The organism is Lacihabitans soyangensis (assembly GCF_024343775.1).
Taxonomy (GTDB): Bacteria; Bacteroidota; Bacteroidia; order Cytophagales; family Spirosomataceae; genus Leadbetterella; species Leadbetterella soyangensis.
Genome location: NZ_RJUF01000033.1, coordinates 1 through 45,458 on the forward strand (window position 1 = coordinate 1; position 45,458 = coordinate 45,458).

General features: G+C 39.2%; 39 protein-coding genes. 25 read left to right on the top strand and 14 right to left on the bottom strand.

The genetic code is table 11. The features are described from left to right. The 3 genes from EGI31_RS11500 to guaB form a co-directional block, all read left to right on the top strand. Nucleotides 1–336: nitrilase-related carbon-nitrogen hydrolase (locus EGI31_RS11500; RefSeq protein ID WP_310586203.1), on the top strand; the 336-nt coding region annotated here is incomplete at its 5' end. Nucleotides 337–462: 126 nt separating this feature from the next. After that, on the top strand, nt 463–1,464 hold the full coding sequence (locus EGI31_RS11505; RefSeq protein WP_255037380.1) for a WD40/YVTN/BNR-like repeat-containing protein: 1,002 nt from the start codon (nt 463–465) through the stop codon (nt 1,462–1,464). Nucleotides 1,465–1,653: 189 nt separating this feature from the next. After that, the gene (guaB, locus tag EGI31_RS11510) at nt 1,654–3,123 is read left to right on the top strand and encodes an IMP dehydrogenase (protein WP_255037381.1); all 1,470 of its coding nucleotides are present in this window, start codon (nt 1,654–1,656) and stop codon (nt 3,121–3,123) included. 57 nt (nt 3,124–3,180) lie between these two features. Here the strand turns inward: guaB and EGI31_RS11515 are convergent, their stop codons facing one another. Then, on the bottom strand, nt 3,181–3,489 hold the full coding sequence (locus EGI31_RS11515; RefSeq protein ID WP_255037382.1) for an SCP2 sterol-binding domain-containing protein: 309 nt from the start codon (nt 3,487–3,489) through the stop codon (nt 3,181–3,183). Nucleotides 3,490–3,802: 313 nt separating this feature from the next. On the opposite strand from EGI31_RS11515, the gene EGI31_RS11520 reads away from it, so the two are divergent. The 11 genes from EGI31_RS11520 (at nt 3,803) to ftsZ (ending at nt 13,632) form a co-directional block, all read left to right on the top strand. Beyond that, the gene (locus tag EGI31_RS11520; protein ID WP_255037383.1) at nt 3,803–4,405 is read left to right on the top strand and encodes an RNA polymerase sigma factor; all 603 of its coding nucleotides are present in this window, start codon (nt 3,803–3,805) and stop codon (nt 4,403–4,405) included. Continuing rightward, nucleotides 4,402–4,593: a hypothetical protein gene (locus EGI31_RS11525; RefSeq protein ID WP_255037384.1), complete on the top strand. Its 192-nt coding sequence runs from the start codon at nt 4,402–4,404 to the stop codon at nt 4,591–4,593. The genes EGI31_RS11520 and EGI31_RS11525 overlap by 4 nt, the downstream gene beginning before the upstream one ends. Continuing rightward, nucleotides 4,586–5,413, top strand: a complete 828-nt coding sequence (locus EGI31_RS11530; RefSeq protein WP_255037385.1) for a mechanosensitive ion channel family protein — start codon at nt 4,586–4,588, stop codon at nt 5,411–5,413. Before EGI31_RS11525 ends, EGI31_RS11530 begins: the two co-directional genes overlap by 8 nt. Before the next feature lie 37 nt (nt 5,414–5,450). Next, a complete protein-coding gene (locus EGI31_RS11535) occupies nt 5,451–6,431 on the top strand; it encodes a DUF3078 domain-containing protein (protein ID WP_255037386.1) in 981 nt (326 codons plus the stop codon). A gap of 31 nt (nt 6,432–6,462) precedes the next feature. Next, nucleotides 6,463–6,864, top strand: coding sequence for a large conductance mechanosensitive channel protein MscL (gene mscL / locus EGI31_RS11540; protein ID WP_255037387.1), 402 nt, complete (start codon nt 6,463–6,465; stop codon nt 6,862–6,864). A gap of 167 nt (nt 6,865–7,031) precedes the next feature. Beyond that, nucleotides 7,032–8,201 carry an FtsW/RodA/SpoVE family cell cycle protein gene (locus tag EGI31_RS11545; protein ID WP_255037388.1) on the top strand — a complete coding sequence of 390 codons (1,170 nt, stop codon included), beginning with the start codon at nt 7,032–7,034 and terminating at the stop codon, nt 8,199–8,201. Continuing rightward, nucleotides 8,198–9,304, top strand: a complete 1,107-nt coding sequence (murG, locus tag EGI31_RS11550; protein WP_255037389.1) for an undecaprenyldiphospho-muramoylpentapeptide beta-N-acetylglucosaminyltransferase — start codon at nt 8,198–8,200, stop codon at nt 9,302–9,304. The genes EGI31_RS11545 and murG overlap by 4 nt, the downstream gene beginning before the upstream one ends. Then, a complete protein-coding gene (locus EGI31_RS11555) occupies nt 9,301–10,077 on the top strand; it encodes a GNAT family N-acetyltransferase (protein ID WP_255037390.1) in 777 nt (258 codons plus the stop codon). The genes murG and EGI31_RS11555 overlap by 4 nt, the downstream gene beginning before the upstream one ends. A gap of 2 nt (nt 10,078–10,079) precedes the next feature. Further along, nucleotides 10,080–10,838 carry a POTRA-like domain-containing protein gene (locus EGI31_RS11560; protein WP_255037391.1) on the top strand — a complete coding sequence of 253 codons (759 nt, stop codon included), beginning with the start codon at nt 10,080–10,082 and terminating at the stop codon, nt 10,836–10,838. 58 nt (nt 10,839–10,896) lie between these two features. Continuing rightward, on the top strand, nt 10,897–12,279 hold the full coding sequence (gene ftsA / locus EGI31_RS11565) for a cell division protein FtsA (RefSeq protein ID WP_255037392.1): 1,383 nt from the start codon (nt 10,897–10,899) through the stop codon (nt 12,277–12,279). 66 nt (nt 12,280–12,345) lie between these two features. Next, a complete protein-coding gene (gene ftsZ, locus EGI31_RS11570) occupies nt 12,346–13,632 on the top strand; it encodes a cell division protein FtsZ (protein WP_255037393.1) in 1,287 nt (428 codons plus the stop codon). Nucleotides 13,633–13,722: 90 nt separating this feature from the next. Here the strand turns inward: ftsZ and EGI31_RS11575 are convergent, their stop codons facing one another. The 3 genes from EGI31_RS11575 to fusA form a co-directional block, all read right to left on the bottom strand. After that, nucleotides 13,723–15,219 carry a DUF4394 domain-containing protein gene (locus EGI31_RS11575; RefSeq protein ID WP_255037394.1) on the bottom strand — a complete coding sequence of 499 codons (1,497 nt, stop codon included), beginning with the start codon at nt 15,217–15,219 and terminating at the stop codon, nt 13,723–13,725. A gap of 133 nt (nt 15,220–15,352) precedes the next feature. Further along, nucleotides 15,353–17,749: an amylo-alpha-1,6-glucosidase gene (locus tag EGI31_RS11580; protein WP_255037395.1), complete on the bottom strand. Its 2,397-nt coding sequence runs from the start codon at nt 17,747–17,749 to the stop codon at nt 15,353–15,355. Between the two features lie 98 nt (nt 17,750–17,847). Then, the gene (fusA, locus tag EGI31_RS11585) at nt 17,848–19,959 is read right to left on the bottom strand and encodes an elongation factor G (protein WP_255037396.1); all 2,112 of its coding nucleotides are present in this window, start codon (nt 19,957–19,959) and stop codon (nt 17,848–17,850) included. 288 nt (nt 19,960–20,247) lie between these two features. Between fusA and EGI31_RS11590 the strand changes: the two genes are divergently transcribed. Beyond that, nucleotides 20,248–20,556 (top strand): DUF3467 domain-containing protein, encoded by a 309-nt coding sequence (locus EGI31_RS11590; RefSeq protein ID WP_255037397.1) that lies wholly within the window; start codon nt 20,248–20,250, stop codon nt 20,554–20,556. A 978-nt stretch (nt 20,557–21,534) separates the two neighbouring features. On the opposite strand, the gene ppk1 is transcribed toward EGI31_RS11590, so the two are convergent. Both ppk1 and EGI31_RS11600 read right to left on the bottom strand, forming a co-directional pair. Next, nucleotides 21,535–23,730: a polyphosphate kinase 1 gene (gene ppk1, locus EGI31_RS11595; RefSeq protein WP_255037398.1), complete on the bottom strand. Its 2,196-nt coding sequence runs from the start codon at nt 23,728–23,730 to the stop codon at nt 21,535–21,537. Between the two features lie 138 nt (nt 23,731–23,868). Then, nucleotides 23,869–25,062 (bottom strand): sensor histidine kinase, encoded by a 1,194-nt coding sequence (locus EGI31_RS11600; protein ID WP_255037399.1) that lies wholly within the window; start codon nt 25,060–25,062, stop codon nt 23,869–23,871. A gap of 207 nt (nt 25,063–25,269) precedes the next feature. Here EGI31_RS11600 and hemA point away from each other — a divergent pair, with 207 nt between their 5' ends. Next, the gene (hemA, locus tag EGI31_RS11605) at nt 25,270–26,523 is read left to right on the top strand and encodes a glutamyl-tRNA reductase (RefSeq protein WP_255037400.1); all 1,254 of its coding nucleotides are present in this window, start codon (nt 25,270–25,272) and stop codon (nt 26,521–26,523) included. 100 nt (nt 26,524–26,623) lie between these two features. Here hemA and dinB read toward each other — a convergent pair whose 3' ends face one another. Together dinB and EGI31_RS11615 are read right to left on the bottom strand one after the other, a co-directional pair. Further along, nucleotides 26,624–27,703 carry a DNA polymerase IV gene (gene dinB, locus EGI31_RS11610; protein WP_374760683.1) on the bottom strand — a complete coding sequence of 360 codons (1,080 nt, stop codon included), beginning with the start codon at nt 27,701–27,703 and terminating at the stop codon, nt 26,624–26,626. 56 nt (nt 27,704–27,759) lie between these two features. Continuing rightward, entirely contained in the window at nt 27,760–28,362 is a 603-nt protein-coding gene (locus EGI31_RS11615) for a hypothetical protein (protein WP_255037401.1), read from the bottom strand. Nucleotides 28,363–28,505: 143 nt separating this feature from the next. On the opposite strand from EGI31_RS11615, the gene EGI31_RS11620 reads away from it, so the two are divergent. Further along, entirely contained in the window at nt 28,506–29,888 is a 1,383-nt protein-coding gene (locus EGI31_RS11620) for a DEAD/DEAH box helicase (RefSeq protein ID WP_255037402.1), read from the top strand. A gap of 55 nt (nt 29,889–29,943) precedes the next feature. Here EGI31_RS11620 and EGI31_RS11625 read toward each other — a convergent pair whose 3' ends face one another. The 3 genes from EGI31_RS11625 to glpK all read right to left on the bottom strand — a co-directional run bounded on the left by EGI31_RS11625 (nt 29,944) and on the right by glpK (nt 33,494). Next, nucleotides 29,944–31,065: an ATP-binding protein gene (locus tag EGI31_RS11625; protein ID WP_255037403.1), complete on the bottom strand. Its 1,122-nt coding sequence runs from the start codon at nt 31,063–31,065 to the stop codon at nt 29,944–29,946. Nucleotides 31,066–31,207: 142 nt separating this feature from the next. Next, nucleotides 31,208–31,996: an HpcH/HpaI aldolase family protein gene (locus EGI31_RS11630; RefSeq protein ID WP_255037404.1), complete on the bottom strand. Its 789-nt coding sequence runs from the start codon at nt 31,994–31,996 to the stop codon at nt 31,208–31,210. A gap of 1 nt (nt 31,997) precedes the next feature. Beyond that, entirely contained in the window at nt 31,998–33,494 is a 1,497-nt protein-coding gene (glpK, locus tag EGI31_RS11635; RefSeq protein ID WP_255037405.1) for a glycerol kinase GlpK, read from the bottom strand. 154 nt (nt 33,495–33,648) lie between these two features. Between glpK and EGI31_RS11640 the strand changes: the two genes are divergently transcribed. The 5 genes from EGI31_RS11640 to EGI31_RS11660 all read left to right on the top strand — a co-directional run bounded on the left by EGI31_RS11640 (nt 33,649) and on the right by EGI31_RS11660 (nt 38,134). Next, nucleotides 33,649–34,428, top strand: a complete 780-nt coding sequence (locus EGI31_RS11640) for an alpha/beta hydrolase (protein WP_255037406.1) — start codon at nt 33,649–33,651, stop codon at nt 34,426–34,428. A 109-nt stretch (nt 34,429–34,537) separates the two neighbouring features. Next, nucleotides 34,538–35,692 carry a caspase family protein gene (locus EGI31_RS11645; protein WP_255037407.1) on the top strand — a complete coding sequence of 385 codons (1,155 nt, stop codon included), beginning with the start codon at nt 34,538–34,540 and terminating at the stop codon, nt 35,690–35,692. 117 nt (nt 35,693–35,809) lie between these two features. Further along, complete coding sequence (locus EGI31_RS11650; RefSeq protein WP_255037408.1) at nt 35,810–37,135, top strand: C1 family peptidase; 1,326 nt, start codon at nt 35,810–35,812, stop codon at nt 37,133–37,135. 577 nt (nt 37,136–37,712) lie between these two features. Next, entirely contained in the window at nt 37,713–37,898 is a 186-nt protein-coding gene (locus EGI31_RS11655) for a hypothetical protein (RefSeq protein WP_255037409.1), read from the top strand. Then, nucleotides 37,895–38,134 carry a hypothetical protein gene (locus EGI31_RS11660; RefSeq protein WP_255037410.1) on the top strand — a complete coding sequence of 80 codons (240 nt, stop codon included), beginning with the start codon at nt 37,895–37,897 and terminating at the stop codon, nt 38,132–38,134. The genes EGI31_RS11655 and EGI31_RS11660 overlap by 4 nt, the downstream gene beginning before the upstream one ends. Nucleotides 38,135–38,600: 466 nt before the next feature. On the opposite strand, the gene EGI31_RS11665 is transcribed toward EGI31_RS11660, so the two are convergent. The 3 genes from EGI31_RS11665 to EGI31_RS11675 form a co-directional block, all read right to left on the bottom strand. Continuing rightward, nucleotides 38,601–39,428, bottom strand: a complete 828-nt coding sequence (locus EGI31_RS11665) for a DUF481 domain-containing protein (RefSeq protein ID WP_255037411.1) — start codon at nt 39,426–39,428, stop codon at nt 38,601–38,603. A gap of 108 nt (nt 39,429–39,536) precedes the next feature. Then, the gene (locus EGI31_RS11670; protein ID WP_255037412.1) at nt 39,537–39,998 is read right to left on the bottom strand and encodes a GNAT family N-acetyltransferase; all 462 of its coding nucleotides are present in this window, start codon (nt 39,996–39,998) and stop codon (nt 39,537–39,539) included. Nucleotides 39,999–40,223: 225 nt separating this feature from the next. Then, a complete protein-coding gene (locus EGI31_RS11675) occupies nt 40,224–41,072 on the bottom strand; it encodes a 3-keto-disaccharide hydrolase (protein ID WP_255037413.1) in 849 nt (282 codons plus the stop codon). A gap of 531 nt (nt 41,073–41,603) precedes the next feature. On the opposite strand from EGI31_RS11675, the gene EGI31_RS11680 reads away from it, so the two are divergent. The 3 genes from EGI31_RS11680 (at nt 41,604) to EGI31_RS11690 (ending at nt 44,970) form a co-directional block, all read left to right on the top strand. Continuing rightward, the gene (locus EGI31_RS11680; RefSeq protein ID WP_255037414.1) at nt 41,604–42,125 is read left to right on the top strand and encodes a gluconate 2-dehydrogenase subunit 3 family protein; all 522 of its coding nucleotides are present in this window, start codon (nt 41,604–41,606) and stop codon (nt 42,123–42,125) included. A 2-nt stretch (nt 42,126–42,127) separates the two neighbouring features. Then, nucleotides 42,128–43,834 carry a GMC oxidoreductase gene (locus EGI31_RS11685; RefSeq protein ID WP_255037415.1) on the top strand — a complete coding sequence of 569 codons (1,707 nt, stop codon included), beginning with the start codon at nt 42,128–42,130 and terminating at the stop codon, nt 43,832–43,834. 437 nt (nt 43,835–44,271) lie between these two features. Beyond that, entirely contained in the window at nt 44,272–44,970 is a 699-nt protein-coding gene (locus tag EGI31_RS11690) for a hypothetical protein (RefSeq protein WP_255037416.1), read from the top strand. The last annotated feature ends 488 nt before the right edge of the window (nt 44,971–45,458 follow it).

The following is a 45,458-nucleotide window of genomic DNA, read 5'->3' on the forward strand; positions in this document are numbered from 1 at the left end:
TTCCCTATTTGGAGTAGAAACACCGCACCATTTTACGACCTCCTAATTTATGTAGCATCTTGGCCAATGGCACGCATAGAAGCTTGGAGAACGCTTCTCAAAGCTAGAGCGATAGAAAACCAATGTTATGTAGTTGGTGTAAATCGTATAGGAACAGATGGCAACAACCTGATTTACAACGGACAGTCTTTAGTCATTGACTTCACTGGAAAGATTCTATGCGATGCCGAGGAAAAAGACACCATTATATCCACAGAATTATCATTCGAAAACCTACAAAACTTCCGCACAAGATTCCCTTTTTTATCAGACGGAGACAGTTTTGAATTAAAATAAAAAAGGTAAGAATTTTGCCCCAAGAAACCTTACGTGGCTTAATTTTTGAACATTTTTTATTATTATTGCCTTTTGATAAATTACCTATTAAAATTTATTCTATAAACCGATAATTTTCAACAGCCCTTGAAGAGACTTTTACTATTTATACTGTTTACAACCAGCTTATCACAACTTACGGCTCAAGATATTTCGGTAGATATTTTGCAGCAGGGCAAGTCTTTTGCCGACTCCTCTTACTATGACATCATCAAGGTTGAGGACAAATTTTGGGTTGCAGGCAAATATGGTATACTGAAGTCACTTGACGCACAAGGGAACATAGAAAACATATCTTATCCGACCGAAGGTCTGGATATCTACAAACTCGAAAACCTAGACAATCAAACGGTTTTGGCCAGTGGCGACAAAGGAACGCTATATATTCATGACCTCAAAACCAAGGCCTGGAAAACTATAAAAGTAAGAAATTACGAAAATGCCTGCTTTTATAATTTGGCTGTAGATAACCAAAAAAATATATTTTTGAGCGGCGGAAATTCAAAGATAGCCCATTCTGGAAAGAGTATTCCGAACGGATTTGTGTTGGTCTCCTCAGATATGGGTCAAACTTGGCGTCGGATTTACAAAAATACCTTCAACATGGTGTGGTGTGTTAAAAATAATCCCTTTGACAATAAAATTTATGGTTTGATGTACTCGCCCAACCGTACCAATCTCATGGTCTTTGAAAACAACCGCTGGATTAAAAAACAAAAACTAGGCAACAGTATTTACCATGAAGTCCAGTTTGAAGGTCCCGATAAATTTGTAGCAACGGGCGGCTGGGTTGGCAAAAAAGGAAGAATTCACAACACCGACCACAAAAAAGTATTCAACGATTCCGGCCTACTCTGGAGTAGAGTAAAAAACGACAAATACACACTTTTTACAGGCTGTGATGGCAATATAGTTTTGGAAACAAAAGACCAAAAACCCAGTATTCACCACACAAAGCTCAATCTACCCTTTAGTCTTTATGAGGCAATTTTTATAAGCCAAAATACCGCTTTTGCCATAGGCTCGGGGCGTACTTTACTAAAAATTTCAATCTCCGAAACACAGAATTTTGAAGCAAAAAATCTTTAATTTTTTGAGCAAAATAAACTTTGACTTCACTTACGATTTTTGAATGTCTAAATTGCCTTTTTCATATTTTGTATAGCATTAAATTGCACTTAGAGCAATAAACCCAATATCATTTAAAGTAAATGGCGGAATTTTAATAAATTTTCCATAGCTTTGCATGGCAAATAATAAAACTGAATTATTTGCCATATGTTAGACTCATCCAAGCTTCTTTTTGAAGCACTCACCTACGACGACGTACTACTTGTTCCTGCCTATTCTGAGGTTCTTCCAAAAGACACCAACACCAGAACTAAGCTCACAAAAAACATCGAAATAAATATTCCATTGATCTCTGCGGCAATGGACACCGTAACCGAGCACGAAATGGCCATAGCCATAGCCCAAGAAGGTGGTATCGGTATTATTCACAAAAACATGAGCATTGAGCAACAAGCCGATCAAGTGAGGCGAGTAAAACGCTCTGAAAGCGGCATGATAAGCGACCCAATTACGCTGAGCATCCATGCTGTAGTGGGTGATGCCTTGAAAATCATGCGAGAATACAAAGTCGGTGGAATTCCGGTAATAGACGAAAACGAAATCTTAAAAGGAATAGTAACTAACCGTGACTTGAGATTTCAGACCGATATGAGTCTGCCGATAAAAGAAATAATGACCATCAACAACCTCGTTACGGCAAACGAAGGCATCAGTCTTGATGATGCCGAAAATATCTTGATGCACAAAAAAATAGAGAAACTTCCTATAATAGATGCAAACAACAAATTGGTTGGCTTGATAACCTATAAGGATATTCTAAAGAAGAAAAATAAACCATACGCCGCCAAAGACAAAAGAGGCAGATTATTGGCTGGTGCGGCCGTAGGTGTAACGTCAGACCTTGAGGCAAGGGTAGCGGCTTTGGTAAAAGCAGGTGTTGATGTGGTAAGTATTGATACCGCCCACGGCCACTCAAAAGGTGTTATAGATGCACTCAAAAGTATTAAAGCCAAGTTTCCCAACCTAGATGTAATGTGTGGAAACGTGGCCACTGGAGAGGCAGCAAAAGCTCTTGCAGATGCCGGTGCAGATGCCGTAAAAGTCGGCGTGGGGCCTGGTAGTATCTGTACAACCCGTATCATTGCGGGTATCGGAATGCCCCAATTGTCCGCCGTTTATTTATGTGCAAAAGCATTAGAAGGTACCGGAGTACCGGTTATAGCTGACGGTGGTATCAGGTTTTCGGGTGATATAGTAAAGGCTATAGCCGCCGGTGCTGGCACCATAATGATGGGTTCAATGTTCGCCGGTACTGAGGAGTCTCCAGGCGAAATAGTTATTTTTGAAGGAAGAAAATTCAAGTCATACCGTGGTATGGGGTCGGTAGAGGCTATGGAAGACGGCTCTAAAGACCGTTATTTCCAAGATGCAACTGACGATGTTAAAAAATTAGTGCCTGAGGGTATAGTTGGGCGGGTTCCTTTCAAAGGTTTGGTAAGGGAAATCATCTACCAAATGACTGGAGGACTCAAAGCTGGTATGGGTTACTGTGGAGCCGCTAATATCGCTGAATTGCAAGAGGCCAAATTTGTTAAGATCACCTCTTCGGGTATGAAGGAATCTCACCCACATGATATACAAATCACGAAAGAGGCTCCAAATTATTCGACAAGATAAAAAAACAATAACCCCAATTTTTCTCAAAATTGGGGTTATTGCTATATAATTCATCAATTACATCAACCCTAAAATTTTAGCATACTTCATCATAGCACCTGGATTGGATATCTTTATTTTGCCCATCATCATAGCCATCATCGGATTGGTTTCGCCTTGTATGATTGACAACAGATCTTCTTCTTTGGCAGTAATGCTCACTTCGGCTTCGTCTGCGAGACCCTCATTAGCAGATATGGCACCGTCATTGACTACCAAGTGCATTTCTTTACCCTTCAGGTCAAAATTTATTTTAGTAGAAATACCCTCTAAATCCGAAGGATTTATTTTTGTTGTAAGTTTTTCGAAATAATCGTTGATAGTCATTTTTTTTGGAGATAAAATATTTTTCACAATATTATGCAAGCATACTTTATTTGCGAAATATTTTACCTAAACTTTCAAAAATAAATATCAAAAAGCTTATTGTACAACCTGCAAATAAGTTAAAATATTTAAAACAAAAGGGCATAATTGATTGAATTATAAACAATTAACATCCGTTTAGTAACAATTGCCATCCCCTTTTAAAACATTTAAAAATAAACTCTTAAATTTGTGTGCCTTCCAAAGGGCGATACCCAAGCCATGAGTTAAATTTTTTACCCAAAAGTTACTTTTTCAAAAAATCTGGTCAAAATTGAAGAACTCCAAATTAAAACATCTTAAAGACGAAGAATTAGTTGCATTTTATGTAGAAACTCAACGAAATGTTTATTTCGAGGAAATATACGAGAGATATGCAAACAAAGTTTATCGAAAATGTTACTCGTTTGTTTATAATCAAGCCAAAGCTGAAGATTTTACACACGACATTTTTTTGAAACTGATAGTTAAAATCGGGACTTTTAAAGAAACTTCAAAGTTTTCAACTTGGTTATATTCAATCACATACAATTATTGCATGGATCAAATAAGGGTAACCAAAAAAAACCAAGAAGTAGCACTTGAGGGTGACTATGAACTTGTAGACGACTACGAAGACGAAGAACTGGCTCAAATGCAAGGAAGTCAGCTAAGTAAAAGTTTAGAAAAAATACCGAGCGACGAAAAAGCACTAATATTGATGAAATATCAAGACGACTTTAGTATTAAGGAAATTGCCGAAACGCTAAAAATCACAGAAAGTGCAGTAAAAATGAGGCTCTTACGTAGTAAAGAAAAGCTTAGAAAGCTTTATCTGGAAAACATGGTGATTTTTGCTTTGATTGTTATAAAACTGATTTTTTTCTGGAAAAAATGAATATTACTGATGATTTTGATGATGATGATTTAATGGCTCCAGAAGCACTCAAAGAGATGTTGGTTTCTGAGATAGAACTCATCAGGGATGCCATGACCATTGTCAATATGTTTGTGGGAGAACCCATGCTAGCCGGTGTAAAATATTTACAAGAATTTGAACCAAAAAAAAATAATACACATGAATAAATTACCAAACCTTAAGGATATCCTGATTGATACATTCTCAAAACTAATAGAACAATTCAGCACCTTTACTTCGAACCTCATCAGTGCCATCGTTATTCTTTTAGTGGGTTGGATAGTGGCCAAAACCACATCTGTCATCATCAAAAATGTGCTTTCGAGAGTAGGGATAGACAAAATAGGCGATAAAATCAAAGAAATCGAGGCTGTAAAAAAGTTCAATCTAGACTTTAAGCTGAGCAACATAATTGCCACGATTGTTTATATCTTTATCATGCTGTTTTTGTCAGTTTCAGCGGCTGATAAACTAGGGGTACCAGCCATTTCTAACATGTTTTTGATGTTGGTCAACTTCATTCCAAAGGTCATGGTAGCTAGTGTAATGACGCTCTTGGGTCTTTTTCTTTCTGATTTAGCTCGAAACTTTGTGGTTGCCCTTTGTAAGTCTTTCAATATTGCCTCCGGCAAACTTATAGGCATGGGTGTCTTCTTTTTTCTGCTATTTATAACAGTGATATTAGCTTTGGGTCAAGCAGGTATAAACACCACATTGCTGGAGTCAAGCTTTAATATTATCATTGGCGGAATGGTACTTGCCTTTGCGATAGGTTATGGTTTTGCTTCTAAAGAAATTCTTTTGAATATTATCAGTTCTTTTTACTCTAAGAATAAGTTCGTGGAAGGTCAAGTAATTCAAATATCGGATACCAAAGGTAAAATCATAAAAATTGATAACACCAGTATAACTATTGAAACAAACGAGGGCCAAGCAATTTTCCCTTTGAAATTTTTGCAATCCGAAAAAGTGACTTTATTCAATTAAGCCGTCCTAAACCTGTTCTTATATAAAAAACTAAAAAATGAAAAAATTTACTCTCTTAACTTTTAGCTTCTTATTAGCAAGCACAATTCTTTGGGCTCAAAAACCTGAAAAGCCCTTACTCAAAAATATGGAAGATTCTTTGAAATACGGATGGTGGACCAAAGGAACTCAACTCGGAGCCAATTTCAGCGGCTCAGCCTTTAGCCAATCTTGGCAAGGTGGTGGTGTTAATAATATCGGCCTTGGTGCTGTGTTTAATAACAAAGCCGTATTCACAAAGGCGAAAGGGGCATTTACTAGTGATCTCCAACTCCAATTGGGTTTTTTAAATAATCTACCAAAAGTAAACGGTGTTACTCAAAGAGAATTCAGAAAAAACATCGATAGGTTATTTTACGATGCCAAATATGCCAGAAAAATCAGTGATAGGCTCAATTGGTTTGCAGGAGTTAATTTACTATCGCAATTTATAACCGGTTACGACTATGCCAATACTAAAAGACCAGTAATTTCAAGCCTTTTTGCCCCTGCTTTTCTTTCAGAAGGTATTGGTTTAGAGTACAAAGCGTCACCCTATTTGATGCTTTCTTTTGGAGGAGCTACCTTGCGTCAGACATTCGTAATGAATGATGAAGTTTTTGAAAACACAAAAAAAGCGGGTACAACCAAAGATGGAAAACCCACTTTCTATTCTTATGGAGTAGAACAAGGTAAAAAAATGCTTTTCGAAGCAGGTTTTCAAGGAGTAGCTGCTTACGACAGAAATATTTCAAAAAACTTAAATATCAAAGCCAGATGGCAGTCTTTCTACGCTTATGCACCGATATCAAAAGCCGTCGACCACAACGTTAACGTTATTTTGACAGCCAAACTAAATAAATATATTAACCTAAACATGGGACTTATTGGTATCTTTGATAGAGATCAAATATCTAAAGCTGATGTGGATGGTGGTAAATTTAACAGTACCTGGCAAACAAATGGAGGTCTAAACTTAGGCTTCGGAATTCAATTGTAACCAATTTTTTAATTTAAACCTATATAATTTCATGTTAAAAGAATTCAAAAACTTCATTATGACTGGCAATGTCATTGACCTTGCAGTCGGTGTTATTTTAGGTGCTGCAGTTGGAGCAGTAGTAAACGGTTTTGTGGCTGACATAGCCATGCCATTTGTAGGCCATTTTACTGGTGGTGCTGACTTCTCGGAATTGAAGTATGTACTGGATGAGGCAATTTTAGGCCCAGATGGTGCTGTAGTTACCCCAGAAAACGCCATTAAGTATGGTTCATGGATAAATACCATCATTAAGCTAATTGCGGTTGGTCTGGTTTTATTTGTAATTGTAAAAGCTTACAATAAAACAAAGAAACCTGTAGAGGAAGCGGCTCCTGCTGGTCCATCAGAGATTGATCTATTAACGGAAATCAGAGATGCTCTGAAAAAATAAATTCCGTTAAAATATTCGAAAAGGGGAAATCAAGCGAGATTTCCCCTTTTTTTATTTAGCGGTGATATATTTTGGAAAATTTGCTAATTTTTTCAGAATTAATAATTTATTTTTGTTTTGAAAACATTTGGTTTTCTACGTGCTAAAAATATAAAATTCTTAATCCGATGATTCCCTTCAAACTGAAGAACCATCTGCAAGGCGACAAGCAGATATGGTGGATACTATTGTTGCTTTCACTCATTAGTGTGGTGGTAGTTTACAGCTCGGTAAGTGCATTAGCTTACCGCAAAACCGACGGAAATACAGAGTTTTTTCTTCTTAAGCATACTTTTTTTCTACTCGTAGGTTTGTCAATTACATTTGTGATTCATAAGTTCGACTTTACACAATATGCCGGACTGGCCCATGTTTTTCTTTGGTTTACACCGTTTTTGATACTTTATACGCTCATGTTTGGAATCAGTGTTGGAGGAGCAAGGCGTTGGGTTTCTATACTTGGATTTTCATTCCAAACCTCTGATTTTGTAAGACTTGTACTCATTACCAACCTCTCTGCCATGCTAGCAAGGCGGCAACACATTGAATACAAAGCTCAAGACCTCTGGATAATGATATTCTGGACCGGACTAATAGTCGGTCTACTTTCAATATCAAGCTTTTCTACCTCCGTAATTTTGGGAATAACTTGCTTTCTTATAATGTGGATTGGTCGTGTACCTAATCGCTTTTTACTACGAATGGTATTGGTGTTGGTAGCAGGCTTGTTCGGCGTTTTATCTCTCGGTTTGGTTGTTAAACGAGCTACGGGAACCGAGCTAGGACGTGTGCAAACCGTTATAGACCGTACAGAAAGTTTTGTTACAAAAGATCTAGATGGTGATGGGAGAACAGGAGGCGAACATGGTAGTGTGAGTGATCAAAAAGACTATGCTCTCATAGCCATAGCAAAAGGTGGTATTTTCGGTATTGGCCCAGGAAATAGTAGTCAAAAAAACATTCTTCCAGATGCATTCTCTGATTTTATCTATTCTATTTTGATAGAAGAATGGGGTCTACTTGGTGGTTTAGTGGTAATGGGGCTTTATCTATGGTTACTTTATCGAGGTGTCTGGAATATAGAAAACACCAAGAGAGCATTCGGAGGATTATTGAGTGTTGGCCTTACCTTAAGTATAGTTTTACAGGCATTTGCCCATATGTTTATAAACGTAGGCCTAGGACCAGTAACCGGACAAACGTTGCCCTTGATAAGTATGGGTGGTACATCGGCCTTGTTTACATCTGTAGCCATCGGTATAGTTTTAAGTGTCACTAAAAACTCAGACAAAGTATGAACAACGAACTAAGAGTTATCATATCAGGTGGTGGCACGGGTGGTCATATTTTTCCGGCTGTAGCCATTGCTAACGAAATAAAAGCCCAAAAACCGAATTCCAAAATCCTTTTCGTGGGAGCCTTGGGCAAAATGGAAATGGAAAAAGTGCCAAAGGCTGGTTATGAAATCGTAGGCTTACCGATAGCAGGATTTAACAGATCCAATATGCTAGCCAATGTTTCTTTTCCTTATAAGCTCATAAAAAGTTTAATTTTAGCGATCAAAGTTCTTCGAAACTTCAAACCTGACATTGCCATAGGCGTTGGTGGTTTTGCTAGTGGTCCTACGCTTCGGATGGCTAACCTATTGGGCATAAAAACGCTCATACAAGAGCAAAACTCTTACGCCGGGGTTACAAATAAAATTCTTTCGAAAAAAGCAGAAAAGGTTTGTGTGGCCTACCCAAATATGGAGAAGTTTTTCGATAAAGACAAAATAGTTTTCACCGGAAATCCAGTGAGGGGTGATCTAGCCAAAATCGAAATAAGCTCAGCCGAAGCCAAAAAATCCTTTGGTTTAGAACCTGATCGCAAAACCTTGTTGATTATTGGAGGTAGCTTGGGAGCTTTGAGTATCAACAAAGGCATCAGCAATGGCCTCAAGGATATTTTGAATGCTGACCTGCAGGTTATTTGGCAAACTGGCAAAACTTACATTGATCAAGCAAGAGAGACTGTCGCAAATCTACAAACCAGTAGAGTGTATGTATCGGACTTTATCTATGAAATGGACAAAGCCTACGCCGCCGCCGATTTGGTGGTTTCAAGAGCAGGAGCCTTGTCGGTATCCGAGCTTTCTCTGGTTGGTAAAGCCGCTATTTTGGTTCCGTATCCGTTTGCAGCCGAAGACCACCAAACTCAGAACGCTCTAAGTCTAACATCAAAAGACGCCGCAATACTGGTTAAAGATGCCGAAATAGCAGACCATTTGGTTGATTCAATAGTTGAGCTGGCGGAAAATGCAACAAAGCTCAGAGTATTGTCAGAAAATATTCTGAAATTTGCAAAACCTCATGCTGCAAAAGAAATAGTGGAGGAAATTTTTAAAGTAACCCAAAAATGAAAGTCTTTTTCTCTGAAAATAATGTCGACTACGGCACTTATACTTTCAACTATGCCATTTACGCTCAGAAAGAGTCGCAGGCAGAGTTGACTGAGATATACGACAAAGGCTTTCTTCCATACACTGGTAATATAAACATCGAATGCGAGCTCTTTTATTTGGCCAGAAGTTTACGGGTTGATCTACAAAACTTTGATGATACCTCAGAGAATCGTCGTGTGAGTAGGTTGGTTGAACCACTGGACATAAGGCTGGAGCTTTTAGAAAAAAGGACATTTGATACGAAAGACCCTGAATTTGTGGCCTTTTGCTCAAACTACATCAACGAAAGAATAGGCGAAGACAACATGAGCCTCGAGAGGTGGGATTACATACTCAAACAAGAAACTGGCACGCATTTTTTTAAATTTAGTAATTCTGAAAAAGTGCTAGGTTATGTTTTGGCAGCAATAAACGACGACTTGGTACATTATTGGTTCGCGTTTTTTGACACCCAATACATGAGAACACACTCTTTGGGCAAATGGATGATGTGGCGTGTAATACGCTGGAGCAAAGACCATAACAAAAAAAACATTTACTTAGGAACTGCATACAAGCCTGCGGCACTTTATAAAATTAGAGACCACAAAGGCTTAGAGTTTTGGGATGGACAAAAATGGAACACTGACACCAAAATATTGAAAGATTGGTGTCAAACTGACTTGGAACCCAAGCCATCGGATAGATTTAAACTTTTAGAGGAACCCAATAAATTTTTGAGTGAGTTATGAAAATGCCGAAACTTAAAAAAACCGTAAGTTATGCAATTGGAGGCTCTTTGGCTGCCTTTGCACTATTTCTGATATTGGCCGCCACCAAAAACAACGCCTCCAGAAGATGCCAAGGTCTCGAAACCAAAATAAAAGACAACGCAGACCAGTTTTTGGTGACCAAAGAAGACATTGAAAAATGGGTTACCCAGTATGGCAATGACCCTTTCGAGGGAAAAATAATAGAAAATATCAGCCTTGAAAAGGTAGAAAAGCGTGTTCTTGAAAGCGGAACAGTTAAAAGCTGCAAAGCTTACTTTGATCGTCATGGATATTTGGTACTCGATATTGAAGCTTTTAAACCAGTGGGAAGAATACTTAGCAACAGCGAGAATGGCGATAGATATATAGATAAGGAAGGCAATCTATTTCCAATATCTAAGCATTTTAGCCCGACGGTATTGCTTATCAGTGGTAATTACATAAACAGACTAAGAAGTCTGAAGTCAGAAAAAAACAGCGATTTGTTAAATCTGATCAATACCATAAGTGAGGACGAGTTCTGGTCGGCACAAATTACACAAATAGACGTGAACGAAAACAAAGAGGTAAACATGATTCCGCTCATGGGCAAGAACGTGATAGAATTTGGAAAACCCGAAAACATCAATGCCAAATTCGATAAGCTTTTGGTGTTTTATAAGCAGATATTGCCACAAAAAATATGGAGCGACTTTTCGAAGGTAAGCGTAAAATATGAAGGCCAAATAGTTTGTAATTGAGTGATTTTAAATAAGTTTGTATAAATATTAATTTGCAGTTTAATAATATAAATCTGACATGGAAGAAGATAACTTGGTAGTGGGTCTCGACATAGGTACTTCAAAAATAAGTGCGGCGGCCGGTTCTTTACAAAAAGACGGAACCATTAAAATCAATGGTTTTGTGGAGAGAGCTGTAGTGCCTAAAGACGAAGTTCTGAGAAATGGCGAGATAGAAAATGCTCATCGCACCATTGAGATTATTGATGAGGTTTTGGAAGAACTTGCCGACAAACTCACCATCAATCTTGAGTCCGTAAATGTCAATATATCAAACCCAGAAATCAGTGGGCACTTTCATAAAGGAAAAGTGACCAAATCGGGTGAAAACAAACAAATTCAGCAAGCCGATGTAGATAAACTTGCAGACGATGTGAGAGTAACTTTCAAGGCACATCCGGGAAGAATTGTGCTTCACTGCATGCCGCAAGATTTTTATGTAAACGACATAAAAGCTGGCGAAAAAGTGGTAGGTAAGTTTGGTGTTCAGATTGGCGGTGACTTCTTTTTTGTGACTTCTAGGGCCGAAAGTTTAGAAAACCTCCACTACACCCTGAAAAGTGTAAAGGCCAAGACTGACGACGATAAACCAGCACCTATTCAGGTAGAAAACGTACTTTTAAGCTCAGTTGCTGACTCTTTTGCACTGCTCGATAACACCATAGACGACAAACGTAATGGTGTAGCCATAGTAAACATCGGTGCAGAAATGATGGAGATTTGTATTTATCTCAAAAATGGCATTCGCTACTTTAAAGCCCTTCCTATAGGTGGTAACTCCATCACAAAAGATTTAGCGGAAACATTCCAGATAAGTTTTGAAGAGGCCGAAATCCTTAAAAAGATATGTGGAAACATCCCTTCGAGTAGCATCAGCGACACGGAGGCGGCTGTTATCGAACGTAAAAAAGACCTTGCCCCTGTTGAAATTATTCTTAAAAATGCCTCTACGGTGGTAGAGTGGCGTTTGAAAGAGATTGCAGCTATTGTTAAAAGTGAGCTAATTCGCTCTGGCTATGATGGCATGCTCACCAATGGTATAATACTCACTGGTGGAACAGCTTCAATGGGAATTATCAAAGACATCTTCATTGATGTTTGTAAAATGAAAAGTGTCAGAAAAGCCAAAATGAGTAGCAAAATCAATTTTAACGGTCATGAGTTTCTGAACAAACCGAAATACTCCACAGTCTTAGGTCTCATGATGGCTCCTTATTTTGCTTTTGATACTAGACTGGACAATAGAATTCTCAAACACGCCACTATAAAAGAACTCGAGGTTGAAGTTCCTGAGAAAAAAACAGGAAGTGTTAAAGAAGCCAAGGCACCCAAAAAACCGATATTTGAGATGCTCAAGGATCTTATCATCGACAAAAAAATGAACGATGAATATATTAACTAAGGTTTTAACGAGCTTTAGCAATTTATGGTGAAAGTACCCAGATATAAAATTGAATTCAATTCCAAAATGGAAAAAATAATAAAAGTAATTGGTGTAGGAGGCGGCGGCGGAAACGCCATGCTCAACATGTACAACCAAGGCATGCACGATGTGGATTTTGTGGCCTGTAATACAGATGCACAGGCTCTCAAGCAGTTTCCAGAAGACGTCATTCAACTCCAACTGGGTGCCGAACTCACCAAAGGACTTGGAGCAGGAACCGACTGGAAAGTAGGCAAACAAGCTGCCATTGAAAGCGAAAAAAGTATTAATGATATTCTGGCTGACCCTACCGAGATGGTTTTTATCACTGCCGGTATGGGTGGTGGAACCGGTACAGGTGCTGCACCAGAAATTGCAAGATATGCTAAGGCCAAAAACAGATTGACCATCGGAGTTGTAACAGATCCCTTCAGACATGAAGGACTAGACAAGTTTGAACAAGCCTCTAATGGTATAGCCAAACTCAAAGAATGTTGCGATACCGTTTTGGTAATCAAAAACGACCGACTAGTAGAAATGTATGGTGATCTCGACATAGAGTCTGCCTACAAAAAAGCCGATGAAGTATTGGCTAATGCTGTAAGAAGCATAGCCGAGCTTATTACCCGTCCTGGTATCGTAAACCTTGACTTTGCAGATGTTAAAACAGTCTTAGGCGATGCTGGTCACGCCGTTATGGGTTCTGCGGAAGCTACCGGCCCCGATAGAGCCTCTTTGGCTATAGAAGCCGCATTGAACTCACCGTTGCTCGAGAACAACAACATCAAAGGTGCCAAACGTATATTGGTTTCGATAGCCTACTCTGACGAACTGCCAGAATACAAAATAAAAATGTCTGACCAAGCAAAGGTGACGGATTTTGTAGAAAGTCAAATAAAATCGAGAGCCAAGATATTCAAACATGGATTTGCGATTGACCGTAGCTTGAAGGACAAAGTGCGGGTAACTATAGTTGCTGCAAGATTTGATGATAACATTGAAGAACCAGAGATTATTGAGCCACCTAAAGTGGAGCCAAAAATTGAAGTTGGGAAAGGTATAGATGCCATTATTCCAGAAAAACCAGCCAAGGTAATTGTTCCAAAGCCTACTAATCAAATCGGACTTTTCGAGCAAGAAGATAAATTTTTGAAAGGTATCAGCGATTTCACAAAAAATGGAGTAAACATTGATGACCTTTTAGATTCTCCAGCATTTAAAAGATATGGAGTGGAGCTTATTGATATTAACGAGGTAGGTGAGGAAAATCTCGACAAAATAAACCTATTAGATTTATACACTGAATTGAGCAATCAAAAACTTATAGACTAGTTCTTATTGACCTCTCTCTTATTAAATCCAAAAAACAAAGACCTCTGAAATATAATCTCAGAGGTCTTTTTGTTTGTTTCAATCTATCTATCAAAAACCAGTTCCGACCGCAAAAGCACGTACATTTGTCGGCAAATCACCCATTTTAGTAGCCATTCCTGTGGTTAAATTTACAGAGTAAACAGACGACTTATCTGCAACTTTCAAGACCGCATAAGCCATACCGCTTCTACTTCCTATATCAAAACCGCTTGCAGCATCAATATTGACCCCTAAAGCTCCTACTTCTACCTGAGTGCCATTGTTTGGCGGGTCTTGCTTGTACAATTTGTCCGTATTTGCGTCCAAATTATAAAGTATTGTTGAGGTAGCACCCGCAAAATTATTGGTGTATGCAGAGGCTACAATCATCGGCATTCCTGGATTCAGAGCACCATCAGTAGCTACTATTACGCCTGTTTCAGGATGTAACCTAAGGTTTTGGCCAGTGTTGCTCACACAACGAATTCTGTCCACTGTTGGATTAAAATCAAAACCGAATGAAGTTCCCATTAGCATTGTACTAAAAGGCATAGTTCCTACAGCCGTTGCAGCTCCAGAGGCTGTATTCAAAACATAAATTCTGCTTGAACTTCCCAAAGCATAAAGCTGTCCATTTACAGGTCTAAAGTCAATACCTAAGATGGTTTCGCTCACTTGAAGCCCAGTTATTGGCTTGCTTACAGGAGTACCAACATTCTTAAAATTAAAAGCCAAAAGGTTGTTTGATTCATCAATAGCGAAAGAGACTGGTGCGGTTGGAATAGCCAAACCGTTTATATTTCCTGAGGGTAAATTACCTAATTTTGTAAGCATTCCACTTGTCAAGTTAACTTGGTGTAGCTCCCATTTATCGGCTACTTTTACTGCAGTCAAAGCCACATCTCCGGCAGGATTTATGTCGAAACCAGCACTCATAGCAATATCAGTACCTAAAGCTCCAACTTCAACTAAAACGCCATTGTTTGGTGGGTCTTGTTTGTAAAGTTTATCGGTTTTGGCATCTATATCATACAAAATGGTAGCACTAGCACCCGCCATGTTGCCTGTATATGCCACCGATTCAATAACTTGCGACATACCTCCAGCAATTGAATCATCTGTAGCAGCCACTGCTCCTGTTTCAGGGTGAAGTCTAAGGTTTTGGCCTGTGTTGGTCACTAATCTGATTCTATCAACTGTAGGATTAAAGTCAAGAGCTACAGCCGTGCCGTTAATGGTTGGATTGAGTGCCGCGGCTCCGATAACTCTTGCAGTGCCCGTTTCCTGGTTAATAACATAAAGACGGTTCATTATACTCACTCCGTATAATTCGCCAGTGGCTGGTCTGAAGTCAATGGCAGTTAGTGCATCATTGGCCACCAAACCAGTAATCGTTACCGATTGAGTGGCCGTTTCTGACTTCATAGCGTTTATTTTTTGCAGTTGCTTTCCATCCTGCAGAACGTAAAATTCGAAATCGGGTTTCGAAACAGGCATTTCAACCGTCTCCTTGTCACAAGAAACAAGGCCGGCTATTAAGCCTAGAGCTATTAGATTCGTTTTCATTCGTATCATGAGTAAATAATTTAGTTTTACTCACGTACGTGAATCTGAAATTTTTGGATTCTTTATAAGAGGACTTTCTACTATTCTACATTAGTTAAATAGAATTAAAATAAAGGATTAAATCCCAATAACCTTAATTTTCCAAAACCAAAGAATTTCTTAAACCCTTAAATTCAATCACTTCCGTTTCAGCTATTACCATAGGTTTAACTAATTTTCCGTTTAATCTCCAATTGCCAAATTTTCCTTTTGGTTGCGAGAAAACAAGTTTCCAATCGGTATTTTTTTGTGAAATATCGAAGATTTGGGAATCTGTTTTTTGAGTAAAACTCATTCCGATGAGGTTCTCTCCTATCTCTACCGACTCTATTTTACCTTCTGTAAGTTTCGAAGGAAGCAATGGTGAAATATGAATCGTTTTCAGGTGAGCCAATGGCTTTATTCCAAAAAACTGCTTGATTATAGGCTCGCCAAAAGCATACATATTCCAAGCTTGTGAAAACATACCAAAATCAGGTGAAACCTCATAAATAGAACCTGGAAGTGCAAAACTGAAGGATTTCATCATTCTTTTAAGCAGAGAATATGCTTCGTCTGGTCTACCATAGTTGTTTTCGGCCACGGCTTGAACACCTGTTGGCAGGGTCATAACGGCACCTGTGTAGGTAAATATTTTCCGATTGGTTACAAACGAACCTTCCTCTGATCCTGCGGTTTCGTCTCTGTCGATACCAGTAACAAACATACCGTATGGATTTGTAAATTTCTTGGCTGTCTCCAAAGCTTTAATCGCCTTCTCCCTATCCGCAATGCCCATTTCCATAGGCGTGTTTACTACCCAATTGTGGTGCATCACAAATCCTCTTTTTTCATTGTCTCGGTAAGTTTCTATTTGTTTTTTAGAACTTTGAAGTTCAGCCACCGCCCATGGTTTTTTCAAAGTATCGGCTCTGATAATGGCATCATCAAGAAGGTGCAAAGCTTGTTTTTTAGTCCCAATAAAATCAGCATAAGAGTTAGACTCTTCCACCCAAAAATCCTTATTGATCTTTTCTTTTATTTTGTCCGCTTTTGATTGATATTGATTGGCCAAAGATGTTTTTCCCAAAACCTTAGCCATCTTAGCGGCGTCAGCGAAAGCTTTTTGAGAATAAACCGCCACATCTATCATCTCGGAATCCATACCATGTATTTCCATCATTCCGAAGCCGTCAGGAAGAAGATTTCCGTCCTTATCATTTTCTTTTAAGAGCCATTCCAAGCCTTTTTCTATTGTCGGAAAATATTTATTCAAGAAAGCTTTATCACCAGTCCAGCAAAACACCTCCCAAATCAATGACGCAAACTGCGGTGTTTCGTTTACATTTCCGTTGTTAAAAACCGCACCGTTTGTGGAAACTTCGTGTACAATTTTTCCATTGCCGTTAGTTTTCTCTGAAATGCCATGAATCAAATCTATCGTACTGTAAACCAAATCTTTACGCCCCGTGGCAATTAATCCTTTTAAGGTATATTCATTATCAACACCAAACCACCAGGGATAATCTGGTAATCCCGCACATAAACCTCTCCCCTGTCCTTCAACATCTCTGATGAGCCAATCGTTATTGTATTTTATCCAGCGAAATCCTTTTTCAAGGTCTTTATCGCTGAACGTTATTTTCGATTTTTCAATTATATTTAAAAGCCTATTTTGCTTCTTTTGTAAATAAGGAGTGGCATTTGGACTTAGCTCCGCGTATGTTCTCAAAGCTTCCATTTGGCTCTTTTCAGAACCCGCTATAGTGAATGGAAAAATAGCATTGGCCAGAGGAGAAACGGTCAGATTGTATTGAGTACGGGTAATAGAAGTATTAGGTTTGCGTGAATGATTCTCCTTATTAGAAATCGCAATTCCCTTTGATGATGAACCATAAACTACAAACCAAGGATTCAATTTATCTTTTACCAACCATTTGTTTTCTTTAAAAACAGCCTCATCTTTGCCATCTACCATATTGGTTCTTTCACCCAACCAAACGGGCATAAGATTAGAAATGGCTTTGAATTCAATCGAAACATTTAAAGCTGTATTGGTCATATTTTTTATAAAAAACTCAATGTAAACCGCCTTCTTTCCATCTGGTACAAACTGATATCTTTCTACTAAAAAATCTGAAGATAAACTACTGTAAGTAAGCTTATTGCCAAATGCATAATTTTCAAAAGTATCGGCTTTGTTCAAAACGTACTTTTGGTTATTTACCAACATTTCCACCTCGAATCCGTCCAAAAGCTTGATAGGATGACACCATACTCCGCCCATTTCTCCCTGCACATGCCAGCCCAAGTCAGGGAACGTGCCGTCCTGATGACCAACCATGTAGAGCCTATCCCCAGCAGCAGCATACGGACTTGCTAAATATTCTGGCTTGCCTTGTATTTTTTCTGAATTTGTGAAAAGAGAGGCGATACTTTTGCTAACTGTTTTTTGGGCAAAAGAGAATTGAAAGAAAACAAGTAGAAAGCAAAGGATTTTAAAAATATTCATTTTATCAAAGGTTAAAGTCAAATCTACGAATTTTATCGCAAAAAAAAACAGCCCTCCGTTGCCGAAGAGCTGCTCTTAATAACAATCTATAGAAACACTTACGATCCTTTTTCTTTCTTGATTACGCCTTCTGCGATGTTTGCAGGAACGAAATCGTAGTGAGAGAATGTAAGGTTTGCAGTAGCACGGCCTGAAGACATTGTTCTTAGGTCAGTTACATATCCAAACATCTCCGACAAAGGCACGTCAGCTTTGATCACTTGTGATCCAGCTTTGGTGTCCATACCTTTCATCATACCTCTACGACGGTTCAAGTCACCTGTGATAGGTCCAGTGTATTCGTCAGGAGTCAATACCTCAAGAGCCATGATTGGCTCAAGCAATTTCGCACCTGCTTGTTTACCTGCCTCACGGAAGCCCATACGAGCGGCCAATTCGAATGACAATGAGTCTGAATCGACATCGTGGAATGAACCGTGGAACAATTTCACTCTGAATGAATCAACAGGGAAACCAGCCAATGGACCGTTCTTCATAGCCTCTCTAAAACCTTTCTCAATTGCTGGGATAAATTCACGAGGAATAACACCTCCTACAATGGCATTTTCGAACTGAAGACCCACTTTCTTTTCTTTTCCTTCTTCTTCGTCTGTTCTTGGACCAAACTCAAATACGATATCAGCAAATTTACCTTTACCACCCGATTGTTTTTTGTAAACTTCACGGTGTTCAACAGTCTTAGTAAATGTCTCTTTGAATGCTACTTGCGGAGCACCTTGGTTTACTTCCACTTTAAATTCACGACGCATACGGTCAATGATGATCTCAAGGTGAAGCTCACCCATACCTCTCATGATAGTTTGACCTGTTTCTTCGTTGGTTTCAACTGTCAAGGTAGGATCTTCTTCGATAAGCTTAGTGATAGCTTTCGAGAAATTATCTTGGTCAGCCGATTTCTTAGGCTCGATGGCATATCCGATAACTGGATCAGGGAATACCATTGATTCAAGAACGATTGGGTGTTTTTCGTCAGAAAGAGTATCTCCTGTTTTGATATCCTTAAAACCTACTACCGCAGCAATATCACCAGCTTCTAGAGCATCAATCTGATTTTGCTTGTTGGCGTGCATTTGGAATATACGAGAAATACGCTCTTTGTTACCTGAACGGTTGTTCAAGATGTAAGATCCTGAAGGCAATGTACCTGAGTATGATCTAACAAAACACAAACGACCTACAAATGGGTCAGTTGCGATTTTAAACGCCAAACCAGCAAATGGCTCAGAAGCACTTGGCTGACGAACGATTTCAGCACCTGTGTCAGGATTGGTACCTTTGATACCGTCTCTGTCTAGTGGCGACGGCAACAAGGCCATTACCAAGTCAAGCATAGTTTGTACACCTTTGTTTTTGAACGACGAACCGCACAACATAGGTACGATTTTCATATCAATAACAGCAGCACGCAAAGCGGCCAATATTTCGTTTTCAGTGATAGAGTTTGGATCTTCGAAGAATTTCTCCATCAAAGTCTCATCGTAGTCAGCTACCGCTTCCAATAGATTTTCTCTCCACTCAGCTACTTCTTCCAACATATCTTCAGGAATTGGCACCTCTTGGAACGTCATACCTTTGTCGTGCTCGTTCCACACCATTCCACGGTTGTTGATCAAGTCAACCACACCTTTGAAGTTTTCTTCACTACCGATAGGCAACTGAAGCGGAACTGCATTTGAGCCCAACATTTCTTTTACTTGCTTACACACGTTTAAGAAGTCAGCACCCGAACGGTCCATTTTGTTTACGAAGCCCAAACGAGCCACGTTATAGTTGTTGGCCAAACGCCAGTTTGTTTCAGACTGTGGCTCTACACCGTCCACTGCACTAAACAAAAACACCAAACCGTCCAATACTCTAAGTGAGCGGTTTACCTCTACGGTAAAGTCCACGTGTCCTGGAGTATCTATAATGTTGATATGGTAATCGTTGTTTCTGTATTTCCAACCCACTGTGGTAGCAGCAGAAGTGATAGTGATACCTCTTTCTTGCTCTTGCTCCATCCAGTCCATAGTAGCACCACCGTCGTGTACTTCACCTATTTTGTGGTTAACACCAGCGTAGTAAAGAATACGCTCAGTAGTGGTGGTTTTACCGGCGTCAATGTGGGCGGCAATACCAATGTTTCTTGTAAATTTTAAATCGCGAGCCATTATTTGTAATTTGTTTACGGATATTTTAATCCAGATTACGACCGAGAATATTTGATTTCGGTTTCGGGCTGCAAAATTATGAAAAAAATACAAAACTTAAAACAAAAATGCCGTAATAGTTTGATAAAAGCACAAAAAGTGCTAAGAATCCTCATTTAGAATAGAAAAACCTATTTAACGGACCTGATTATTAACCATTTAATAACCTTAAAGTAAGATTTTGAGATAAATTTTCGTTTATAAACAAACATTTCATAGTTTTGATTTTTAGAACAAAGCATAAATAAGATGGAAGAAGAAGAAAATCAAATCAATATAGAACTGTCTGAAGAAATGGCCGAAGGTGTTTACGCCAATTTGGCCATGATAGCCCACTCCAACTCAGAGTTTGTGGTGGATTTTATCAGACTGATGCCTGGCGTACCGAAAGCCAAGGTTAAATCAAGGGTGATTTTAACACCTGAACACGCCCAAAGGTTGCTATTGGCACTGCAGGACAATATCAGAAAATACGAAGCCAACTTCGGCGAAATCAGACAATCCAACGACCCCGTTCCCTTCCCGATGAACTTTGGTGGGCAGATGGGCGAGGCGTAGCGGGGGTTTGGTTTTTGTAAGATATTTGAAAAAGAGCTTTATGGCTCTTTTTTTTGTAACTGACGTAAGAGTATTGTTGTTAACACTAAATCAATGAGACAATTCAAAATATTTTTTCTTGCAGTACTATTGTGTGTATTTGCTGCAATTAATTTTGCTATATTCAGAGGGATCTTTGAAAAAATCGTAAGGCCTAATTATAAAAATTTAGACTGGGGAACGTATTCTATTTTTTGTCTTATAGTTTTCCCAATATCCGTTTTGACTTTTTTTACGTTAATTAAGGAGGTAAAAAAAGTTAATAGAAAATTTGAATAGAACTGAATTCACTAGGTTATTAATTCTGAATTCTTGTGGTAAATGACATGCTTTTAATTGCCTATGCTAAAATCATTTTACCAGCAATCGTAATCCTTTCAGATCCGACTTATCTGTCTAGCCAAATTGAGAATTGCCTCAGCAGGCAATAAAGTCTTTTTTAAAAAATAAAAAAACAAATTTAAGATATGTGGAGATACCCATCTGACAGAGACCTTGAAGAAAATGGTTTACCAACTTATATAGATATGGTTTTCAAAACACCTTTAAAGTGGGTCTATTTATTTTTTATAATTTTCGCGATAGGAATAGTTTTTCTCGTACGACATCATAATGCTAAAAATGAGCAAATACACAAAGAGAAGGTGGCGAATAAAAAAACTATTCAAAAATGAACTGTTTACTAGCTCTCTTTTGACCTAACGATAATTCTATCGGCTCAAGGATTGTTCCACCATCGTTGTGGAGAAATGCAGGTTTTACATGCTAAAAATTTAAATCATTTTAATAGACCTTGCTGCATTTTCAGGTCTGACCTAGCGGTCTGACCGTAGTTTTGTTTAACCGGTTTGTTCTTTAAACCAAACTGAATTCACAATTTAGGAAAATTGTTTTACTTCTTATAGAAAGGACTACAACATTATCCGATCAGATTTTATCTTAAAACAAATCGCCTTGGTTGATGCTTTGTTTTTCTTTGTCAAAGAAATATGTATGAATATTTATCTGATTTTCAGTTTCTCTGATGGTTTGATACTCACCGTTTTCTTGCAAAACATAGGCGTTACAGTTGTCAAGCAAGTTTACCTTTAAGATATTTATAAGATGACGCTTGATATCTTCATTGATAAACTCAAAGAGTGATTCTATCCGTTTGTCAAAACTTCTCACCATCATATCTGCACTTCCACCGTAAACTCTTGGCTGGCCTTGATTATGGAAGTAAATGATGCGGGCGTGTTCGAGATAGTTACCTACCAAAGATCTCACCCTAATGTTTTCACTTAGGCCCTTACGCCCTGGTCTCAAACAGCAGATTCCTCTAACTATAAGCTCTATTTTAACCCCTTTATTCGATGCCGCGTATAATTCCTCTATGATGTCTTTGTCTTCCAAGGAGTTGACTTTGAAACAAATGCCGGCCGGAAGTCCCTTAGCTGCATTGTTGGCTTCGTTTCTGATTTGCTCAATCAACGAGTTACGCATATTTTTTGGCGACGTTATAAGGTTCTTATAACCCGAAGGTTGCGAATGACCCGTAATTACATTAAAAAACTCCGCAATGTCTTTGGTATAGTCCTGATTAGCAGTCAAAAGCCCAATATCGGTGTAGAGTTTTGAAGTATCCTCATTGTAGTTTCCACTCGCGAGGTGAGCGTACTGCATCACTTTTGGCCCTTCTTTTCTTACAATAAGCATCAATTTGGTGTGGGTTTTAAGCCAACCTATGCCGTATATAACAAAACAACCTGCTTTCTGTAGTTTTTCTGCTTCTCTGATGTTATTTTCTTCGTCAAAACGGGCTTTTATCTCAAAAAGAGCCGATACGTGCTTGCCATTTTCGGCAGCTCTAAGCAAAGCCGAGGTTATCCGTGAGTTTTTGGCCAATCTATAAATAGTCAGTTTTATAGACAATACATTGGGGTCATCCGCCGCCTTTTCCAGAAGGTTGAGAACGGGCTCAAAACTGTTGTACGGATGATGCAACAGGATGTCGTTTTCCTTTATAGCATCAAATATATTGAGTTCTCTATTGAAGTTTAGGGCTGTCAAAGTGCTTGGAGATGGAGGCAATAGCGGCTTAAATTCGGCATGATTGACGATTTGCCATAGACGTGTATAATCCATTAACTCATTGTTTACATGGATATTATACTTATCAATCTCCCATTTCTTCTTCAAAATTTCCATCAAATATTCCGACGGACGAGTCTCTATTACCAATCCTACCACCCTACCCGCCTGGCGACTCCTGATTTTTTCCTTCACTTCGTCCACAAAGTCAGCATCTACATCGTCGTTTTCGTCGATTGTAAAGTCGCCGTTTCGGACAATCCTAAAGAGGTCAACCGACTCAATGGTTACATTTTTATAGAGCTTCCCGATTTGGTTTCTGATAATCTCTTCCGTTGGCAAGAAATCTACTGAGTCTTCACTTTCAAACTCGTAGAACTTGGGTAGATTAGATGGTATTTGAACAAATGAGAGTTTTTTATTGTCTTCGGTTTCAGGAAAAAGCGTGGTTTGTTGCTCTATGGAAACAATTCCCAGTATCAAGCTTTTGGCCAAGAGGTTCGGGAAAGCGTGGGTGTGATCGCAAACCATTGGCGTGAGCATCGGATACACGGTGTTCTCAAAAAAGTCCGTAACTTCGTCTAATTGCTTCTCATTGAGGTTGTTGTATTTTATGATTCTAAATCCATTCTTCTCGAAAGTGGGTTCTAAATCTTCTCTAAAAATACGATTACGCTCGTCAATAAACCGTTTTATGTGATTTAGAAGAACTTTTCTGAACTGAACCTCTCGCAAACCCGAGTAGTCTACTCTTTCTTTATCGTAGTCAATATAATTATACAAACTTCCGAGTCGAACGGCCATGAACTCGTCGAGATTTGACGCCGTGATGGCCATAAACTTGAGCTTTTCAAATATATTCAAGTCTGTTTTTCTAACCTGATCCAACACTCGCTCGTTGAATTTCATCCAACTTAAATCCCGGCTGATAAAGTTAGATTTCTCAATGTTATTGTCGGATTTTTGATCTTTTATGGTGGGATTATATTTGTATTCGCTTTCCATGTTGAAGTCAAGCAAATCCTTAAAAAACGACACTACACCTTCTGTAACACTACCCATTTTGTATTTTTAAATCTTTAAATTTTGGGATATAATATTTTGCAAATTTCCGAAAAATAGCATTACCTAAACATTAATTTTTGCTTAGAAATAACATTCATTGAATAACGTATAATAATAAACAAAATTAGGCATTTTTTAAAGAATAATTCTGAAAGTGGTGCCTTTGCCCACCTCAGACTTCAACACATATATCTGACCACCGTGGTATGTCTCAATTATCCTTTTTGCCAGAGTTAGCCCAAGCCCCCAGCCGCGTTTCTTGGTAGAAAAGCCTGGATTAAAAACTTTCCTTTGAATGGCATTGGTCATTCCTTTACCAGTATCAGTGATGTCTACGGCGAGTTTTCCTGCTTGATTATAGTTCATCTCTATGGCCAGATTTCCGATTCCACCCATGGCATCCACCGCATTTTTACAAAGATTCTCTACCACCCATTCTATTAGATTTTTGTTTATTTTGTGTATGTAAGGTTTGTCTAGATTGTTTTTTAGAGACCAATTTATTTTGGTAGAAATCCGTTTTTTCAGATATTCCACCGTAGTTTCAATCAGTTCGCCCACATTTTCCTCTTTCATGGTTGGCTCAGAACCTATGTTAGAGAAACGATTGGTGATGGTCTCGAGCCTCGAAATATCCTTCAACATCTCCTCCCCAATGGAATTGTCAAAATCGGGATTAATCTTCAGCACTTCAATCCAACCCATAAGGCCCGAAATTGGCGTACCCAGTTGATGAGCGGTTTCTTTGGCTAGACCTACCCAAACTCTATTTTGTTCGGCTTTTCGAGAAGACGAATAGGCTATAAATGCTAACGAACCGAAGATTAAAAAGGTGACAATCAGTATATAAGGAAAGTAACGAAGCTGCGTCACAATGGTGGAATTGCTATAATATACATAGCCTTTGTCTTTGCCGACAATGAATTCTATAGGCGTATGTTCGGCTTTCATTTCGTCCATTTTGGACAGTAAATACTTCAGTTTTTTGTCTGCTGTAAACTTCCGGGTGGAGTCGTCAAGCTCAGGAATATTTCTGTAATCCATGGGGCTTCCACCCGTTACTAGAATAGTGGGAACGGTTTCGTTGGCCGATAATACCTCCTCTACAAAAGTATAGTCGCAGTCACTTTCGGGGTCTTGCTCGATGGTGAACCTTATACTTTCGGCGTATAGTTGAGCATATTTTTCCTCTCTGTCTTCAAGAGATTTTCTGACTTCGTTGAAATAAAACAACAAACCCAACACAAGAACAAGCAACAATGCAGTGATTATCAGTCGCTTTGTGGAAATATTTACATATAAATCATGAAAGAGTCTATTACTTTTCATCCAAATTCTAAATTATATTCTTCGGTTTTTGGTTAATATTATTCGGTATATGAATCTAAACTCCAAACTTTACCGTAGTTATACATGATTGAAGGCAGGAAATATTAATTTAGAAAAATTCTAAATTACAAAAACTGCTTATCGTCATAACAAATATAGGGTTGCTAGGGCGTATTTTTGCATAAAATTTTTTTCAAATAAAAGGTAATGAGCGAGAGTTTTAGAGTAGTTTCAATTTCTTACAAAAAAGCACCCCTTCAGATAAGGGAACGTTTGGCTTTGGACGAAAGCGAGACAAAGGCGTTTTATTTGAAACTTAAAGAGGTTTTTGGAATAGCTGAGGCTTTGGTAATATCCACTTGTAACCGCACAGAGGTATATTTCAAGTCAGACTCCGACATTTCTTCGGAGGTCATTAAACTTTTGGCCATTAATAAAGGAGTTTCTTCTTCAGACATTGAAGAATATTTTGAAATAATCAATGAGGAATCTGATGCTACCAACTACCTTTTTGAGGTGGCTCTTGGCTTACAATCACAAGTAATTGGTGATCAACAGATAATCAATCAAGTGAAGAACGCCTATCAGTGGTCAGCGGACATGCAAATGGCTGGACCATTTGTACACAGAGTACTTCACACGGTTTTTTATGCGAACAAAAGACTGGTACAAGAGACTTCGTTTAGAGATGGAGCGGCATCAACCAGCTATGTTACGGTAGATTTAATGGAGAGTTTCCTACCGATGTTAGCCAACCCGAGTATTTTGGTTTTGGGGCTAGGCGAAATTGGTGAAGACATAGCCAAGACCTTGTTTGAGAAAGGAATAAAGAATGTAAGTGTTTGTAATAGAACAAAAGAGAAAGCCGTAGAATTGGCTCAATCTTTCGAAATGCAGGTATTGGATTATACTTCTTTAGCTGAACAACTACAAAACTTCGACGTGGTCGTATCATCGGTAAGGGCTGAAGCACCAATTGTAAAAACGTCGTATTTAGCCAAGAAGAAATCAATTACATATTTATTCGATCTTTCTGTGCCAAGGAGCATAGAGTCAGAGGTTGAAAACATTCCTGGCGTGGTTTTGTATGGTTTGGACGAAATACAAAAACGATCAGATGAAGCTTTGGAAAAAAGGAAGGCTGCTATACCTCAGGTTAAGGCTATTATAGCTGAAATGGTGTCAGAAGTGGCCAATTGGTCAAAGGAAATGATGGTATCGCCAACGATACAAAAACTCAAAAATGCTTTGGAGCAGATACGTCAAGACGAAATGTCTAGGTTTTTGAAAACCATGAGTGCTGAAGAAGCAGAAAAAATGGACAAAGTAACTGCGGCGATGATGCAGAAAATCATAAAATTACCTGTACTCCAACTCAAGGCCGCTTGTAAGCGTGGAGAAGCCGATACGCTTATAGACGTATTGAACGATTTGTTTGATTTGGAGAAAGTGAAAGTTTAAAATGTTCAAGTTTGTGAGGACACAAACTTGGATGGACACAAACATTGGCATCAAGAAATTAATATTTAAAAGTCTGCTTCAACGAGCAGACTTTTGCTTTTTAGAATTCTAGATTCAATTGTTTACCTGTTTCGGTTTTTTCGTCTAGAAAATTTGACACTCCAAGCCCCAAAAGCCTGATTCCCTTTGGAAAGGGCATTAGATTTTCTACCAAATAATCAATTGTTTTGTTTATTTCTTCTTTCTGAAAATAACCATTTTCAATCGTCTTACTTCTTGTAATAGATTCAAAATCAGCATACTTAATTTTTATAGTCAGCGTTTTACCCACCAAATTGTGCTTTTGGGTTCTGACCAAAAGTGACTCAGCAAGTCTGTAGAGATCTCCATAAATTTCTGAGACCAATTCTAGGTCTTGCGTGAAAGTATTCTCAACGCTAACTGACTTTGTTTCACGTTCGGCCACCACTTCTCTATGGTCCTGTCCACGAGCTATTTCGAAATAATATTTACCAACTTTACCGAAATTTTTCACCAAAAACTCTTGAGATTGTTCCTTTAGTTCCTTTCCGGAATTTATACCCATGGCTTTCATTTTTTCGGCAGTAACCTTTCCGATTCCATAAAATCTATGAATGGGCAAAGTCTCCACAAAAGCCTCCGCCTGGCTGGGTTTTATCACACATTGCCCGTTGGGTTTGTTGATGTCCGAAGCCGTTTTTGCTAAAAATTTATTAAAAGAAATACCTGCCGAAGCCGTCAGTTGTGTTTTTTCAAAAATCTTCTGCCGAATTTCTATCGCTATTTGAGTGGCGGTTTCTATTCCTTTTTTGTTTTCGGTAACATCTAAATATGCTTCATCGAGCGAAAGCGGTTCTATGAGATCAGTATATTCAGCAAAAATCTCACGAATCTGCAAAGAGACTTGTTTATAGGCGTCAAACCTAGGCTTTACAAAAATCAAAGAAGGGCACAGACGCTTGGCTGTTTTGGAAGGCATGGCCGATTTTACACCAAATTTTCGAGCCTCATAACTGGCTGCTGCCACTACGCCACGTTCTGCACTTCCACCTACAGCCACAGGTTTGCCTCGCAACTCAGGGTTGTCACGCTGCTCCACAGAAGCAAAAAATGCATCCATGTCGATGTGTATTATTTTGCGGAGTTTTGGCAAATTCAAACCATTTTTTACAAAAATATCGAAGTATTTGGCAAAATGGTTCTAGGTATATGAGCTTACTTCCTAATTCTATAAAAAAGTCTTAACTGTGCATGTGGAGCGATTGAAATTATAATATCTTTTGGTTTCGTAAAATAATCTTCAATTTTCTCATCTGGTTTGAGCTTAACAAAGACTTCTTGAAATTCGTCCATATTTAATTCTAGGCTTTGATTTGAAAAGACACTTCCCAGCCCAATACCAAAATCCAGTTGCAACTTCTTATTTCTATTGGTATTTAAACCAATCTTTACAAATGGTTCAACTTTATTTTTGGAATTATATAAACTGACAATACGCCAACCATACAAGGTCATCGGTGCTTCAAACCTAGTAAATCTTGTACCTGTTTCTGCAAAAAAATGCTTTCTATAAAGTTTTCTATAAATTAAATCTACATTTAATCCTGAAACTGTGGGCAAACTAGGCCACTCTGAAATCCAAACAAATACATTTCTTTGCCACCTAATGTTTCCACCAATTGCCTTATTTTTCCAACGATACTCATAGCCAAGATTTGGTCGTAAAAGTATAGAATTCCCGATGTCTAGGTTTAAAAATGATTGTGCAGAGGTTTTTTGTAAGGCAAACATCACAATCAAAAAAAGAAGTTTTTGCATTTCAGTATGGTTTTAGAATTTGCAAATAATATTACTAAAAAACTGATTGTTAATCCTAAGATTACATCCCGAAATTATTTTACGGTAAGAAAAAACTGTTTTAACCTCCCTTCTTGGGTATCTTTGCACTCAAATTGTACATTATGGAAAACACCTTCAAGAAATTTGACCTCAACAAACAGCTTCTCATGGCTGTGGAAGACATGGGTTATACAGAGCCCAGTGAGATTCAAGACAAGGCTATTCCTTTAATATTAGCAGGTCACGATGTGCTGGGAATTGCCCAAACAGGTACCGGTAAAACAGCGGCCTACTTGTTGCCGATTTTGATGAAAATCAAATATGCTCAAGGCAAAGATGCCCGCTGCATAATATTCGCCCCAACACGTGAATTGGTGATGCAAATTGATGCGGCCATCGTTGAACTTGCCAAGTATACAGACATACGACATGTGGCACTATTTGGCGGCTTAGGGCCAAAAACACAAATAGAAACCCTCAAAAAAGGGATAGACATCATAGTAGCCACACCTGGCAGATTCATGGATTTGTATCTTTTGGGGGAAATTAACACCAAAAGTCTTCAATATTTGGTACTCGATGAAGCCGACAAAATGATGGATATGGGTTTTATGCCACAGATTCGCAGAATATTGGAAGTTATACCACGCAAAAGGAAGAACCTTTTGTTTTCGGCAACATTCCAACCTAGGGTAGAAAAACTTTCAGAAGAGTTTCTTGAAGATCCTTTAAAAATAGAAATTACACCATCGGCAACGGCTGCCAGCACGATTACCCAGAGCGTGTATCATGTGCCCAATTTTAAGACCAAAATTAATCTTTTGGGCTATTTGCTCGACTCCGACGTCATAACCAGAGCGATGGTTTTTTGTAGAACCAAAACCGTGGCTGACAACGTCTTTAAGTTTTTAGAAAGAAAGGTTCTAGGTGCAAACAGTGTTAGAGTAATACACGCCAACAAAGGACAAAATACCCGAATAAATGCAGTAGAGGACTTCCGTGGAGGCAAAATCAAGGTTTTGGTATCGACTGACGTAGCGGCAAGAGGCATAGATGTAAACGCTGTGAGCCACGTGATAAACTTTGATGTGCCGCTCATTTATGAAGATTACGTACACAGAATTGGACGCACGGGCCGAGCAAAATTAGAAGGCGAAGCTATCACGTTTTTGTTGCCTTCGGAGGAATATCATTTGAACAAAATTCAGAAGATTATACGCACTACAGTGCCCATTTTAGAGCTTCCAACGCAAGTACGAATAGAAGAAACGGAGTTTGAAGAAAGCCAAGCGATGCTCCGTGAAATGGATGAGCAACGCAAAAAAGAAGACCCTGATTTTAAGGGAGCGTTCCACGAAAAATCAGAAAAGAATCAGAAGTTTATAAAACTCAGAGAAGCTCAAGCAAAAGCCAAAGAGAAAGCCAAGGAAAAAGCTCCAAAAACTAAACCAAAGAGCAACGCTAAAAAACCACAAAGCAAAGGTGGTTTCAAGAAGAAATACTAAATTTGGAGATTATAATCCCCAAATTTATATTAATTCGGGGATTACGTTCGCCAGATTAAATAAATTCATGAAAATTTTCTTTTGAAACAACCATTGTTTTTTCGGGCGAATAAGTTTCGAGAAAAGAATTCGGAAACTTGGATTTGGCTTTGGGATTCCATTTAAATTCGAAAGCACTTATTTTTCCATCACCTTCCTCTATGTAATCTATTTCTTGTTGGGCGTGATTTCTCCAGAAGTAGTTTTTGGCGAATACTCTCTCATTCTGATTTTTCTTGATTCTTTCACTTATTAAGAAATTCTCCCATAGAGCACCGATGTCTGTTCTCAGACCTATTGGATTGAAATTATCAATAATGGCATTTCGGATTCCATTGTCATAAAAATAAATTTTTCTTGAAGTGTTTATTTCATTTCTTAGATTTCGACTAAACGCTTGCAAGCGAAAGATCACAAAAGCTTTTTCAAGTAAACTGATATAATTCTCAACAGTAGCTTTATCTATTTCTAAAGTCCTACTGAGTTCATTATAAGATACTTCACTCCCAACTTGAAACGCCAAAGCCGTCAACAATTTCTCTATAATCTGAGGTTTTCTTATTCCTTGATATGACAACAAATCTTTGTATAAATAGCTGCTAGACAGTTCGTTCAGTATTTCTCGTTCCTGACCTTTATTGTTCAAAACAGCTGGATACATTCCAAATAGTAGCCTACTTTCAAGCTGATCAAATGCCTCAAAATAATTGCTGCTATTCACCAATTCTTTCCAGCTGATGGCAAACATCTGAAATTCCCACTTGCGGCCAGTCAGCGGTTCGTTTATTTCATTAGCCAGTTCCAAAGCTGAAGATCCCGTGGCTATTAATTGTACATCTGGAAAGTTTTCATGAATGACTTTTAGTGTCAAGCCAATGTTTTTAATCCTTTGGGCCTCATCAATGATAACAATCTTAGAATCTCCCAAAAATGTCCTTAAATCCTCTACACCTACGTTAGTAAGTCTTTCCCTTACAATTGGTAAATCAGCATTTAAGAAAAGCGTTGGAAGGTTGTTTTTATCTTGTAGTTTTTTGAGCAATGTAGTTTTGCCCACTTGTCTTGCACCCATTAGTAGGATGGTTTTCCCCGAAAACATCCTCTCATCTATTAAATGGGCAATTGTTCTGTCTATCAATTTGCAACAATTTTATACACAAATGTATAAAAATAAATTTCCTAATCCCCAAATTCATATAAATATTTCGATTATAATCCCCAAATTTATATTAATTTAGGGATTACGTTCGCCACATTAATACTTTTAGAAAAATAAAAACTCAATAACTTCCCAATTTTCCCTTTTCTCCCGAGCCTTCAAACTCTGCGAGGGTTGTTTTGGCAATGGCTTTTAGAGCCGAAGAATCGTTGATCATCGTCACGAATTTATAGCCTAGGTCGGCAAAAAGACGGGCATTTTGAGGAGTAGCCGCATGAATACCAGCCACAAGATTATGCTCAGTAGCAACGGCCAAAATTTCTTTTAGAATATCCAAAAAACTCGGGTCCTGAAAATCGGCCAGTCTTTTAAAGCCCAATGACATACTCAAGTCCCACGGTCCAACATAAAAACCATCCAAATTAGGCACTTTAGCCATTTCTCTTATGTTTTTCAATGCATCTGGCGTTTCTATCATCGCCAGGGTTATAGTGAAATCGTTGGCATGGCTGGCGTAATCCTCTCCATAAACTACGTTTGAGCGGGTAGGCCCGAGACTTCTGTTTCCTTTTGGATAATATTTAGCCGCTCTCACAAATGCAGCAGTTTCTTCCGCAGTATCGAGCATTGGGCATATCAGACCCACAACACCAGCGTCTAACATACGCATTATGTAGGCGGCATTGTTGTCGGGCAATCGTACGAAAGGCACCGTTCCGCTACCTTCCATAGCTTGGAGCATGGGCAACATGGTGGTCAAGTCGGGAGCTAAGCCATGTTGAGCATCTATGGTCATCACATCAAAACCCACACTGGCCATTATTTCAGCTGACCATGAACTTGGAGTACTTATCCAAGCATTGGTAACTGCCTCACCATTAGCCCATTTTTGTTTTATTTTGTTTTGCATCTTAGTCTTCCCAGTTTAATGAACGTTCAATGGCTTTTTTCCAACCTTTAAAATTCTTGTCTCTCAATGTATCGTCCATTTTCGGAGTCCAAGTTTTGTCCACACCCCAGTTGGCTATCAAGTCATCAAAGTTTTCCCAATAACCCACTGCCAAACCAGCAGCATAGGCCGCACCAAGAGCCGTAGTTTCAATCATCATTGGCCTAATAACAGGCACTTTGAGCATGTCTGACTGAAACTGCATCAAAAGCTCATTTACTGTCATGCCACCATCCACTCTGAGTGATGTTATTTCTATGCCAGCGTCTTTTTCCATCGCTTCTAAAACATCGAGCGTTTGGTAAGCCGTAGCTTCCAAAACAGCTCTGGCAATATGATTTTTGTTAACGTACCTAGTCAAACCTGCTACCACACCACGGGCAGTATTTTCCCAATATGGAGCATATAAACCTGAAAAAGCTGGTACAAAATAAGCCCCTCCGTTATCTTCCACAGCCTCCGCCAGCGTCTGAATTTCACTACTTTCTTTTATCAAACCGAGGTTGTCTCTCACCCATTGCACTAAAGCTCCAGCTATGGCCACAGAACCTTCTAATGCAAAATGAACTGGTTGATTTTCAAACTGATAAGCTACGGTAGTTAATAAACCATACTTAGATGAAATGGCTTTTTCGCCCGTATTGAGCAACATAAAGCAGCCCGTGCCATAGGTATTTTTGGCTTCGCCGGGCTTGAAACAAGTTTGTCCCACCAAGGCTGCTTGTTGGTCGCCCAAGATACCTGCAATCGGTACACCCGCCATAGGTTCTGCAGTGATGTCGCCATATTTCATGCTACTAGGTTTTATTTCTGGTAGCATAGCTTTTGGAATGTTCAGTTTTTGAAGAATCTCGTCGTCCCAAGCTTGAGTTTCGAGATTCATCAACTGAGTTCTGGAAGCGTTGGTTACATCTGTGATATGGATGCCTCCTTTGATACCGCCCGTCAGATTCCAGACCAAAAAGGTATCCATGTTTCCGAAAATGGCCTCTCCTTTTTCTGCATCTTCACGTAGTCCATCCACGTTTTCGAGCAACCATTGAATTTTTAGTCCACTAAAATAAGTAGCCAAAGGCAAGCCAGTTTTTGCCCTTATCCAGTCGCTTCCGAATTCCTTTTCAAGTTTCTCAACGGTTTTTCCCACACGGGTATCTTGCCAAACCAAAGCATTGTAGTAAGCTTTACCAGTGCGTTTATTCCAAACTACTGCGGTTTCTCTTTGATTGGTAATACCGCAAGCAACGATGTTTTCTATTTTGATTCCCTTTTTTATACGAGCTTGGGCTATCACTTCTTGCGTATTTTTCCAGATTTCTTCTGGGTTGTGTTCTACCCAGCCAGGTTGCGGGTAAATCTGTTCGTGTTCTTTTTGGGCGACTGAAACGATTTCTCCTTTTTTATCAAAAAAAATACATCGTGTGCTGGTAGTGCCTTGGTCAATGGAGGCAATTAATTTCATACGTTTAATTTTACCGCTAAGTCGCTATGACGCAAAGAAGGATTAATTTCTCTTTGTTTTCATTTGACTTAGGAATGGTAGTTTCTTTAAGGTTGATTTTAAAATAATCCCTAAATTAGTGCAAAAATTGGTTTTAATAAACCTAAACTCAAAAATGTTGAAATTCTTGAAATTTCTAATATTTGTATCTTTTCTTTTGGTCATAATAGTATTATTTTTTCAGGATATTGTCATTTTGCATCCTGTAAAATTGCCCAAAGACTATGTTTATACATTTGATGAGCCTTTTGAGGAAATCAATTTTTCGCCAGATAGCAATATCTACATCAATGGCTTGCTATTCAGGGCCACGAATTCTAAAGGTTTAGTTTTTTACAACCATGGCAATGCCGACAATCTGCAAAGATGGGGAAGGCTTGCAGCAGATTTTACAAAACTTGGTTACGACGTATTTTTCTATGATTACCAGGGTTTTGGCAAAAGTTCAGGTCGGTTTTCAGAGCATGTGATTTTAAAAGATGCTGTTTTTCTTTTTGATAAATTGAAAGCCACATATGCTGGAAAGAAAATAATTATTTATGGCCGTTCACTTGGAACTGGAGTGGCTACTTATGTGGCTAAAAATAGAAACTCTGATGCACTAATTTTAGAGACGCCCTACTACAATATGGCAGACGTGGGCAAATCTTGGCTGCCTTTTGTACCCTTTCAGAAGTTCGTGAAGTACAAATTCCCAAGCAATGAATGGATAAAAGCTGTGGATTCACCAATTACCATTTTCCATGGTACTAGCGATTTAGTAGTACCCTACAGCTCAGGCTTGAGGCTGTCCAAAACATCTGATTGTAAACTGATTACAATAGAAGGGGGTGGCCATAAAAATCTTGCGACATTTCCGAAATATCACACAGAATTAAAGAAAATCTTAGAATAGAAATCCCGAAACTTACCGTAAAGTCAATATTTTGTGAATTAAGTTGGCCTAAATATGTGAAAAATAAAATTTGGTATAATTTTGAAGTCAGAAATTTTTTAAAATTCAATTGAAGTACCAAACCTTTGAAGCAAAATCGCCTTTAAAACACAAGGCTGACAAGTTCTTTCTATTTTTTAAAAAACTTACATTTCTCCTATTCATTTTTTTTATTTCAGGAAAAACCTTTGCCCAATCCACTTCGTATTTTGATAAGAACACTTGGGTTTTTATGGTGGGGGTATTGGAGTGGTCTGATAAAAATGAATTTGCCTCATTTGATAAAAGAGGAAGAGTAGATGCCAAAATCTTGAAGTTTTTCCAAGACAACGGTATTGCCGCAGACCACATCGTTTATTTAAAAGACAAAGAAGCTACAACCTCAGAGGTCAAAAAGACTTTTGCTAGTTTCCTGAAAAAAGCAAAAAAAGAAGACAAGTTGTTTTTTTACTATTGCGGTCATGGATATCACAATGACAAAAACAATGTTTGCTTTGCCAATTACTCAGGCGGCGACTGGACAGCCAACGAAATAATAAAAGCTGTGGATTTGAACTTTGCAGGAAAAACAGCCTTTTTTGTGGCCGACTGCTGCAACTCTGGTGGCTTGGCGGACGAAGCACAAAAATACAAAACCAAAAACTTTGTGGCTTTGAACTCCGTGGTTCCTAAAGATCTGTCAACAGGAAACTGGACGTTTTCAAATGCTCTTTTGTATGGCTTACAAGGCAAAAACTTTGTGGATACAGACAGCAACGGAAGCCTCACACTGACGGAACTTGCCCAATACATCGATCAAGAAATGGCCATCGTAGAAGGGCAAAAAGCAGCATACTATGTCCCTCAAAATCTTAAAAATCTGGTAATTACAAATGGAATACCTAAACGAAAGGACAAAAAAATAGGCGACCATGTTTGGGTTGATTATGATGGAGAGGACTATCTGGGATTCGTAACTGCCACCGACCCTACAAAAGGCCTTAATGTCAGGTTTTATAGCTATACCAACAATGAGCTTGAATGGGTAGCAGCCAATAGAACCAAACCCTTTAAATGCCAATCCGACTTCTCGGTTGGGGCTTTGGTAAGTGTTTATTCCACCTACGACGAGAAGTGGATGAAAGCCCGTGTTCTCAAAAAATTCTCTTGTCTGCATTATGTCAGATACGAGGGCTATGGAAGCGAATGGGACGAATGGGTTTCGCCTGACAAAATAAAAAAGTAATTGTCTAAAAGACCCAAAATGAAATTCGATTGTATAGCTTTGCGAGCCGCAAGTAAGCTCCCCCAATTTTATTATTCTCTAACCAAAAAATGGTGGTAAGCCACCAAAAGCAAAACCATGGAATTAAGTTTCAAAAATCAAGGCGGTGAAGACCGTGAGATTTCGGGGTACTCGTACATGACCCCAAGTTCAGGTGCTCAAAAATACAAGGCATCATCAAACATAAAAGGCCAAAAACTACCCCCAAAGGTAGATTTACGCCCTCACATGACCCAAGTAGAAGACCAAAAAAGATTGAGTAGTTGCACGGCCAATGCGGTGGCGGGTGCCTACGAGTATTTGGCTAAAAAGTATTTGGCTAAAAAAGCTTTTGATGTGAGTCGTCTGTTTATTTATTACAATGCCCGTCTTAGAACAGGCAAAGAAATTAAAGACTCTGGAAGCCATATTCAGTACGCGGTAGACAGTTTGATGAAGATCGGTGCTTGTAGAGAAGAAACTTGGCCTTATGATCAAACCAAAGTGAATACCAAACCGCACGAGAAGTCTTTTGAAGCGGCGGCAAACTTTAAAATAGAGAAAACGAAGTTTGTACCAGTTAGACTAGACGATTGGAAGAGATGTTTAGCCGAAGGATATCCGATTGTATTCGGCATAGCCCTTTTCCCATCGTTTGATACTTGTAACAAAAACAAAGGCGTGGTACCAATGCCATCACCTACCGAAGCTTCAAGAAGTGCTCATGGGCTACACGCCATGCTATGTGTGGGATACTCTGATGTAGACAAACTGTTTATTGTAAGAAATTCTTGGGGTGAAAAATGGGGAGATGGTGGCTATTGCTACATGCCTTACGAGTATGTGATTAACCCGAAGTTCAATTTGGGTGACTGTTGGATTTTTGGGCGTTCGACACCCATCCCAGAATCAGAAGATACTTGGGTAGAAGATAAAAAGTCCGTAGTGGATAACGGCAGAGGTTATAATAGGGAAAATTTTGTGTACTATAAACCAGACGATTACGGAAATTTTGACCCTCTGGATGGCATAGAAATAGAAGAGTATGACGAAGAAGTGCCAGAGGAATTTGAAGAACTAGAATATGAAGGTGATGGCGAATATGACGAAATATTAGAAGAATACGAAAGTCAGTTTGAAGGTTTAGAGGAAGAGGAGTACGAGGAAGAGTCTGACGAAGAAGAAGAATACGAAGAGGAGGAGTCTGACGAAGAGGACGAGGAGTCCGAGGAAGAGTCTGACGAAGAAGAAGAAGAAGAGGAAGAATCTGAAGAAGAGTCTGAGGAAGATTACGAGGAGGAAGAAGAGGAAGAGGAATCTGAGGAGGAAGAAGCCGAAGAAGAAGAGTACGAGGAAGAGGAAGCCGAGGAAGAAGAAGCTGAGTCTGAAGAGGAGAGCTCAGAAGAAACTGAGGAAGAGGAATAAAAGGTAGAAGAGGAGGAAGAATCTGAAGAAGAGTCTGAGGAAGATTACGAGGAGGAAGAAGAGGAAGAGGAATCTGAGGAGGAAGAAGAAGAGGAAGAATCTGAAGAAGAGTCTGAGGAAGATTACGAGGAGGAAGAAGAGGAAGAGGAATCTGAGGAGGAAGAAGCCGAAGAAGAAGAGTACGAGGAAGAGGAAGCCGAGGAAGAAGAAGCTGAGTCTGAAGAGGAGAGCTCAGAAGAAACTGAGGAAGAGGAATACGAGGTAGAAGAGGAGGAAGAATCTGAAGAAGAGTCTGAGGAAGATTACGAGGAGGAAGAAGAGGAAGAGGAATCTGAGGAGGAAGAAGAAGAGGAAGAAGAGTACGAGGAAGAGGAAGCCGAGGAAGAAGAAGCTTGAAGACGAATACGAAGAGGAAGAAGAAACTGAGGAAGAGGAATACGAGGTAGAAGAGGAGGAAGAATCTGAAGAAGAGTCTGAGGAAGATTACGAGGAGGAAGAAGAGGAAGAGGAATCTGAGGAGGAAGAAGAAGAGGAAGACCCTCTGGATGGCATAGAAATAGAAGAGTATGACGAAGAAGTGCCAGAGGAATTTGAAGAACTAGAATATGAAGGTGATGGCGAATATGACGAAATATTAGAAGAATACGAAAGTCAGTTTGAAGGTTTAGAGGAAGAGGAGTACGAGGAAGAGTCTGACGAAGAAGAAGAATACGAAGAGGAGGAGTCTGAGGAAGACGAGGAGGAAGAAGAGGAAGAGGAATGAGGAGGAAGAAGAAGAGGAAGAATCTGAAGAAGAGTCTGAGGAAGATTACGAGGAGGAAGAAGAGGAAGAGGAATCTGAGGAGGAAGAAGAAGAGGAAGAATCTGAAGAAGAGTCCGAGGAAGAGTCTGACGAAGAAGAAGAAGAGGAAGAAGAAACTGAGGACGAAGAATCTGAGGAAGAGTCTGAAGACGAATACGAAGAGGAAGAAGAAACTGAGGAAGAGGAATACGAGGTAGAAGAGGAGGAAGAATCTGAAGAAGAGTCTGAGGAAGATTACGTACGAAGACGAAGAAGAGGAAGAAGAAACTGAGGAAGAAGAAAAGTCAGTTTGAAGGTTTAGAGGAAGAGGAGTACGAGGAAGAGTCTGACGAAGAAGAAGAATACGAAGAGGAGGAGTCTGACGAAGAGGACGAGGAGTCCGAGGAAGAGTCTGACGAAGAAGAAGAAGAGGAAGAAGAAACTGAGGAGGAAGAAGAAGAGGAAGAATCTGAAGAAGAGTCTGAGGAAGATTACGAGGAGGAAGAAGAGGAAGAGGAATCTGAGGAGGAAGAAGCCGAAGAAGAAGAGTACGAGGAAGAGGAAGCCGAGGAAGAAGAAGCTGAGTCTGAAGAGGAGAGCTCAGAAGAAACTGAGGAAGAGGAATAAAACTAAAAAGACACGATCAGAATTCTGGTCGTGTCTTTCTTTTTTACCAAAAATCAATCAATTAGACTGACTGTAGGTAAATCCCAAAATCGCGTTTATCTGCGTGTTTTTCACGCCTTCGGTGTTGATATTTTCAAAGCTATTGTCCAAAGCTGCCGTAAACGATATATGCTTGGCCACTTTTAGCTGAATTTGCGAGAAAGCATTCCATCTAAGATAATTACTCGTAACGGAAGGTTGAAAAAACGTAACATTATTAAAAAACAATTTGTCCTTTATCAACTCCACTTTCAGCTTTACTCTCGTAGAATTTCGCCAAATGTTTCTATCCTCTCTGGTATAAAAATCAGTTTTTTCTTTCAAAAACGCATTACTAATTCCGAGTTTAATACGACTATTTGGGTGGTTTTTGCTACCAATTATTTTATATCCAACACCCAATCCGAGCATAAATCTAGAATTGATTTTTCGCAAATTGCTTTCTTCATAAGAGCCAAACACTAATCCATAAACGTCTGACTGTGAATAAAATAAGGTATTGTTGAAGTCTGCATAAAACTCCCGCTCTTGCAGAATTTTATTGTTTCTACCATACTGATATTTCGGAGAAGTATTAAAACCCCAAATAGACTTTGGCTTTTCATAGTTTATAGAGGCACGCAAGGTAAGCAATTGCCTATTTACATTACCGGAGTTGTAAACACCATCAGCTCCAAACGAATAATACCACTCAGGCAAAGCTTCTCGCTCTTCGGTGGAAGGCATTTCGTCTCCTTCTTCCTTTTCGTCTTCAGAGGTTTGTTGGGTGGTTTGGGTAGAATCCACTTGAGCGTAAATGTTGAAGAAAGTGAAATTGAGCAGTACTAGAAGTACAAGTTTTTTCATAGGTTTTCAGGGCTTATTTTTATTGGGTGCAAAACTAATTTTTAAATTTTCGATTTGCAATCAAAAAGTCATTCCTGAGCATTTAAAACCCAATTTTTTATGAATTAATTACTCGACCATATTTTTATATATATCGGGCCTTGAAATCTGCATAATTTTTTCTGGAAATTTGGGGGCATCGAATCCAAACTGGCGATAAAGTCCATGAGCGTCGTTGGTGGCCAATAGCCAAGTTCTGAGGTTTTTGAACTCTGGAATTCCCATTATGCACTCCATCAGAAACTTCGACAAACCAAGTCCGCGGTGTTCTTCCAACACAAAAACATCCGCCAAATATGCAAAAGAAGATTGATCCGTAACTACTCTGCAATAGCCCACTTGCACGTTTTCAGAAGTATAAATACCAAAAGTAACCGAATGTTTTGCCGCATTTTTGACGATTTCGAGCGGAATGTTTTCAGACCAATAAGAGCGTTTGAGGTATCCATGAATAACCTCAAAATTCAGTAGAGTTTTATCTGTGCTGATATAGTAATCGTCTTTTTCGAATCGGTAGTTTTCGAGGAACATATATTCTTCTAATTTAGAAAACAAAAGTATGAAAATTACCTTCTGTGTCTTTTGCTTTAACAATAACGTTCGACCCCTTCAGGGTCGTGGCTGATTGCTATTATTCACAATTCCCCGAATTTTATTCGGGGCTATTCATATTTGACCACTTCGTGGTCATGACCACCCTACAATAAATCCTTCATTATAGGCAAATTCTAAATTGACAGAATTAACGCTAATTCCTCAATACTTACAAGCCCCGTTATCTTCTTTTACATAATGGCTTTTGTAGTTTTTGGCTTTGGGGTCCATGCAGCCTTTGAGGTTGAGTATTTCTACTTTTCTGAATTCTATCGGGTGGCTTTCGCTTTGCAATGAGATACTTCCCTCATTCAGCGGCTTACCGTCTGGCTTAAAAATTGGGTCAAATCCGCTCACTACACCTCCGCCGATGGTTGGTTTTTCATAGCTCATAACTAACTCACCGTTGATATAGTGTCTAATCAATGAATCGCCCAGAACTTCTACCTCTGCTCTCACCCACTGGTCGCCATCGAAAGTCTTTGATTTTGAATTGATACAATGTCTCGTATCAAATTTCCCTTCATACACTACATTCGTGCCAGGGGTGCAAAGGTTACAGGTTGTTCTTGGTTTTCCGTCGCTGTTACCGCCCAGTAGCTGCACTTCTATCGATATCGGGAAATCCTGATCTTTGAGCATACTTGCAGCTGGCTGACCGTGAACCATGATGCCCGAGTTTCTTAATGCCCAACCTTCGCCTTCGTTGGCCTGGTTTCCGACGAAACGATACTCGGTGGCTATTTTGTAATAAGAGAAATTTTCTTTGTAAAACAAATGCCCATAACGTTGGTTAAACTTGTCGTAGCCGTCGTAATTGACCACTATCTTTTTGTCTTTTACACTGAATGTGTTGGCAAAATTATCGTTTAGCTCGTAGTTTCTGATTTTGATGTCCCAACCTTTGAGGTTTTTGCCGTTAAAAAGCTGTCGCCATTCTTTTTTGGGGGCGGTGATTTGGGCAAATGCTAGGTTGGAGAGTAGATTAAGTGATAAGAGTAATTTTTTCATAAATTTTTGATCTTGCAAAGTCGACAAGACGCAAAGGTTCAATTTTTTTTCTTTGTATCCGAGGGCTTTGACCTGTTTGAACTAGTTTTTTACGGTTTTGCTGCAGCAGGGATAAGCCCACAGCTGGCGTAGCCGCGAGGACTTGTAGTACAAGTGAGTTCGATAGAACGAAACTTGCGACCGCAGGTCTGCCCGACCCTACCGATAGCTATCGGAAGGTGCCACCCTGATTTTTCACCAAATTTAGCCGAAAATATAATTATTCAATCATTTAATAAGCTTTTTGAAGAAATATTGATAATTTTAAATCAAAAAGCTCAATTGACCATCTGGCGAAATGATACCGAATGTTCGGCCCCGTTTGAAAATAGCTATGACGAGCATCGAAAAACCTATCGAGATAGGTTTGCAGAGGATCGGAAATAGGTATGAAGCAACGGGGGTCGCCTTCGACTTTTATTGTAGCCGATTTTCTAATGAGTTTTTTGATTTTATAATTATTTAGGAATTCAACCAAATTATAGGAAATCTATGAAACGAAGAGAGGTTTTTTCAAATCTCGGATTGGGAGCTTTGGGCGTAATGGCCTTGCCTGCTTGGGCAAACAGCTGGTCGGGAGCAAGCATAAAAAAAGACGTATTGGGATTGAGTGCGGCTGAGGCAAACCTACTAGAAGACCTAACGGACACCATCATACCCGAAACACAAACACCTGGTGCTAAAACACTTGAGATAGCCAAGTTTGTAAAACTGATGGTGTCGGATGTGTTTTCGCCAGAGGATCGTAAGCGATTTACTGATTCGCTGAGCAAGGTAGAAGACGTGAGCAAGCTGCTGTACGGCATCAACTATAACGAATGCTCGACGGCACAAAGGCTGCATTTGCTACAAGGCCTTAACCTCAGCTCCGACAAAGACCAAAAGTGGTTTTTTAACACCACCAAGAGGCTGTCGGTACAGGCTTATACTTCTTCAGAATATTTTTTAACCAACATCGCCAAGTTTGAGTTTGCCCCAGGCAGATACCTCGGCTGTGTACCTGTAACGCAATAATCATGTTTGTAGCCGATAAAAAGAAAAGAACTTTTGACGCCATAGTAGTTGGCTCAGGAATAAGCGGCGGCTGGTCTGCCAAAGAATTGTGCGAAAAAGGCCTAAAAACCTTGGTACTGGAGCGTGGCCGTGATGTAAAACACATTGTGGATTATCCGACCACCATGACTCAGCCGTGGGAGTTTGAGCACCGTGGACAGCTGAATTACGACTTCAAGAAAGAGAACCCGATCATCAGCAAATGCTATGCTTTTTATGAAGGCACTACGCAGTTTTTTGTGAAAGACAAGGAGCATCCTTATGTACAAGAAAAGCCGTTTGACTGGATCCGTGGCTACCAAGTAGGCGGTAAGTCGCTGCTGTGGGCTCGCCAAACACAACGCTGGAGCAAGTATGATTTTGAAGGACCGGCACGTGATGGCTATGCGGTAGAATGGCCGGTGACGTACGACGAAATGGCTCCATGGTATAGCTACGTGGAGAAATTTGCGGGTATATCGGGTAACAAAGACGGCCTTGACATCCTACCCGACGGCGAGTTTTTGCCTCCGCACGAAATGAACTGCGTGGAGGATTACTTCAGCCAGAAAGTAGCTCAAAAATATGGCAAAGACCGCCATGTAATCATAGGCCGAGCGGCACACCTGACCAAGCCAAATCAGATACACTTTGACCAAGGCCGTGCACAATGCCAAAACCGCACCATCTGCGAGCGTGGCTGTCCTTATGGTGGGTATTTCAGCAGCAATGCCTCCACCATTCCGTGGGCTATGAAGACGGGCAAAATGACCCTGAAACCTGATAGTGTGGTGCATTCGATCATATACGACGACAAACTCGGCAAAGCCACTGGCGTGCGGGTTATAGACGCCAACACCAAGGAAATGACGGAGTATTATGCCAAGATAATATTTGTAAATGCGGCAGCCATCAATACCAACCTGATATTGCAGAACTCCACCTCGACACGTTTCCCTAACGGCCTCGGCAACGACTCTGGCGTGTTGGGCAAATACGTGGCTTTTCATAACTACAGAGCCAGAATATCGGGCGAGTACGAAGGATTTTTGGACAAAACGACCGAAGGAAAACGCCCAAATAGCCCGTATATACCAAGATTCAGAAACGTACTGAAACAAGAAACGGACTTTTTGAGAGGCTATGCGGCGGGTTTTGGAGCCAACCGTATGTCGTGGAACAAAAACGAAGGCTTGGGCGAAAATCTAAAGGAAAATTTAGCCAAAAGAGAATATGGCAACTGGAGCGTAGGCTCGCACATGATGGGCGAAACCATACCGAAAGAAAGCAATTTTGTGGCCTTGGACAAAAACCTCAAGGACCCATTTGGCATGCCGCAGCTACGTATATCGGTAGACTACGACGACAACGACGAAAAAATGGTGAAAGACTACATAGACCAGATGACGGAGATGTTTACGATGGCGGGCTTTACAAACATAAAAGCCAACGACAGCAAACAACCTGCTGGCCTAGACATACACGAAATGGGCGGCGTAAGAATGGGCAAAGACCCAAAAACCTCGATGCTGAATGGCTTTAATCAGCTACACGCCTGCAAAAACGTTTTTGTGACTGACGGTGCCTGTATGACCTCCACCTCTACCCAAAATCCATCACTAACCTACATGGCGTTCTCCGCCAGAGCAGTTGATTATGCGGTGAAGGAGATGAGGAAGAAGAATTTGTGAGATATTTAATTCAAAGCGAATATGTTATTCTTTATCTATAATTTTTGCTGTTTTATTTTGGTTATTTTTCGCTAAATATCTCTTAGACAATTGGGATAAAGAGAAAAAAGTAAAAAAGGAATCTCTTCCTAATGAAGAAAAGTATAAAACATTTTCAAGAAATGATGAAAAGTCTATTTGCAAAGCTTGTCATGGTTCAGGGTATTATCAGTATTGTGGAACTTGTAAATCTGATGAAATTATAGATATTTCGGAAGAAAAGTATGAATTTGAGTATTGTTCAATCTGCTCAAAGGAAGGAAGGTATGATTCAAATATAAAATGCGAAATTTGTCTCTCCTGCAATGGAAAGGGTAATTTTTATTGGACATGATGAATTTATTTTAATTTTTCTTCGGATCAACAATTCGTAAATCAAAAACGAATCAATAGGTAAAATGGCTTTAAAACTATTAATTAATTTTTTACTCTATAAAAAAATGAAGATAAAAGTATTTTGTTTTGTTATTTCATTTGTTTCTATTTTTTCTGTGGTACATGCTCAAGCCGATTTTAGAGAACTTAAATGGGGGATGTCAATTGATCAAGTATCAAATTTAGAAGGAAGAAATATAACAGGAGAAATAAGATCGAATCAATTTTATACATTAGTTAGTGAGGGTATTTCTGTTGGTGGTAAGATTGCAAAAGTAGAATATACGTTTGAAAATGGTAAACTGTCAAAAATAGTCTCTTACTTTAAATTTAGTTATTCCCCCGATTTTTGGAATTTTGGTAGCATTTCGTTTCAACTTTCCGATCTATTTCAAACTTTGGAAAATAAGGGGTACAAAATAAGATATCCCATGCTCTGTGGTGATCACCCTTACGATGGTCCAGATTTGAATATTCCGGAAAATATTAAAATACTTGAAATGACTTCATGGAAACTTGATTTTGCCAAAACAACTATTCTTAAAAAACTTGAATCTGATGAAAAATATAAGTGTGCCTTTATGAAATTTGAAAGTAGTAGAAGTGATGCTACTATAGCAATAAATGCAAAACATACTATAAACGATAAATCATCACATGCTTATTTTATCTTAACGCCCTCTGATTCAGTACAAAAAAGTATCAATCAAAATGATTTTTAAATAGTTTTGGTATTACAGATATAATAGTTTATATCCGTTAATTGTCTCCCACTAGGGGACTTTGAACTAAACTCTAATGCTTTTCTCACCAGATATTAGCATCGCAGAGTCCCTGCGGAGACTCTGCTAGAACTTCAATCAGGAGGCCATAGAATATCAATCTTTTTTGTCAAAGGTTTCAATTGCCACTAGCTTTAGACTGTGGATAATGAGAAGAAATTCCTATTTGACTTTAGTCGAAATGTTTAAGCTTTTTTGTTTTGGCTAAAGCAAAATTTATCTTCTTAAATTCTCATCTTCCAGCTAAAACAGGAGGCAATTCATTATCAAGCTTTGACACAATGTTTTCAATTGCCACTGGCTTTAGACTGTGGATAATGAGAAGAAATTCCTATTTGACTTTAGTCGACATGGCATGCTTCAACTGATTTATTGGTCTATTGTTTGACATATTTATGAATTGTAAAACAGCTACAGCGTTTACCTTT

Coding starts and splice junctions, on each gene's coding strand:
- EGI31_RS11515 (WP_255037382.1), bottom strand. CDS start 3,489: ATGACTATCAACGATTATTTCGAAAAACTTACAACAAAAATAAATCCT.
- mscL (WP_255037387.1), top strand. CDS start 6,463: ATGTTAAAAGAATTCAAAAACTTCATTATGACTGGCAATGTCATTGAC.
- EGI31_RS11600 (WP_255037399.1), bottom strand. CDS start 25,062: ATGAAAAGTAATAGACTCTTTCATGATTTATATGTAAATATTTCCACA.
- hemA (WP_255037400.1), top strand. CDS start 25,270: ATGAGCGAGAGTTTTAGAGTAGTTTCAATTTCTTACAAAAAAGCACCC.
- EGI31_RS11575 (WP_255037394.1), bottom strand. CDS start 15,219: ATGAAAACGAATCTAATAGCTCTAGGCTTAATAGCCGGCCTTGTTTCT.
- murG (WP_255037389.1), top strand. CDS start 8,198: ATGAACAACGAACTAAGAGTTATCATATCAGGTGGTGGCACGGGTGGT.
- EGI31_RS11555 (WP_255037390.1), top strand. CDS start 9,301: ATGAAAGTCTTTTTCTCTGAAAATAATGTCGACTACGGCACTTATACT.
- EGI31_RS11650 (WP_255037408.1), top strand. CDS start 35,810: ATGGAATTAAGTTTCAAAAATCAAGGCGGTGAAGACCGTGAGATTTCG.
- EGI31_RS11685 (WP_255037415.1), top strand. CDS start 42,128: ATGTTTGTAGCCGATAAAAAGAAAAGAACTTTTGACGCCATAGTAGTT.
- EGI31_RS11560 (WP_255037391.1), top strand. CDS start 10,080: ATGCCGAAACTTAAAAAAACCGTAAGTTATGCAATTGGAGGCTCTTTG.
- EGI31_RS11680 (WP_255037414.1), top strand. CDS start 41,604: ATGAAACGAAGAGAGGTTTTTTCAAATCTCGGATTGGGAGCTTTGGGC.
- EGI31_RS11670 (WP_255037412.1), bottom strand. CDS start 39,998: ATGTTCCTCGAAAACTACCGATTCGAAAAAGACGATTACTATATCAGC.
- EGI31_RS11580 (WP_255037395.1), bottom strand. CDS start 17,749: ATGAATATTTTTAAAATCCTTTGCTTTCTACTTGTTTTCTTTCAATTC.
- EGI31_RS11630 (WP_255037404.1), bottom strand. CDS start 31,996: ATGCAAAACAAAATAAAACAAAAATGGGCTAATGGTGAGGCAGTTACC.
- fusA (WP_255037396.1), bottom strand. CDS start 19,959: ATGGCTCGCGATTTAAAATTTACAAGAAACATTGGTATTGCCGCCCAC.
- EGI31_RS11660 (WP_255037410.1), top strand. CDS start 37,895: ATGAGGAGGAAGAAGAAGAGGAAGAATCTGAAGAAGAGTCTGAGGAAG.
- EGI31_RS11675 (WP_255037413.1), bottom strand. CDS start 41,072: ATGAAAAAATTACTCTTATCACTTAATCTACTCTCCAACCTAGCATTT.
- EGI31_RS11640 (WP_255037406.1), top strand. CDS start 33,649: ATGTTGAAATTCTTGAAATTTCTAATATTTGTATCTTTTCTTTTGGTC.
- EGI31_RS11535 (WP_255037386.1), top strand. CDS start 5,451: ATGAAAAAATTTACTCTCTTAACTTTTAGCTTCTTATTAGCAAGCACA.
- EGI31_RS11530 (WP_255037385.1), top strand. CDS start 4,586: ATGAATAAATTACCAAACCTTAAGGATATCCTGATTGATACATTCTCA.
- EGI31_RS11545 (WP_255037388.1), top strand. CDS start 7,032: ATGATTCCCTTCAAACTGAAGAACCATCTGCAAGGCGACAAGCAGATA.
- ftsA (WP_255037392.1), top strand. CDS start 10,897: ATGGAAGAAGATAACTTGGTAGTGGGTCTCGACATAGGTACTTCAAAA.
- ppk1 (WP_255037398.1), bottom strand. CDS start 23,730: ATGGGTAGTGTTACAGAAGGTGTAGTGTCGTTTTTTAAGGATTTGCTT.
- EGI31_RS11615 (WP_255037401.1), bottom strand. CDS start 28,362: ATGCAAAAACTTCTTTTTTTGATTGTGATGTTTGCCTTACAAAAAACC.
- EGI31_RS11690 (WP_255037416.1), top strand. CDS start 44,272: ATGGCTTTAAAACTATTAATTAATTTTTTACTCTATAAAAAAATGAAG.
- guaB (WP_255037381.1), top strand. CDS start 1,654: ATGTTAGACTCATCCAAGCTTCTTTTTGAAGCACTCACCTACGACGAC.
- EGI31_RS11525 (WP_255037384.1), top strand. CDS start 4,402: ATGAATATTACTGATGATTTTGATGATGATGATTTAATGGCTCCAGAA.
- EGI31_RS11620 (WP_255037402.1), top strand. CDS start 28,506: ATGGAAAACACCTTCAAGAAATTTGACCTCAACAAACAGCTTCTCATG.
- EGI31_RS11665 (WP_255037411.1), bottom strand. CDS start 39,428: ATGAAAAAACTTGTACTTCTAGTACTGCTCAATTTCACTTTCTTCAAC.
- glpK (WP_255037405.1), bottom strand. CDS start 33,494: ATGAAATTAATTGCCTCCATTGACCAAGGCACTACCAGCACACGATGT.
- ftsZ (WP_255037393.1), top strand. CDS start 12,346: ATGGAAAAAATAATAAAAGTAATTGGTGTAGGAGGCGGCGGCGGAAAC.
- EGI31_RS11590 (WP_255037397.1), top strand. CDS start 20,248: ATGGAAGAAGAAGAAAATCAAATCAATATAGAACTGTCTGAAGAAATG.